Source organism: Nonomuraea indica (assembly GCF_002850745.1).
Lineage (GTDB): Bacteria > Actinomycetota > Actinomycetes > Streptosporangiales > Streptosporangiaceae > Nonomuraea > Nonomuraea indica.
In genome coordinates, this window is record NZ_KZ559482.1 from 1 (window position 1) to 56,832 (window position 56,832).

Below are 56,832 nucleotides of genomic sequence, written 5' to 3' on the forward strand. Positions count from 1 at the left end.
TCGCAGATGGCCAAGGTCCTCGATGAGCAGGTCGAGGCGTTCCGCACCCGGACGCTCGACAGCGGCCCGTACACGTTCGTGTGGCTGGACGCGTTGACGCAGAAGGTGCGTGAGGGCGGGCGGATTATCAATGTTCACGTGCTGGTGGCCACCGCCGTCAACGCCGACGGCCGGCGCGAGATCCTCGGCCTGGACGTGACGAGCACCGAGGACGGCGCGGGCTGGCTGGCGTTCCTGCGCGGCCTGGTCGCTCGCGGCCTGTCCGGCGTTCAGCTGGTCATCTCCGACGCCCACACCGGCCTCGTCTCGGCGATCGGCGCCACCCTTGCTGGGGCGTCGTGGCAGCGTTGCCGCACCCACTACCTGCGCAACCTGCTCACCGTCGTCCCCAAAAGCGCGCAGCCGTTCGTTGCCACCCTGGTGCGCACCATCTTCGACCAGCCCGACGCGGCTTCCGTCGAAGCTCAGCACGCCTGGGTCGTCCAAACGCTCGAGGCCAAGCACCCGGCCGCGGCCGAGCATCTGGACGCCGCCCGCGATGACCTGATCGCCTTCGCCGCCTTCCCACGCGAGATCTGGACGCAGATCTGGTCCAACAATCCGCAGGAACGGCTGAACAAGGAGATCCGCCGCCGCACCGACGTGGTCGGCATCTTCCCCGACCGGCCGGCCATCATCCGCCTCGTCGGCGCGGTGCTGGCCGAGCAGACCGACGAATGGGTCGAAGGACGCCGCTACATGGGCCTGGAAGCCCTCGCCAAAGCCCGCCTGCGTGTCCTGCCCGGCGACACACCCACGCAGAACCCACTCCCACAGACACTTACCGCTTAACCTGCAGAAACAGGATCACGCGGAGATCGACTCATACACCACGTCCGTGGACGTGATCCGGCCGAGTGGATGTAGTCGTAGCCGGTGGTTCGACGCCGGTCGGGACAGGCTGCCCGGCCCAGGGCGCGCCGGCCTCCGCCGCCGGGGATACGGCGGAGCGTTTCCACATCGATGTGCATCAGTTCGCCGGGCCGGGCGCGTTCGTAGCGGCGGATCACGTGGCCGGTGGGCCGGTCAGCCAGGCCACGTGGTGCAGGTGGTGGCGGGTCAGGATGCGATGCACGGGCCTGGGCGGCACCCGCCGCTACGGGGGCCGCATCCTGTGCCGCGAGGTCATGGCCGCTCGTCCAGGAATCTCTGCACAAACTCCGGGCTTGGTCAGGAGGGTGCCGTGCTCGATCGCCGGGCGGGCCGCCGGTCCAGTGAGGTCTTCTCGGTGATCTCTTCGCGGGGCAGTTGGGAGAGGACCTGCAGGGCGCGCAGGAAGCCGTAACGGTCGGCCGCCGGGAGGCGCGCGAGCAGGCGCTCCTCGTTGGCCTGGATCTCGGCCCGCACCGATCCGCGCACCTCGCGGCCCTTGTCGGTGATGGCGAGGATTCTCGCGCGGCGGTCGTGCGGGTCGGGCTCACGAGTGATCAGCCCGGACGCCTCCAGCTTGCCCAGGATGCCGATGATGCGGGTCTTGTCGGCGCCGATCGCCTCGGCCAGGGCTGCCTGGGTGCGTACGGACCCGTCGTCCAGAGCGCCGAGCACGGCATAGCCCCACATGGAGACGCCATGGGTCGCCAGCACGGGAAGCTCGGCGGCGACGAGCCATTGCAGAACAGGGTGCAGCATCTCAGCAAGATCGCGACGGCCGGTCACGCTCCCAAAATACCCATTTGACAGATAATAAGCACATGCAGATCATAAGCCAATGCCTATGAATCGGCCGACCGCCGAGGCCGACCTCGTCCCGCTAGGCACGGGGGCGGCCCGTGCCGGCGTCGAGCCGGCGACTCCCTCGCGGGCGGCGGACCTGTCCGTCCGACACCGCGCCTCGCATGGACGGTGGAGGGTCTGCTCGCGCACGTGACCACACAGCACCGCGGGCATCTCCGCGGCACCCGTGGGGCACGGCGACCTGGTTCCGAGGCGGGTCCTGGCGGTTCCGGGGCGGGTCCTGGCGGCCAGGGGCGGGCCGCGCTCTCCCGGCGACGACCCTGCGGCGAGCCACCGGACCTCCCGTCGTACCTGCTGGACGTCAGCGTGGCGGGACCCGGCGGCGAAGCGCGCCGGCCCTCACCGAATTGTTGAATCGGAGCACGATATGAACAGCAGCGTCACTTTGATCCGCAATCACCAGCTCGCGCAACAGGTGGAGTACGCCTATGCCGCGGTCGCCGACGCGCCGGTGCGTTCCATCTGGGTGGCCGGCGCGTGTCCTCTCGACCTCGACGGCGAGACGGTCGCGATCGGCGACTACGCAGGGCAGACGCACCAGGTGATGCGCAACCTCGTGACCGCCCTGGAAGGGGCGGGCGCGTCGCTGACCGATATCGTCAAGACCACCGTCTATGTGGCCTCGTCCCGGCAGAGCGACCTGGTCGCGGCGTGGGAGGTGTACCGGGAGTACATGGGCGAGCACGACGTCCCCAGCACCCTGCTCGGCGTGACCGTGCTCGGCTACAAGGACCAGCTCGTCGAGGTCGAGGCCGTCGCCGTGCTCGCGGGCGGGGCCGGCCGATGAGGATCTCGCCTTCCGGGCACGGCGCCACCTCCGCCCCTGGCCGGCTCCTGGCCCTGGCCGCCGCACTCACGCTCGCGGTGACCGGATGCGGGATGCTGCCCGTGCAACAGCCGGCGGCACCGCCCACCACCAGTGCCCCGGCTTCGGATGCCCCGGCCTCGGATGCCCCGGCCTCCGACGCCCCGGCCACCACTCCTGCGGCGGGCCAGGACGACAGGCCTGCCCTGGCCGAAGTCCGCAGCACCATGACCGAGCACCTCAAGGTCGAGGTCGTCGGGCTCAACCGGGTCAAGGGCAAGCACCTCGTCGCCCAGATCCGCCTGTCCAACACCGGCACCGAGGACCTGCCCTGGACCGGCCAGCTGGGCGACCACACCCGCGAGCTCGGGGAGATCCGCTGGGCCTCCGGCATCGGCGTGCTCGACACGCAGGACCGCGCCTGGCTCCTGCCCTACCAGCCGCAGCACGCGCCCTGTCTGTGCAGCGACCAGAAGCGCGACAATCTCGGCTACTTCATCGCCCCCGGCCAGTCGATCGGGGTCTACGCGGTCCTCCCCGCCCCCGCGGGCAACCCCGCCACCGCCACGATCGTCACCCCCGTCGGCCCGCCCATGCCGGACGTGCCCATCAGCGACGAGCCGCCGACCGGTGACTTCCCCGACCCTGACGCCGAGCCCGTCACCCCGGTCGTCCGGCGCCTCGTCCTCCCCTCGGAGTCCTTGGACAAGTCGGAGGAGACCGCGGACGACGGCAAGAACCTGCAGGTCAGCCTCTCTTCCGATGTGCTGTTCGCCGTTGACGAGGCCACCCTCACCCCACGGGCGCGGTCGGTCCTCGCCGCCACGGCCAAGCTCATCGACGCCTCCCCCGCCAGCGTGGTGGCGGTTGCGGGACACGCCGACTCCTCCGGCAACGACGCCATCAACGACCCGCTGTCGCTCCGGCGTGCGCGGGCGGTACAGCGCGCCCTGGCCTCGCTGCTGAGCAGGCAGGGCGTCAGCTTCCAGGCCAAGGGGTACGGCTCGCGCCGCCCCCTCTACAGCAACGACAGCGAGGAGGGCAGACGCCGCAACCGCCGCGTCACGGTCACCTTCTCCAGACCTCAGCAGGCCGCCGCCGAGCCCGCGGCCACGACCTCTCCTGGTGCGACCGGCCTGACCGCCACCACCGACGCGGGCGGCAGTCCCATGGCCCTGAAGGTCACCGGCCTGCGCCGCCTGTCCGGCGGACTGGGACTGCTCACCTACACCGTCACCAACCAGGGAACGGCCGAGACCTGGTTCAACGACCTGCACCACGCCCAGGACTGGGAGGCCTACAAGTACCAGGCCGCCAGCAACGTCCGCCTGACCGACGTCGCCGCCCGCCGCCAGTACCTGCCCGGCCGCCTGCAGGTTCCCACCGATGACGGCGTGGACTCCTACTGCGCCTGCACCGACGTCTCCGGCGTCCGTTCGGCCACCTCGAAGTTCGCTCCCGGCCAGACCCGCGAGTTCTGGAGCCTCTTCGCCCTGCCCAGCACCGCCGAGACCCTCAAGGTCGCCGTCGGCCCGTTCCGCGCCCTCCAGGTGCCCGTGCGGTAGCCCCTCGTAAGCGCCGGCCCGGCAGCTGGGACAGGTCCGGAGCGAGATCGCCCACCGGGGGCGGTCCCGCACACGGGACGATCGGCTGGACCCACTGCCGGCTCACGGCGCCCACCACCGGCCCCCACCACCCGCTCGAAGGGCCACCGCACCACAACCCCACCACCGGCTCCACCGGCCTAGCACCACGACGCCCACCACCGGCTCCACCGGCCCCGCGCCGTGACGCCCACCACCGGCTCCACCGGCCCCGCGCCGTGACGCCCACCACCGGCTCCACCGGCCCCGCGCCGTGACGCCCACCGCCGGCTTCGCGCCGCATCCACCCGGTCAGCCACGTCGGTACGCAGGCGGTTCGTCGAAAAGACCGAGCTCGTCGGCATCGGGAGCCTGGAAGAACGTCGCATACTCCGCGAGCGACTCACGGCTGATCGGGACCGTCCCCGGCCTGCCCTCCGCGTTGCGGGCCTCAAGGCGGCGGCACAGCTCGTCGATCGGCGCAGCAAGGTAGTGCAGCTCGACGGCAACGCCGAGTGCGCGTGCCCCCGAACGCTTCTCATCGCGCTCGGAACGCGCCCAGAAGCCGAACTCCAGGATCACGCTCCGTCCAAGCCCCAACAGATCCTGAGCATGCTCCCAGAACCGCCGCTCGAGCCGGTCGCGTGCCTGCTCGTCGAATAGGTCGATGCCAAGATCGGCCATCCATTCGTCCGGACACAGACGCACCGCCGGAATCTCACCCGCCAGCCGTTTGGCCAACGTCGTCTTCCCGGAGCCCGGAAGCCCGCACAGCAAGATCAGCCTGGGCAAGGTCACTCCTCCATGGTCGCGCGACAGCCCCGGCCGGCGGAAATGGTTTCCGCCGGTCAGCCATCGCCACCTGGGCGCGTACCGACCGCTTCTCGGCCTCGACGTCCACGGGGAGCCAGGAGTTGTTCGAGGCCGGACCGGGCCCGTCAGCACCCGATTGCCGGCGAGCGCACCGCGAACCCCGCCGACCGGCGGCGATCAGGGGGAAGGCGCACGCGGCTTGCTGGGGCGGATGTGGCGACGAGGTGCCTGACCTGCGAGAAGAAGATCCCGTTACTGAAGTGAGATATGCCACTGAATGTGGCATTATCTTGCCTTTACTAGTGGTTTGTCGCATATCTTCTTCCCCGTCGCGGGCTCCGCCCCGCCCGGGATCGGCCGGACGTTCGTTCCTCCTCGCCCCGGCCGTCCCCCCGTCCTGTCCCCTAGCTAGGACCGTGGTTCCCTTGGGCCAGCACTCGCGTACCGAAACCTCCACGCAGAGCCACCTCACCCGCGCGACGGCGCCGGGCAGGCGCCGTTGGGCCGCCGTGGCGGCGGGAGCGGCCGTCATCGCCGCCTCCACCACCGCCTGGGCGGCCGTCGGCAACGACGACACCTCGACCGCCACCAACGCGGCGGGCCTGTCCCCCCTCGGCCAGCCCCCCGAGACGTCCGCCCGCTCCTCCCGACCGCAGCCGCCGGCCTCCCCCGCCTCCGGGTCCTCCGCCAAGGCGACGCCGCCGGCCACCGCCCCCACCGCGGCCCCCTCCTCCGACGGCGCCAGGCCCGCCCGCCTGTCCGCGAACGCCACCAGGGCCCTCTCCGGGTCGGCCCCCAGGACCGGTGCCGAGGGGAAGCGCGAGACCGCCAAGACCGGGAAGCAGGCGGCCAAGGCCAGGACCCGTGTGCTCTCACGGGGCAGCTGCGGCGCCTCGTACTACAACGAGGGCCAGATGACGGCCAACGGCGAACGCTTCAACCCGTCGGCGCTCACCGCCGCGCACAAGACACTGCCGTTCGGCAGCAAGGTCCGCGTGACCAACCCTGCCAACGGCGACTCGGTGACCGTCCGCATCAACGACCGCGGGCCGTTCGTCGGCGGACGCTGCCTCGACCTGTCCGAGGCCGCCTTCGCCTCGATCGGCAACACCGGCGCGGGCGTCATGACGGTCAAGTACGAGGTCCTCGCCCGCTGAGGCCGGACCGCACCGCCACGCCGTACGCGCCGGCCGTGCCGGTGCAGGCCTACTTGACCATGCGGAACGTCAGCGGATAGCGGAACGGGCTCTCCGAGAGCGCCGAGATGCCGCCCGCGATGGACAGCACGAACGCGCCCACCCAGATCACCGGGACCAGCAGGACGCCGATCAGGGTGAGCGGCAGCAGGATCGTCGCGGCCAGCATCGTGAGCTGGAAGTTGAGCGCCTCGACGGCGTGGCGGCGGATGTACGGCGAGGTCCTGCCGCCGGTGAGCATCAGGATGAGCGGACCGGCGATCGGGAAGCCCACGGCCGCCAGCAGGTGGGCCGCGGACGCGCCGATCCGTTCGTTGCTCTCCGGCGGCGTCTCCTGATGTCTCGGAGACGCCGGGACCGGCCGGGGCACCGGCACCGCCTGCGCTCCGTACAGCTCCGTCATGATCGGCATCAGGTCGCCGTGCGTGCGCGCGGTCATCGCGCGCTCCAGCCTCTCGTCGAACTCGAACTTGTCGAGGCGCCCCTCCGCGTAGGCCGCCTTGACGTGCTCGACGACGTGCTCACGGTCCTGGTTGGTGACACGCAGGTGAGCCGGCGGCACCTGTCCCGGGTTCGGGGGTGTGGATACCCCAGCCATTGCACCCATGCCTCTCCTCAGATCGGGGGCGGTCCCTTTCATACTGCTCCAGACTCCGGCTTTGCGGACATCCGGAGAATCCCGGATGTGTCCCCTAGATCAACCCCGGGCGCACACAAGCGTTTGACGGTATAAAAAGGACTCATGAGATGGCGAGACCGCTACGGCATCCGACGTCTACGCGGTCCCAGGATCGCGAAATTCGACCGTGAGGCCACCGACGCCGACATCGAAGCGCTCATCGCCTTCGCCCGGTCGCGGCGCGGCGTCGAGTTCTATGTCGAGCCGGAGACGTTCGCGACCGACACCACCGCCGTCGCCGTCGCCGACGACGGCGAGTGGACCCGGCGCCGGGTGGGCTCCCCCGCCGTGATTCACAAGGTGGCCCGCGACCTCGCCCTCCCCGTGTACGACGTCCAGCTCACGGGCTATCCTCCGCGGATGCGCGCCTACAACGAACGCCGCCGCCGCGAAGGCGACCACCTCTGACCCGGCGGCGGACCGTGGACGGCGCGCAGACGCGGACTCCCCAGCAGGGCCGCCTGGTCATCGAGGAACGCCCGCGTACCGATCGCGGCCTCACCGTCCTGCTCGACGCCGCTTTCGGGGAACTGGTGGCCCGCTACGGGCCCGAGGGGCGCTCACAGGTCAGCGACGGCGCGCGGTTCCTCGTCGCCGCCGTCGACGGCGAGGCGGTCGGATGCGGCGCCGTCCAGCGCGTCGACGATCTCACCGGCGAGCTGAAGCGGATGTACGTCGTGCCGAGCCACCGGGGGCGCGGCATCGCGCGCTCGCTGCTCGCGGCGTTGGAGGCTCTGGCTCACGGCCAGGGCTGTCAGCGGCTGCGGCTGGCGACCGGCGCGCGGCAGCCCGAGGCCATCGCGTTGTACGAGACGTGCGGCTACACGCGTGTCGAACCGTACGGAAAGTATGTGAACGACCCGCTGAGCCGCTGCTACGACAAGGCGCTGACGGCCCGCTGAGACATCCCGGGGCGATCATGTTTCGGGCGTCTCACGCGGCGATCAGGCCGATCGCCGCCGGGCCCCGTCACCGGCCGGGTCAGGTGCACGGCTCCTGCCCCGCCGGGTGCCGCCGTCCCGCCGCCGCCCCTGGCCGGGGACGGTTCAGGTGGGGGTGAGGGAGCAGGGGGCCGGGTGGGCCTGAGGCTCCTGGTCGAGGAGGGCGAACAAGGGGAGCAGCCAGCCGGCATGGGGCGCGCCCATGGCCGTGTCGAGCTCGGCCGGGGTCGGCAGGCGACCGCTGAGCGTGCCCGGCGACAGCAGGCTCTGCAGCGCGTGCATGAGCAGGTTGGCCATGGAGTAGCCGGGGTCGATGGCCAGGGCGCGCTCGAGTGCGATGGTGGCCTGGGTGCTGTCGCCGCCGAGCCAGGCCGCCATGGCGAACAGCGTCGCGGCGGGCGGGGCGAAGCGGGGCTCCAGCCGGCGCATGAGGTCCTTCCACAGGCCGGTGTGGGAGTCTTCCATGAGGGTCCAGGCTTCGTCACGGACCCGGATCACCGCCAGGTCGAGGCCGATGCGGGCCGCCTCGGCGTCGTCGATCCGCCCGCCGCCGGCATGGACGGCGAGTGCCGCCCGGACGCGGGCGAGGCCACGGTCGACGAAGTCCCTCGCGAACGCGTCGGCCCCCGCACCCGACCGCCCGGCCGCCGCCAGCCCCGCGCGCACGTCGGCGACGACCTCGGCCGTGGCACGGCGCATCGCCACCCGGACGGGGCCCGTGACGGGCGCGATGGTGTGCTCGAGGGCCCGGCGGTCGGGCAGCGCGACCATGCCGCGGACGGTCGCCTCGGCGGCGACCCGGCTGGCGACCGGGTCGTAGGGGGTGCCCTGCGGCGGGCAGCAGCCGGGGATGTCGCAGATGTAGGACCAGTAGCGGGACTCGTGGGCGCGCAACGCCTCCTCGACCTGGACCCCCGCCTTCGCCGCCTCGGCCCGCGCCTCGTCCACCGCGGGGGTGACCCGCTCGCCGGGACCGTAGCCGACGACCACGATCCGCGTGACCCCCTCCCGCGCGAACAGCGAGCCCAGGGGCGCGAGCGCGCCGGCGGGGAACGGGAGGCTCCACCTGACGGCCACCTGGGCCCGGCCGCGGCCGGTGAGGCCGACGACGACGAGGCTGTCGGTCGGATGGAAACCCACCAGGTAGGGCACGGCGGCCAGGATGTCGGCGGGGCTGGTCAGGGTGAGGCCGGGGTCGGACGTGTTGGTCGTCATGGGCACGAGGGTGCCGGGTACGCGGGTGGCCACGCGGGGCCGAATGCGGTTCTGGGGATGACGCGAGGCTTTCGCTGCCGGCCTGTGGACGCGTCACCCCACGGGCTCCGGACAAGCCGCCCGCACGACTGCGGGCGGAGCCGCCCCATGGCTCCGGACAAGCCGCCCGCACGACTGCGGACAAGCCGCCCCATGGCTCCGGACAAGCCGCCCGCACGACTGCGGACAAGCCGCCGTACGTGACAGGAGCGGTCAGGTGGCCGGGTGCGGGGAGAGGCGGTCGCGGACCATGAGAGCGGCGCCCGCGACCGCGGCCGGCATCAGCACGACCGACACCAGCGGCACCAGGAACAGCAGGAACACCCCCACCCCGAAGCCGAGCGCCGTCGACTTGTTCCCCCGGAGCAGGGCGAAGCGCTGCTTGCGCGCCATCCCCCGGCGTTCGAGGGCGAGGGTCGTCAGCTCCACGGTGAGGAAGAAGCCCGACACCGCGGCCCCCAGCACCGGCACCACCGTCTGCCCCACCACGGGAACGAAGCCCAGCACGAACAGCGGAGCCGTGAACAGCAGCACGTAGCCCAGCGTGACCAGGCTGTCCCTGATGGACCGCGGCAGGGAGCGCCACCACGGCTCGTCGACCTCGCCGGGCAGCGGATCCACGGCCCCGGAGAGCTTCTCGTAGAACGGGTCGCCGATCGCCAGCGTCACCGCCGTGAACGTCACCACGGACAGTGCCAGGCCGCCGAGGAACAGCGCGATCGCCACCGTCACCCGGAACGCCTCGCGCCACGCCCACGTGTCGGCGAACGGCGTGAAGGTCTCCGCGAGCGACAGCGCGTTGGTCCCCAGGTAGATCAGCGCCGCGGCGTAGACGGCGAAAGCGATCACCGCGGGGATCAGCCCGAACAGCCACCAGCGGCCGTTCGCGGCCACCCACCTCATCCCCTGGAAGAAGAAGCCCACGCCCGCCAGGAAGTCACGCACTGATCGCATGCCCGGCAGGCTAGCGCCAGAACGACGTCACCGCGTAGCCGAGCTCCTCGAACAGGCGGCGCACCAGCGGCAGGGAGATGCCGAGGACGTTGCCGTGGTCGCCCTCGATGCTGTCGACGAACCACCCGCCGCGGCCCTCGATGCTGAACGCCCCGGCCAGCGCGAGCGGCTCGCCGGTGGCGGCGTAGGCGGCGATCTCCTCGTCGGTCGGCTGGCCGAACCGGATCACGGTGGTGGCCACCTCGGCCGCCTGCCTGCCCGCCGCCACGTCGACGACGCAGTGGCCGGTGACCAGGCGGCCGGTGCGGCCGCGCATGAGCCGCCACCGCTCGACCGCCTCGTCCTGGTCGGCGGGCTTGCCGTAGGGGCGCCCGTCCAGCTCCAGGATCGAGTCGCAGCCGATGACCAGCCCTTCGTCCAGCCCGCTCGTGACCGCCGCCGCCTTGGCCTTCGCCAGCACGAGGCTGAGCGCGGCCGGCGAATGGGCGGAGTAGGCGTCCTCGTCGACTCCGCTGACGATCACCTTGGGGTCGAGGCCGGCGCTGCGCAGCAGGGCGAGACGGGCGGGCGAGGCTGAGGCCAGAACGATCACCGTCCCAGCTTACCGGTCACCACCCGGGCCGCCGCTCCAGGCCGCCGCCTGCCACGGGGGGGACGAGACGGCCGTGGGGCGTCACGGGGGGAGCGGCTCGCCGTGGACGCCGGTCGTGCCGGGGAGGATCTCACCGTACGGGCCGGCGCCGCCCGGCAGGGACTCGCCGTACGGACCGGCGCCGCCCGGCAGGGGCTCGCCGTACGGGCCGCCGCCCGGCAGGGATTCGCCGTACGGGCCGGTGCCGCCGGGCAGCGGGTTGCCGTAGCCGCGCTGGTACGCGGTCGGACCGTAGATGTCGGCCAGCAGGTCGTCCACCACGGTGCGCACCTCGTCGGGCAGGGCCTTGGACTCCTGGTCGATGAGGGTGGCCACCTCCTCGGCGTCCATGTCGTGGTCGCCGGCCAGGGTCGCCAGCAGGGTCATGACCATGGGGGCGGTGAGGGGGAGGATCTTCATGACGGCGGCGGGGTCGACACCGGCGAGGCGGGAGATCACGGTGGCGGCCTCCTCCATGCCGCGGCCGCCGAGGACGTGGCCGAGGATGTTCTGGCCGTCGCGCATGAGGGAGGCGACGTCGCCGTTGAAGGGGTCGGCGTCGGCGTGGTCGTCGAGGGCGGCGCGCAGCGCCTCCGCGCCGTCGAGGTCGCGGGTGTTGCGCGCGAGGCCGCCGACGATGGTGCCGGAGACGGTCTGGAGAACGAAGCGCGCGGTGTGCTGGTCGGTGCCGAGCATCCCGGCGAGCTGTTCCATGCCGGGGTCGCCGAGCCGGGCGAGAAGCTCCTCGTGCAGTGTCATGGGAGTCCCCCCTTCTCTCCGGGGGGACTTCCCACCACTAAATCCCTCTATATCCCGATTTGCCCTAATTCTCGGGAAAGGCTGGCACTAGGCGCCAGCCGGAACGCTCTCCCGCCCCAGCCTCGCCGCGGCGTAGGCGTCGGCCTCGTCGAGCGTCTCGTGCTCCAGCAGCGCCTCGACGATCGCGTCAAGCTTGTCGCGGTTGTCGCGCAGCACCTGGAGCGCCCGGTCGTAGCACTCGTCCACGATCCGCCGCGCCTCCTCGTCCACCAGCGCCAGGGTGGCGGGCGAGGCCTGCGGCTGCTGGCCGTCGGACGGCAGGATGGTCAGCGGGCCGACCTTCTGCGACATGCCCCAGCGGCCCACCATGCCGCGAGCGATCATGGTCACCTGTTCGAGGTCGTTCTCCACGCCGGTGGTGATCACCCCGAACACCACCTCCTCGGCCGCCATCCCGCCGAGCGCCCCGGCGATGCGCCCGCGGAGGTAGCGCTCGTCGTAGGCGTAGCGGTCGCTGTCGGGAGTGGAGAGCGTGACGCCGAGCGCCCGGCCCCGCGGAATGATCGAGATCTTCCTGACCGGGTCGGCGCCGGGCTGCAGCATGCCGAGCAGCGCGTGGCCCGCCTCGTGGTAGGCGGTGCGCCGGCGCTCCTCCTCGGGCATCACGATGCTGCGGGCGGCGCCGAGCTGGAGCTTCTCCAGCGCGTCGGTGAAGTCGACGCCGGTGACCTTCTCCTTGCCGCGCTTGGCGGCGAGCAGCGCCGCCTCGTTGACGAGGTTGGCGAGGTCGGCGCCGGTCATGCCGGGGGTGGTGCGGGCGATCTGCTCCAGGCTGACCGCCGCGTCCATCGGCACGCCCCGGGTGTGCACCCCGAGGATCGCGATGCGGCCGGCGGCGTCGGGCAGCCCGACCTGGACCGTGCGGTCGAAGCGGCCGGGCCGCAGCAGGGCCGGGTCGAGCACCTCGGGCCGGTTGGTGGCGCCGATGACGATGACGCCCTCGGCGCCGGAGAAGCCGTCCATCTCGGTGAGGATCTGGTTGAGCGTCTGCTCGCGCTCGTCGTGACCGCCGATGCCGCCCGCGCCGCCACGCGCGCGGCCGATGGCGTCGATCTCGTCGATGAACACGATGGACGGCGCCACCTTGCGCGCCTCCTCGAACAGGTCGCGCACCCGCGAGGCGCCCACGCCGACGATCATCTCGATGAACTCCGACGCGCTCGCGGAGAAGAACGGCACCTTCGCCTCGCCGGCGACCGCTCGGGCGAGCAGCGTCTTGCCGGTGCCGGGCGGACCGGCGAGCAGCACGCCCTTGGGCAGCTTGGCGCCGAGCCGGCGGTACTTGCCGGGATCCTTGAGGTAGTCGACGATCTCGACCAGCTCGTTCTCGACCTCGTCGATGCCCGCCACGTCCTCGAACGTGACCCGCACCTTGCCCGCCTCGACCGGCTTGGCGGCCTTCGACTTGCCGAGACCGCCCAGCCCGCCGCCGCCCATCATGCTGGCGCCGCGGCGCATGATCCAGATCCACAGCGCCGCGAGCAGCAGCACGGGCAGCAGCGACAGCAGCAGGTTGAGGAAGAAGCCGCGGCCACCGCCGATCGGCTCGGCCTTGATGTCCACACCGGCCGCCTGGAGCTGCTGCGAGAGCTGCTCGGTGTTGGCGAACGCCGGGATCTCGGTGGTGAACTGGGTGTAGGTCTGGTTGCCGCTGTCAGGGTCCTTGGCGGCGGTCCTCAGGTCACCCTCGACGGACAGGCCGGTGGCGTAGATCTGCTTGACGTTCTTGGTGTTCACCTGCTGGACGAACTGGGTGTAGGAGATGGTCTCCACCTGTCCGCTGTCGGTGAACGACGAGACCAGGAAGAACGCCGCGTACACCACGAAAAGAGTGGCGGCGAACCGCCACCAGTTGATCTTGGGTCGTCCGCCGGGGGTGCCGGGGAGTCCCTCGGCCCGCCACGGCGGCTTGGACTTGCCCTTGCTGTCGGACGCCTTCGGCGTCCCGGTGCGACGGTCCGGCGGCTGCGGCGTCTCCGAGCGTTCCACGGCGTCACTCCCCACATCGCCGCAATAATGATCTTCTACCCTAGGGCACGGACTCCGGACACGACGCTGGTGATGTCGCGCCAGCGCTTCTTCTGTGCGTCAGGCACTGACACGAACGCCAGACCGGGCTTGGACATTCCCCCGTCGACCACGGCCACCGCCGCCCGCGAGGACCGCTTGCCGTAAGTGACCTGGTAGACGAGCATCCAACCGTCCTTGACCGGCTGCGAGGCCATCCACCTGACCTTGGCGCCCTTCGGGTGGTGGTTGAGCGTCCAGCGGGCGGCCAGCAGCGCCGTGTCACGCGGGTGCTCCTGCGCCTCGATGGGGAGCGGGCAGGTCGCGATCGTGCCGCGCAGCGCCGAGCCGCGCGTCTTGGGGAGCACCTGCCTGCTGGTGAACGGGGCCGGCCCGTACGTCTTCCACGGACGACCCAGCCGGGGTACGGCCAGCCCGCTCCGCCGGTCCCTGATGACGTGCTTGCCGGCGGCGCCCAGGGAGATGCGCCGCACCTTGGCGGGCAGCCGCGGCAGGCGGGCGTCGGCGTACAGGGCTTCCATGGCCGTGTACCCGGGCGCCAGCGACGTTCCGGGGGTGGGCGTGGGCCGGGGAGTGGCCGACGCGACACTGCCGGAGGAGGCGGGCCCGGTGGGATCCGGCGAGGCGGCGGGAGCGGAGCCGATCGGGGTGGCGCCGGCGGTGGCCGCGACCGCCTGTGGCGTGGCCGAGGCGGCGGGGGCGGGGCCGGACGAGGACGGCGGGGTCGACGGCGCGGTGATCGGCCCCGCGGCGACCTCGTCCGGCTCCTGCGGGAGCACGAGGACCAGCGCGACGGCGGCGACCACCACCGTCACGACCACGGCCAGCCCCCGGTAGATGACCCGCATCGGCAGATCGCCGATCCGGGAACGCCTCGGCGGCGAGGCGGGGGTCGCCGGTCTCACGGCGTTGTTCCCACCAGCACCATCGGTCCCAACTTCCCCATCGAGCACGACGGGAGCGTACGACATATCCAGCCATTCCGCTTATGAAGCAACCGAAGTGCAATCATGAGGGCCCGGGAACAGGTGGAACGTGGTCAACGACAGCCCGTCTCCTGCCCGGATCACTCCGGCAAGCGGAGGGCCCGGCCCCTCTGACCGGCCGCGGTCTTCAGGAACGCGCCAGGCGCCCGTACAGCCACGGCGCCTCGGCCACGAACGTGCACGAGCCCGGCTCGATCTCGGTGAACCCGGCGTCGCGCACGACGGGCAGCCCCGCCGCGACCTTGGCCGCGAAGTCGCCGGAGCCGGCGGTGCGCACGCGGACGGTCAGGCCGGCGGCCCGCCAGGCGTCGCGCTCGGCGGGGCCGCCGGCCCACCAGGCGAGCTGGGCGGCGTGCCCGGCCTGGGCCATGGCCTTGCCCGCCGACATGGCCAGGCCGGGGTTCTCCCACAGGACGGGCGGCCCGGCCTCGACCGGGCCGGGGTCGGCCGAGTCGGTCAGCTCGGTGCCCGACACCTGCAGCCGCGCCAGGTCGCGCGGCCAGTCGTCGAGCGGCACGGGCGGGTGGACGCGGACCTCGGCCGTGCGGTGCAGGAGGGTACGGCCGGGCAGCGCGACCGCCCGCCGCCACTCGGCGCCCCTGGCCCGGCGCACCACCTTGCGGATCTTGCCGGTGGACTCCCAGGCACGCACCTGGTCCGCCCACTCCCCCGGATCGTCGAGCAGGCCCAGCACGGCCATCGCCGCCGCCTCCAGCGCGTCGGTGCGCTCGGGCGGCGCGGTCCTCTCGATCCGCACCACGAGGGGCAGGACCATCAGCTCGGTGTCGTTCATCGGGTCCCAGCATGCCTGATGGCCAGCGACATGGCGGCGGCGGCCAGGCACAGCAGGCCGGCGGCGTACCAGGCGAGGTCGTAGGCGCCCAGGTGGTCGCGGGTGAGGCCGGCTCCGACGGCGGCGACGGCGGCGCCCACCTGGTGGGAGCCGAAGACCCAGCCGAAGACCACGGCCCCGTCCGGCCCGTAGATCCGGCGGCACAGCGCGACGGTCGGCGGCACGGTCGCCACCCAGTCGAGCCCGTAGAAGACGATGAAGATGAGCATGCTGGGCTCGGCGGTGGCCGCGAACAGGCCCGGCAGCACCATCAGCGACAGGCCGCGCAACCCGTAGTAGACGCCGAGCAGCACCTTGGGGTCCATCCGGTCGCTGAGCCAGCCGGAGGCGACCGTGCCCGCCACGTCGAAGATCCCGATGATCGCGAGCAGTCCGGCGGCGGTCGGCTCGGACATGCCGTGGTCGTGCGCGGCGGGTATGAAGTGGGTGCCGACCAGGCCGTTCGTGCTGGCGCCGCAGATGGCGAAACCGCCGGCGAGATACCAGAACGGGCGGGTACGGGCCGCCGAGCGCAGCACGCCCAGAGCGCGGGCGGCCGCGTTGCCCGTGGCGGGGACGCGGCGGGTTGCACCGGGGCCCGCGCCGAGGGCGGTCAGGCCCACGTCCTCGGGGTGGTCGCGCAGCAGCCACCAGACGAACGGCACCACGGCGAGGGCGGCCCCCGCCACGGTCAACGAGGCCACCCGCCAGCCGGGGCCGGTGGCGAGCCAGGCGAGCACGGGCAGGAAGACGAGCTGCCCGGTGGCGCCCGCGGCGGTGAGCACGCCGGTGACCAGACCGCGATGCCGGACGAACCAGCGGTCGGTCACCGTCGCCACGAACACCAGCGCCATCGAACCGGTGCCGAGGCCCACGAGGACGCCCCACAGCAGCAGGAGCTGCCAGCTCGCCGTCATCCAGACGGTGAGCCCGCTGCCCGCGGCGACGAGCAGCAGGGCGCAGGCGACCACCCGGCGCATCCCGAAGCGGTCCATGAGCGCCGCGGCGAACGGCGCGGTGAGCCCGTAGAGGACCAGGTTGACCGACACCGCCAGGGAGATCGTGCCGGTCGTCCAGCCGAACTCCTCCCGCAGCGGGTTGATCAGCACGCCGGGAGTGGCGCGGAAGCCCGCCGCGCCCAGGATGGCCACGAACGCGACGGCGGCCACGAGCCAGGCGCGGTGCAGCCGCCTCGTGCGGCCGGGGATGGTGCTCGACGTCATGGGTGACATCCTGCTGGCGGGCGGGGCGCCGGGCGAGTGGCCGGAGAGCCATGATGTGAAAGAATCCGGCCATGGCGCATCGCGTGGCGGTTCTCGTGCTCGACCAGTTCTCACCGCTCGACCTCGGGGTGCCGGGGCAGGTGTTCTGGGCGGCGGAGACGCCGTCGGGCGAGAAGCTGTACGAGGTGGTGACGTGCTCCCCCGGCAGGCAGCCGGTGCGCTGCTCCGCTGGTTACACCGTGCTGCCCGACCACGACCTCGACGTGCTCGACACCGCCGACACGGTGCTCGTGCCGGGCGTGCACGCCGGCCCGCCGGTGACGGACGGCACGTTGCCCGGTCCGGTCCGCGAGGCGTTGCTGGGCCGGCCCAGGGTCATGTCGATCTGCACGGGCGCGTTCGTGCTGGCCGCCGCCGGGCTGCTGGACGACCGCCCGGCGACCACGCACTGGCGTGACGCGGCGCGCTTCGCCACCCTGTTCCCCCGGGTGCAGCTGGACCCGTCGGTGCTGTTCATCGACGACGGCGACGTGCTCACCTCGGCGGGCGTGGCCGCCGGGCTCGACCTGTGCCTGCACGTGATCAGGCGCGACCACGGCAGCGAGGTGGCCAACCGCACGGCCCGGCGCTGCGTCATGCCGCCCTGGCGCGACGGCGGGCAGGCCCAGTACATCGAGCGCCCGCTTCCCGACCCGGCCGGCTCCAGCACGGCGCCGACGCGCGCCTGGATGCTCTCCCGCCTGGACGCCCCGCTCGACCTGGGCGCGCTGGCCGGGCACGCCCGCATGAGCGTGCGCACCTTCACCCGCCGCTTCCGCGAGGAGACGGGCGTCAGCCCGGCCCGCTGGCTGACCCGGCAGCGGGTCGAGCACGCCAGGCACCTGCTGGAGACGACCGACCTGGGAGTGGAGGAGGTGGCACGGCGGGCCGGGTTCGGCACGGCGGTCTCGTTGCGCCAGCACCTGCACGCGGCCGTCGGCGTCGCCCCGCTCGCCTACCGCCACACCTTCCGCCGCGCGGACGTCCCCCACGCGCACGATCAACCCAGCGCCTAAGGTAGGCCTTCATGGGGGAATGGGGGCCGGCGAGCCCGTTCGAGGAGGAGCTTCTGGACGCCCTGGCCGGCGAGGCGGCGGCCCGCGGCCTGGCCCTGCTGCGCGGCGCCGACTTCGCCCTGCCGATCACCGAGGCGGCGGCCGCCGGGGCGGAGCAGCCGGCCTGGGCGACCATGGAGGGCGGCGGGCGCACGTGGGTGGCCGCCTTCACCTCCGTGGAGGCGATGCGGGCGATCACCGGCTTCGCGACCTACCGGGTCAGCTCGCTCGTGGAGCTCGCCTCCGCGTGGCCGGACCCGCGCTGGGGGCTGGCCGTCAACCCCGGCCTGCCGATCGGCCTCACGCTGGAGTCGGGAACGGTCGCCCGGCTGGCCGTCCCGACCATGGCCCAGGATCTCGCCATCGACCCCGGCTCGGGGCTGCCGGTCGTGCAGAAACTGCTCCGGCCCGGCGACCTGCACGACCTGCTCGGCGACGGCGCGACCCGGGTGTCGGGCTACTGCCACCACGCCCTCGACGTCGCCCATATCGCCACGCCCACCGTGCTCGCCCGCGCCCTCGGGCAGCCGGAGCTGGTGACGCCCGACGGTTCGGTCAACATCCTGCGCTGGCGGGCGGCCGGGCCTGAGCTCTACCGCACGCCATACGGGGGGCTGGACGAGGAACGCATGACCGCGGTGGCCGGATGGGTGGTCGAGGAGCCGCCCTTCGTCGGCCTCGGCCTCGTGCCCACCCCCGGTCAGCTGATCCGTGAGTACAAGATCGACGGGGTGCTCCTGACCCACGGCGCCCTGATCGTGGAGCTCACGGTGGAAGGGGTGGAGCGGCGCCGCGCCGTCTATGACGGCGACACGGGACGATGGTTCCTGGTGCGGCACGCCCGGCGCGAGGAGATCGCGTGAGCTGGTCCGGATACCGGGCGCGCTGGCGGGGCACCGACTACGAGGCGACGCCGGACCCGCGCGACGACGGTCTGTGGATGCGCCTGCGCGCTCCGTCACCCGCCGAGGGGTTCGAGGAGTCGGCGCCGGGCTGCTTCGTGCGGGCCGTCCCGGCCGCCGAGTGCGAGGCGGCGGTGTTCGTCACGACGGTCTGCGAGTGGCGGGGCGAGCCGTTCCAGGTGTACGGCGAGCACGACGGCGACCTGCTGCTGGAGTACGTCGGCGGGCGGGTCACGGTGGCCCGGCGGCTCGGCCTCGAGCGGGTGGAACGCGGCGTCCACCGCTCCCGTGCGCCCCGGCAGGAGGTTACCGCCCTGCGACAGCACGTCGTCCCTCTTGTGACGTAGACGTTTTCCGTTTACCCCTTGTGCACTTTGTTAACTTTTTGGAAAATCGGTCGCAGATGTGGAATTTGTGTCTGTTGGTGCCCGGGGGGAGCGTTGGAGTTCGGGTCGCCGGAAGCCGCAGGGATGCAGGCCTACGCCGAGGAGCTGCGCTCCATGTTCATGCGCATGCAGGACGAGGCGTTCGACCTGCACAAGAAGGCCCGTGCCGTCCAGGTGACGGAGACCTCGCGCGACGGGCTCGTGTCAGCCACCGTGGGTCCCCGCGGTGACCTCATCCGGCTCGACCTCGACCCGAGGCTCTACCGCCGGCCCGACTCCCGCCATCTCGCCGACACCATCACGGAGACGGTCGCCCGCGCCGCCGAGAAGGCACGCGAACGCGTAGTGGAGATCTTCGAGCCCGTGATCCCGCCGGAGCAGATGGCGGCCCACATCGAAGGTGACATCGAGACCGTGATGCGGCAGCTCGCGGAGCGGATGACCGGGGAGAGGTGAGCACGATGCGCGATGGGGTGCGGTTCAACGAGCAGCTCTGCGCGACGGGCATCTCCATGTGGGGAGACATGGCCGCCGCCCTCAAGAAGGAATGGGAGGAGGCCGTCGCCGAGATCGAGGGATGCGTCGCCGCGGCCCCGTGGGGCGGCGGAGCCGAGGGCATCAGGTTCCATCAGGCCCTGCTCAAGAGCGGGGGACCGGCGAAGCTGTGCCAGACGGCACGCCGGGTCCTCGGAGACATCGAGCGGACCGCTCCCACCATGCGCGACACCATCTCCATCTCGGTCGCCGCCGACGAGTACGAGGCCGAACGGATCAAGCGACTGCTCATGGAGGCTTGAGCCACCCGCACGAGGCGGGCGGCGACGGGGTGACGGGATCGGGGCGGGGGTGGCATGTCGAGGTACGGGAACGGCGACGTCAACAGCGACGTCCCCGGCGCTCAGACGTTCCGCGGGAGCGGCGGCACGTCGGCCACCGACATCCAGCCGGTGTGGGAGACCGAGGCCCTGCCGCAGTGGGTCAACCGCATCCTGATCCCCCTGCTCGCCTCCGGCCAGGCCTGGCCGAAGGCGAGCGAGAGCGGGCTGTGGGCGGCCAGCAGGCCGCACAAGCGGACGGCGAAAGCCGTGCTCGACGCCCTGGACCCGACGGAGAAGGCCGTCACCAACTTCGTCCACGGCTGGGACGCGCCAGGCACCCCTGACCACATCAAGCGGGTCTCCGAGCTGTTCGGCATGGAGGCCGGGGCCGGCGCCGTGGCGACCTGGGCCGACGGCTACGCCCAGCAGTTCGACGCCTTCGCCCGCGAGACCCAGTACTCGAAGATCTCCATCAACGTGTCCTTCTGGGTGGCCATCACCGCGGCGTTCATCGCGATGGTCGCCGCGTTCTTCTCCGCCGGCACCACCGCCTGGCTGGTCGGCCCGTACGCGGCGGCCGCGCGCCGGGCCGTCAGCCGGATCCTCGAGATCCTCGCCATCAACGCCGGCCGCGGCTTCGTCGCCACGACGGCCGGACGGCTGACCACGTTGAGCGCGATCACCTCCGTCGCCTCCCGCCTGATGGCCTCGCCGTTCGGCCGTGAGGGGGTCGAGGAGATCGGTGAAGGGCTCTTCATCGATGTCTACACCCAGCACAAGCAGATGGAGATGGGCACCCGCACGGAGTGGGACTGGAAGCGGATGCTGCTCACGACGGTGGGTGCGGGCTTCGGCGCCGGTCTTGGCATGCGCATGGCCGACCGGATCTCCCGGCTGGTCAACCGGTTGCCGGGCATCGGCCGGCTCAATCGCATGGCGGGTGACGCGCCCGGCTGGGGGAACGCGTTCCTGCGTTTCCCGGGCCGGGCACTGAGCATCGGCGTGAACAATATGATCGTCTCCCCCGCCAGCAGCGTCGCGGCGGAACTGGCGGTGAACCAGCGGCTGGTGCTGCCGGGGCCGGAGGCGTTCGTCGGCGGGTTCATGGGCGGCGTCGGGCGTGCCGGGACGATCAGCCCGTTCAACCCGGACGTGGCCGCCGCGCTGCTCAACCCGAGCGCGGCGCTGGACCGGGCGACCGATCTCGCGGCGCGCAGCGACCTCGAGCGGGCGGTCAACCAGGCCATGTCCACCAGGTCCGAGCCGCCGTCGGGCCCCGGCCCGTCGAGCCCGCCCGGCTCCCCCACGCCCGGCTCGCCCACGCCGGACTCGCCCACCGGCCCCGTGCCGGCGGGCCAGACGGCCACGCCCCCGGCGGGCCCCCCCGCCACGCCGCAGCGGACGGGCTCGCAGGTCACGACGCCCGGCACGCCGCCCACCGGCTCCTCGGCCTCCCAGCAGAACCCGCTCGCCGCGTCGAACGGGCCCTCCTCGCCGCAGTTGCCGGCCGGCGCGCGACAGGGCGGCCAGCAGCCCGCTCCCCAAGGCCCGCAGCCGGACCAGGGCGGCAACGGGCCGGCCCCGGCGAACCAGCAGTCGCCCACCACACCCGGCCAGCCCACCGCACCCGGCCAGCCCACCGCACCGGGGCAGGCACCCACGCCCGGCCAGCCCGCCGCACCGGCGCCCGCGCAGGGCCAGACCGGCCAGGCGCCCACCGCCGGGCAGGCTCCGTCGCCGTCCGCTCCGGCCGCCCAGTCGCCCGACCCGGGGCAGGCGCCCGACACCGGCCAGGGGGCCCAGAACAGCCAGCCCGCGAGCCAGGCCGCGCCCGACAACTCCGCCGGCCAGCAGGCCGCCCAGCAGACGGCGCCATCCCCCGGCCAGACGCCCGACCAGGCGACCGGCCAGACGCCCAACCAGGCGACCGGCCAGACGCCCGGTCAGACGACGAGCCCGGCCACCGCTCCGGCGAACGCCAACGCGTCCGCCGACAACCCCGCCACCCTGATCGCGCAGCGGACGGTGGCCGATGTCCAGCGGACGGCGTTCGCGCACGGGCTCATGCTGGACGACGGCGGCATGCTGATCACCGATTCGAGCGGCCGCGTGGTCACGCTGACCCCGGAGGCCCTGCGACGGGTGCAGGACCTGGTCATGATCCGGACGGCGAACGGCGCGACCCCCGAGCGGCTGCGCGCCGCGGCGGCGGCCGCGCTGGGCACCGAGATCGCCGTCGCGGCCGGCCGACCCCCGGCCGAGGGCGCCATGGAGGGCCTCGACCAGCTCGCGCACGTCGATCCCAAGGCCGCCCCGCACGCGGCCGCCGAGGGTCTGGACGTGGACACCTCGGGCTCCGACAGAGCGGACCGCCTCGCGGCCGGCCTGGCGGCCCGGGCCCCCGCCCCCGACGCCGGGCTGCGGCCGGGCTTCTACAGCACGGCCGCCCAGGAGATCGCCGACCGGCTGGCGGCGTTCTCCTCCCCGGACGCGGGCGCGAACGCCTCAGGTACCAACGCCACAGGCCCGAACGCCACGGGCCCGAACGCCGCGACGACGAGCCGGCCGGGGACCGTCACCGCCGGGCAGATCTCGCAGTCCCTGTTCCAGCACCGCCGGCCCGCGCACCACGGGAACGCCACGGTGGCGGAGGTGCACGCCGCGGTCCTGGCCGAGCTGACCCTCGCGCACTTCGGCGGCCATGTGCTCGATCTGACCTGGCCACAGCCGTCCGATCTCCTGGTGGTCGAGACCAGGAACCGGGGCACGCTCCACTACCGGGTCATGGTCGGTCCCGTCGGGGACGACATGGCCCGTTCGGACGGCGCCACCGGCACCGCGACCGACCCGATCATCATGCGCGTCGCGCCGCGCAGCCCCAACGAGTCGCTGGCCCGCGCCGTCCTGCACGAGGTCTCCCACCGTCTCCAGGACGACACCGCGGCCGCCGGCGGCCGGCCCCAGGGCGTGGCGCGGCGGTGGCTGTCGCCTTCCCAGCGAGGCCGGAGCGTGGACAGCTGCGTGCTGCCGCGGCTCAACGAGTTCCGCCTGCTGTCGGACAAGTGGCGGGCCGCCGCCACGATGGACGAGCGGAACATCTGGGCGCACGAGATCAACCGGGTGCTGGACGACCTGCGCGAACGGGGCCAGACGCCGCCGCTGCCCCCGTGGTCGGGAGGGCAGCACCATACGTCCGCCGCGCCGACGGCGCCGGACACGCCGCTGTCCGACCTCACCTCCTACGTCCGCCACACGATCGACTCGCTGGGCAGGACCGTCGAGGGCCTGACCGAGCGCGAGGAGGCCAAGCGCACGTCGTCGACCGCGGCGATGGAAGAGGCGGTCGTCAAGCTCGCGGAGTACTACACCGCGCAGGAGCAGCGTGACCGCGGCGCGGCGGAACGGACCAGGAAGGCCTGGGCGGCGGCCGAGAAGGCCCAGGCCAAGGCCAACCGGCACGGGCGCATCGCGGACAACTACCAGCAGGCGCGCGAGTACGCCGAGCAGGCGCGCGAGGCCTACGAGAAGCTGCTGTCCTCGCTGGAGCAGGGCACGCCCCCCACCGCCGAACAGCTGGCCCAGCTGGCGGACCAGGCCCAGAACTGGTTGACGGACCTCCAGGCGGCGCTGCGGGAGGCGGCGCCCCCGCCGGAGGCGGCCCCGTCGTTCGTCCCGGCGGACCGGCTTCCGCACCTCAACCGGCTCACCCGGACCGTCAACGAGATGATGTGGCGGAACGGCATCGACCACACCTTCACCCCGGACACGCTGGAACGCGTCCTGTCCGAGGAGTTCAGCCGGATCATCTCCGGCGACGGCGCGCTGGTGCGGGTGGGCCGCGGCACGCCGGGCGAGCTGCTCATCCACATCTCGGCCACCGACCTGGTGGAGGTGCTGGGCGCGAGCAAGGTGGCCTCCGAGATCATGAACGGTGTGCTGCCGCAGGGTGGCCGGTCCGTCGGCGCCTCCGCCAACTACAGCCAGAACGCCGACGCCGCCTACAGGCTCCACACGCTCATCAAGGCGCTGCCCGACGGCGACGCCAAGGAGTTCCTCAAGCACTTCGAGCTGAGCGTGTCGCCCAGCGGGGGCCACGCGCAGTCGCTCACCGGCAGCGCCGGCAACGCCGCGCTGCCGGGCGGAGTCGCGGACGACCGGGTCGAGTCCGTCGCGTACGACGCGGCGGCCACGTGGACGGTGCGGGTGCGCACCGCCAAGCACCCGAACTGGTCGGACCCCGTCACGGTGTCCCACGGCGACCAGAACGACCCCACGAACCTGCGGGTCTACGTCTCCCACGCCTACATGGAGCCCCCGCCGCCGGGCGAGGCGCAGCTCGACGAGAAGGATCGCGGCAAGACGCCCTTCCCCGAGAACGTCGCGCTGGGCCTGACCGGGCTCGTCAAACTGGCCGACGACACGGCGCGCGCGCTGGGCGAGGAGCATTTCCCGCCGGGCAGCGTCGCCCGCCGGCAGCTCTACACCGCCATGATCGACGACCTGTACGGCCGCATCGACGAGGCGGTCAACGACCCGAGCGGCCTGCGGCGGATCATCCACGTCAACGGCAAGCCGTTCGTCCAGCTGCAGATCAAGGCCGTTCCCCGGCTGAAGAGCTTCAAGCGGGTCGGCACGGCCAGCGAGGTCTGGCAGGAGCGGCTGCGCGTCGAAGTGGTCAAGGCCACGGGCAACCAGTCGTCGAGCCGGTCCAGGGGCGTGTCCACCACGCTCGGCGTCACCGGCTTCACGGCCGACGCGGTCCCGGGCGACGGCGAGTACGCGATCGGGCCGAGCGCGAACGGGCGGGGATCGGTGGGCGCGTCCGTCTCCGACGGACTGAGCGTGGAAGGCGTCACCTACCACCCGAGCGTGCAGCGCTTCACCGGTCGCTCGCAGGGCGAGGAGGTCGAGTTCGACTACGTGGTGACCGGGCAGCTCATCGACTCCGACACGGAGATCGGCCCGATCACCGGCGAGGGCAAGGGCCTGTTCAGGTTCGCCGAGAAGGACGCCCACGAGTACGGCATGCCGGTGGACGCCGAGGCGTTCACCGTCGAGAACGGTGAACGGGTCTACCGCGACGACGGCACCCCGGATCCGCCGGAGGGCCGCAAGGCGGAGCTGCCGCCCATCTACGGCAACGAGCCCGGCAAGGTGCGCGGCGCCGGCCCGGGCCGGGTCGGAGGCATCAGCGAGGCCGAGAAGCTGAAGGAGGACGTCAAGGAAGGGCTCCGCAGGAAGGGCATCCTGGCGCCCATCGTCGACGGCAAGCGGCAATACAGCAAGGACCCGCTCGAACGGGTCAGCCAGATGCTCAACGAGGAGGAGATCGACCGCCAGATCGACAAGAAGCGGCTGCAGTCGGGCTACAACCAGGCCACCGCCGACGGCATCCCGATCAAACTGGTCGTCCGGAAATCCGGCCGCGCGCCGCAGGTCATCACCCTGAACGTCACGCTGGAGCAGCACTTCACCGCCGAGCACGGCAGGATCCCTCCCGAGCTGCTGCGGATCATCGAGTCCGAGGCGCTGGCGCACCTGCCCATCGGCAGCGACACCAACGTCTGGTCGCACAGCCGCACGGAGAACGCGGGCTGGGGCGCCGGTGCCAACGTCAAGCACGTCGTCCCGGAGAAGACCGAAGGCGTCAGCCCCAACGTCGGCGTGGGCGGCGGCCGGGACTACTCCCGCACGACCGGGCACACGCAGGGCCTCACGATCAACTACGTGGGGCTCTACGAGAACGGCGCGCCGCTGGCGGCGTTCGCGATCCGGCACACCGCCCGGGTCGAGATCCTGCACGCGGACGGTACGCGGGAGCTTCTGGCCGAGCGCGACGGCACCGCCGAGGTGCTGATCTCCAGCGACCTGCTTCCCCCGGACGGCACGTCGCCGTTCGGTGAGAGCTTCGAGACTCCGGCGGAGGTGCGGGAGTACCTGACCGCCCAGCAGGTCGACACGGGCGACCTGCTGGAGGCGCTGCAGGGGGTGCTCGACATGACGGACCCGGACTCGCCCGCCTACCACCACCTCGCCGAGCTCGCCAACAGCTACACCCTCACCGCCCACCCGGAGATGTTCACGACCGCGTACGGCAGCAACCTCCTGGTCCGGCCCCAGGGTCTGAGCCCGTCGACCGGCTCCGCCGACGTGCGTGCGACGATCGGCGACTCGACACTCGTCGGCGTCGTCACGGACGTGAACGGCAAGATCAACCTCACCCTGGCCAGCATGGGCGTCACCTCGGCCAGGTCGCACAGCGGGAAGGTCGAGGGCTCGGCCGGCGTGTCCCACCAGCACGCCGACGGCTCGGGTGAAGGCGGCAAGGTGGGCGGCGCCCACTCCGGTGGCGAGTCGCGGGCCCAGACCGACCTGGCGATCTGGGGGCGCGAACGGCTCGCCATCGAGACGGGCAACCAGTACGTCTTCACGGCCAAGGTGGCCTTCGACGTGACCGGCGGCCCGACCGGCGCGGAGCCGGTGGGGCGGACGGCCGACGGCACCCTTCTCTACACGGTGCCCGAGCGCCACGTCCTGCGCATGTACGCCGAGGGCACGTTGAACCTGCCGCTGGCCCAGATGGCCGACGTGGTGGAGCGGTTCCTCGACGGCACCCTCAAGATGGACCGCTCGGTCGCCGTGCCGCTCGTCAAGCGGTACCTGGAGGCGTTGCAGCAGTCCCCCGCTCCGGTCCCGCTGGCGGACCGGCACACGCCCGCGGCGTTGATCGCCGCGCTCAAGCCGCTCGTGGACGCCGGCTCGACACTGACGCGGGTGGACGAGTTCCTCATGCGGGCCACCGAGATCGTCGAGGCCGTGCGCGAGGCGCAGCTCCCGTCGTGGATCAAGGATCGGATCGGCCACACGCTCATCGAGACCGCGCGGCTGCAGCGCAACGGCGAGGACGTGCAGCTGCTGGACGCGGTCCGCGAGGCTGTCGCGTCCGTCTCCACTGAGGCGCTGTCCGACGCGGCGATCCCCGACAGCCTGCGCAAGATCTTCAGCAACGACCGCTGGGTGGGGCCGATCGACACGATCTTCAGCGAGGAGGGGCTCCAGCTCCGCTACTACACCCCGTTCGACGCGCTGGGCCGGCGCGAGGAGGTCGTGGTCAAGGTCCGGGGCGAGTTCACCGACGACCCCGCGATCTTCCTGGAACACGTCGACGACATCGGCGGCATCTGGCAGGACTACACCTACCTGGAGGAGATCCTGGCGGAGACCCGGTTCGCCGGAAACGCGGTGAACGCCGGCGGCGACCGCTCCGGCGACGGCCACGGCAGCAACGCCTCCGTCAGGACCGACCGCGGCCGGTCGGCCACCGGCTCGGCCGCCGAGCAGGAGACCCGCATCCAGCGCGTCGCCATGTTCAACGGCGGCATGGAGCGGGTCAGCCAGAAGTTCAGGATGACCGTCGAGGTGGAACGCACCCCGCAACAGGCGCGCCCGAACGGCCTGGGGATCAAGGCGGGCCGCACGGTCACCAGCACCCCGATCGAGCTGGACGGCACCATGGTGCGGCTCATCCCCAACGGATTCGTCAGGATCGGCGCGGAGCAGGCCGCCGAACCGGCCAGGCGCTACGACCCTCGGCAGGTCACGCTGCCGCAGAGCTTCGCCGCGAACTCCGTCCGCACCGACCTCCACAGGAACGTCGTCAAGGCGCTCAAGAACAAGAAGCTGCTCGGCGACGGCGTCGAGGTGCTGGAGACCGAGCTGCTGAACCTCCTGTCGGAGACCGCGACCACCACCCTGTTCGAACGCATGAACGGCGAGCAGGGGCACGAGATGACGCTGCCCGTGGAGGGGCTGCGCAACCGCGTGGTGAAGATGCGGGTCAAGGCGTCGGCGACCGACATGCAGGTGCTGGCCCGCGGCGTCAAGGACGTCGAGCTGGGCGATGTCTGGCGTATCCAGCGGACCACCGGCTCCTCCAGCTCCGGCGGGATGGCCTTCCCGATCGGCGGCGGCACCGGCATGGAGGACTCCGCGAGCGGCCTCAGCGGCGGCGTCTCGGGTGGCGAGCAGGCGTCGGTGAGCGTGTCGGACGGCGGCGGCATCCGCCGGGAGATGACCCGGATGGAGAAGGACGACGCCGTCATCGTCCGGTTCACCACGCACTACGACCTCACCATGACCCGGCAGGCGCTCACCCCCGAGGGCCCGAAGAGGCAGGGCAACGCCGTCCACATCCCCGGCGCCGCCACCGGCGAGGCGATCGTCATCATGTCGGAGACCGACTACCAGGCGATGACCGCCATCCTGGAGTCCGGCGGCACGCTGGGCCCCGAGTGGCAGATCTCCCGCGACGCCTCCGCTCCCGCCGCCGCTCCCGCGAACGTCACCGCCCAGCAGAGCGACCCGGCCCGCCCGTGGACGTCCCTGTTGCAGGCCCGGATCGACGCCATCGAGAGCGGGCGCGACGTCCTCGTGCGGATCACGGAGCCGGACCGCACCGAGCGGGTCTTCCTCGCCACTCCGCAGGGCCGCCTGATCGGCGACGAGCACGAGCACGACTCCGGGTTCGCCGAAGCGTTCGCCACCCTATCCCCCGAGCTGGTACGGCTCGCCGACGACGCCCACGTGAACCTGCGCCAGGTGTACGAGGGACCGCGCACCCAGGAGCGCTTCGCCCTCCGGGTCCTGTCCGAGCTGGTCGGCCTCGGCGTGGACGTGTCCTCGGTGCACAACCACGGCGCGATCTGGCCGACGCCGCAGCCGGACGGTGACACCGGAGCCGCCGGAAGCGTCTCGGCGATGGGCTCGGAGGCGACGTCGGCGAGCGCCCCGCCGGGGGGCGCCCCGGCGGTGAGCACCCCGTCGGTGAGCACGCCGTCGGTCAACGCACCCGAGGTTGCCGGTTCGGCGTTCGTCGCCGACGGCCGTGCGCCGCACCTGGGCGACGTGACGCTCGACGAGCTGAAGGAGGCGGTGGAGCGGGACCTGCGCGTCTCGGACTTCGGCGGCAAGGTGCTCGGCTGGACGTGGTCCGGCTCGACGCTGGTCGTGGAGACCGAGTCGTGGGGGACGTTGCGCTTCGAGGTCTCGATCGGCGAGGTCACTCCCGGTAACGTCGGCGAGACGGACCTGCGCACCCGGAACCTGTCAGTGCCGCCGCGCACGGCCAACGACCAGCTCGCCCGCGCGGTGCTGCACGAGATCTCGCACGCCGGCCGCCGGATCGCCGCCGACGCGGCCAGGTCCCGGCAGGGAGTGCTGCGCCGCTGGATGTCCGCGCTGCGACCGTCGGTGGGGCGCGACGACTGCGTGTCGGCCCGCTTCGACGAGTTCAGGTACCTGTCGCGCCGGTGGGTGGCAGCCAAGGCGGCGTACGAGCAGGACGCCACGCCGCAGACCTTCGACGACGTGCGCAAGTGGGAGCACGCCCTGCGGACCCTGGGCAGGGCCCTGCTCGACCAGGGCCAGTCGCACCCGTCCTACCCGTGGTCGGCCGGGCGGCAGACGCAACCGGGCTTCCACGCCGGCTCCATCGGCGCGCTGCCGACCACCGGGCTGGGCCTCGGCACGCTCGCCGACCTGGCGGGCGTCACCTCCGTCACCCCGGCCGGCACGGTCCGGGCGAGCGTGGCGCCCGTGACCTCAGGCACGTTCACCGTCTCCGGCCCCGCCGGGGACCTCACCCTCGACGTTGCCGAGGCGGACCTGCCGCCTGGGCAGGTGGCGGTTCGCGCGTCGGAGCCGGTCCGGCTGTCGGTGGCCGTCTCGCCCGCCGACGGGTCGGCCGTCCGCCTGCGCGTCGCCGAGCTGATCGCCGAGGCCGTCGCGGCGCAGGCGGGTCTCGCGCCGGGCGACGCGCTGGTCCCCGGCCCGCTGAACGCCGTCCCCCAGCTCCGGCGCGGCGACGCCGCCACACTCGTCCGCATCCGGGCCCTGATCGCGGCCCGCGCCGAGGCGTCCCTGCTGGAGCGGGGCTTCGTGGAGGACCAGCTCCGCACCGAGCTGAACAACGCGGGGCTCATGCCGGGCACCGAGGGGGCCACGGCCCGGCAGGTGAGCGCCGCCCGCGCCGGCCTGCTGCCCGCGGCGCACCTGGACGCCATCAACGAGTTCGCCGGCCGCGCCCCGCACCACGCCGTCGCCGCCGCCGTCGCCGCCGTGGCCCGTGCCGCCACCCTGCACAACGCCACCGCGACCGCGTACGGCTCGGCTCTCGTGGACGTCACCACGCGCCGGGGCACGCCGATCCTGGTGGAGGTGGTCCTCAGCGACACCCCGACCGCCGGCCCCGTCGAGCTGACCGAGCATGACGGGGTGCACGTGCTGACCGTGAACCGCACCTCTCCGGTGCCGCTCGTGGAGCGCGCCGTGGCCGTCACCGTGGCCGGTCTGGTCGCGACGGCGTCCGGTGTGCCGCGGACCGGCCCGGTCACCGCGGAGAGCGCGGCGTTCGTGGCGAAGGCCCAGCTCGTCGCCGAGCTGCACGAGTTGATCCATCAGGTGCGCTCGGCCACCCCCCAGCAGCGTGCCGGCCGGTTCGACCAGCTCGTCCAGGTGGCGGAGGCCCACGGGCTGGGCAGGCGCTCGCCCGGCCGCGACGCCAACCGGGGCGCGCTTCCCGGCCCGCTCGCCGTCCAGCTCGTCGAGCTGCTCGACCACAGTGTCAGGGGCGAGTCGCGACGCGAGTTCTGGGAGCGCATGCGCCGGCTCGCCAACGGCACCGGCTGGTGGCTTCCGGAGGAGGAGCTGCGCAGGCGCGCCGGACTGCCGGACGTCGAGACGCTGCTCGACGAGCGCATCGGCAGAACCGGCTCCCCCGCGCGGCCGCCGGAGACCACCGCGCCGCCGGCGCGACCCGCCGAGCCCGGCGGTCCGGCGGAGCCCCCGGCCCCCTCGTCGTCGCACGAGACCGAGCCGCACGTCCTGGCATGATGGCCATGAGACAAAGGAGGCATGATGCCGTTCGCGGTGGCCCGCACGCGGGACGAGGCACACCTGTACCTCGATCTGCACCCGTGCACCTGCGGTTCGGTCGAGACCACCTGGGAGACGACGCTGGCCCACTCCGGCGGAGAGCTGGTCTCGCGCTACTCGGGTGACTGCGCCGACTGCGGCAGCCGGCGCGAGTTCTTCTTCGGCCTGCCGGAGCGTGAGACGCTGACCGGGGAGTTCCCCACGTTCGGCGGGAGCGAGCCGTCCCAGCTCCTCGACGCGGGCGAGTGGCTCTGGGTGGCCGACCTGACGGCGGGCAACGTCCCCGCCGACGACCCGGCCGCCGCCAGGCAGGCGCTCACCATCGCCACGGCCGCCGTCGAGGAGGTCGTCAAGTTCGTGCCGCCGGGTCAGGACGAGGTGCCCGAGCACGCGTTCTGGTCCGCGCAGGGCCGCGGCGTGCGCGCCGCCGAGCCGGGCAGGTTCGCGCTGGACCGGCTGCTCGTCGTCCGCGACACCTACCGTGACCTGGCCGCACGGACCGCCGGCCCGGACGGCGCCCATGCGTGAAGCCCGCACCATCGCCGAGGCCTACCTGCACATCAGCCTGACGGTCGCGGAGGACCGGCCGGGCGGTGCTCCCGACCATCGCCCCTGGACGACGGTCACGGAGGGGCCCGCCGCCTGGACGCTGGTCTACGACCGTGGGCGGCACCACATCGAGCTGCGCGTCCCGTACACCACCGAGGCGGCGGCCCGGCACGAGGGCCTGTCCTTCGGGTCCGGCGTCTCGACCCTGATCGACGCGGGCGAGTGGGTGCTGACCGGCGCCGGCTACGCCCGTCAGGCCCTGGAGGACGACCTGCTCTCCGCTCCCGGCGCCGCCGACGGCTGGCGCCTGGCCCGTGACGCGGCCGCGGAGGCGCTCAAGTTCCTGCCGGAGGACGCCGACGAGCTGCCGCCCACCGCGTTCTGGACGCCCCTTGGCACCGCCGCCCGTGAGCGCGAGCCGGACCGCTTCACCCGCGAGCGTCTGGAGAGCGACCTCGCCTTCTACGAGCAGAGCCTGCGGGGCGCCGCTTCGTAGGGCCGGAGCCACCAGGCCGGCCTGCGGGCGGAGCCCCTCGGAGTGCTCGACCAGGGCGGGATCAGCCAAGGCCGAGCCGGGTGCGCACCACGAGGTCGTGCAGGCCGTCGTGGGCGGTCGCCGCGTCCGGCAGCGTGGACGCCTCGCTCTCCGCCGCCAGCCCGGCCGTCATCCGGGCCACGTCGTCGCCGGCCGTGGGCACGGGAGGAGCCGCGCCGTGCTCGGCCTCCCGCTTGGCGGCCACCAGGTCGGGCAGGTACGGCGGGCCGTAGGCGTACAGCCGGGTCAGGTCGGCCTCCAGCTCACCGGTGCGCATCAGGTGAAGCCCCGTCGCCAGCACGCGGAAGGTGTAGAGCAGCGGCTTCAGCTCGCCCGTCCGGTCGTACAGCCGCCACTGCGTCCGCGCGAACCCCAGGTAGTGCTGGGCGTGGTGGCGGGTCAGGCAGCCGGGCGCCAGCGCGACCAGCTCCTCGTGCACCGGGGAGGACGCCACGACCAGCGGCGACAGGAGCTGTTCCAGCACGTAGCCGTTGCGCCGCAGCAGCAGCCGGCAGAACTTGGCCAGGTCGTGCGTGACGAGGTCCACCTCGACGCCGTCGCGTGTCCACGTCCGGTCGAGGGTCTCGGGGCCGGTGCGCAGCCCCACCACCAGCTCGGCCGGCAGCACGTGCACGCCTCGCAGGTCCACGTCGGAGTCGGCGGACGGGAAGCCGTAGAGGTGCGCGCCGCTGACCGTCGCGAACGCCACCGGATGCGGCTGCTCGGCAGGGATGCCGGACAGCCAGGCGGGCAGGGTCTCCGTCATCGTTCCTCCCAGGGGGCGGGCCGTCCGGGCGGCGGCTGGTGGCGGCGCGTGCCCCCGGAAACGACGAGATCCCGCCCTGTGTCAGGACGGGATCTCGTGAGGGTGGAGCTATGGGGATTCGAACCCCAGACCTCCTCCATGCCATGGAGGCGCGCTACCAACTGCGCCATAGCCCCTTGCTGCGTGCACCAGTGTATCGGAATGTTCGGCCGCTCACGCACACGCGCGCGCCCGGCCGGCCCGGCGGTGGCGGGCCGGCCGGGGGCCCGATCAGCCCGACACGGAGCGGGCCGTCTCGATGAGGGCGGCGAGCTCGGTGACCATCGGGTCCTCGGCGACGCCGGCCAGCCGTCTGGCCTGCGCGCCGAGCGCCGGCAGGTCCAGGCCGAACGCCTGCCGGTCCCGCATGTGGCCGGCGAAGGCGGCGGCGACCACGTCCACCTGCAGGCGCAGCGGCGCCTCCCACACCGCCGTCCCGAGGTCGCCGGCGTCGATGGACCGGCTCTCCTCGGCGGGCGCCCTGGTGTCGGGGTGCTGCCAGCGGACGGCGGCCTGGGCGAGCTGGCCGGTCGCGCCGGGCCTGAGCCGTACGGAGTAGAGGGCGGTGACGGCGTGGCCGGGGCCGATCTCGCCGCCGTCGCGGTCGTCGTCGCGGAACTCCTCGGCCGTCAGGGCACGGTTGTCGTAGCCGACGAGCCGGTAGCCGGCCACGACCGCCGGGTTGAACACCACCTGCGCCTTGGCGTCGCGGGCGCGCACGTCGAGGGTGGCGGGCAGCTGGGAGACGAAGACCTTCTCCGCCTCCGCCCTGGTGCTGACGTACACGGCCGCGCCGTCGCCGTTGTCGGCGAGCTGCTCCATCAGCTCGTCGCCGTACTCCCTGCCGACGCCGACGGTGAGCAGCGTGACCTGCCGGCCCGCGTGCTCCTTGACCCGGTCGAGGATGGCCTGCCAGGCGGTCCGGCCCTGGTTGGCCAGGCCGTCGGACAGCAGGACGACGCGGTTGGTGGCGGCGCTCCGGTACGCCCGGGCGGCCTCCTGGTAGCCGGCCACCACGCCGGCCTCGAGGTTGGTGCCGCCGTCGACGGCGAGCCGGTCGACGGCGGCGTGCAGCTCGCTCCTGGCGGTGAGCGGCGTCATCGAGGCGACCAGCCTGGCCTGGTCGCTGAACGAGACGATCGACACCTGGTCGCCGGGCGCGAGCTGGTCGAGCAGGGTGTGCAGGGCGTGCTGGACGAGGTCGAGCCGGCCCGTCTCCGCCATGGAGCCGGACACGTCGACGACGAAGGTGAGGTTCGCGGGGCGGCGGGCCGCGGCGTCGGAGCCGCGGGTGCGCAGTCCCACCCGCAGCACGGCCTCGTCGCCCGCCGGCAGCCGCGCGCCGTCGAGGTGCACGGCGAAGCCGTCGCCCTCGGGCTCGGCGTAGTCCTGCCTGAAGGCGTTGACGAACTCCTCCGGCCGGATCCGTCCCGGCTCGGGCCATCGCCCTTCCTTGAGGGCACGGCGGGCGTAGTCGTACGAGGCGGTGTCCACGTCGAGGGCGAACGTGGAGATCTGGGCGGCGGGGGTGTCCTGGTCGTCCCGCGGGGAGGATCGGTCGGGCCGCGCCTGCTCCGTACGGGACTGCTCCGTGCCGGACCGCTCGGGGGCGGCACGGTCGGGAGCGCTGTCGGGGACACGGTCGGGGGCGCTGTCGGCGGCGCGGTCGGCGGCGCCGTCGGACGAGCCGCCGGGACCGCCGCACGCCGCGAGCATGAGTGATCCGATAAGTCCGACACTTACTACCAAAGGGCGGAATTTCACTGCGAACCACCTCCATGACCTACGACGGTCTCCCGTCGCCCGGCGGCCGGGGCGGTGACGCAAGCGAGCGCAAACCGCGACCAGCGTGTGATCGGCCGTGACCGGCCGGTGACCTACGGTCCGCGATGGCTGGCCCGCGCTGCGCCACGGCCTCGTCCGCCCGGCCGCGGCGGCGGTACTACCATGCGGCCATGCCCCATTCGGTCGCTTCGCCCACGCGGCTTCCCTCGGTGGCCGTGCTCGCCTTCGACGGGATGGCGCCGTTCGAGCTGGGCTGCGTCGTGGAGATCTTCGGCCTGCCGCGTCCCGAGCTCGGCGTGCCCTGGTACGACCTGAGGGTGTGCGCCGAGACGCGGGAGCCGATGCGGGCCGTGGGCGGGTTCACCGTGCAGGCCTCCCACGGGCTCGACGTGCTGGCCACGGCCGACACGGTCATCGTGCCCGGCGTCCCCGACGTGCGCGCGGACGTCTCCGGCGAGCTGGTGGCGGCGCTGCGGCTGGCGCACGAGCGGGGCGCCCGGATGGTGTCGGTCTGCTCGGGGGCGTTCGCGCTCGCGGCGGCGGGGCTCCTCGACGGCCGCGAGGCCACCACGCACTGGAAGTACACCGACCTGCTCCAGCGCCGTCATCCCGAGGTGCGGGTCAATCCCTCGGTCCTGTACGTGGACAGCGGCGACGTGCTCACCAGCGCCGGCAGCGCCGCGGGGCTCGACCTGCTCGTCCACCTGGTGCGCCGCGACCACGGCCCGAGAGTGGCCAACGCGATCGCCCGCCGCCTGGTCATCGCGCCGCACCGGGAGGGCGGGCAGGCGCAGTTCATCGAGGCGGCGGTGCGGCCGGTGGCCGACGACGACGCCGTGGCGAGAGCCATGGACTGGGCGCTGGACCACCTTGCCGAGCCGATCAGCGTGGCCGGCCTGGCCAGGGCCGCGCACATGTCGGAGCGGTCGTTCCTGCGGCACTTCAGGCGGCGGACCGGCACCAGCCCGCTGCGCTGGGTGATCGCGCAGCGGGTGGCGGCCAGCCTGCCGCTGCTGGAGAGCACGACCGTGCCGGTGGAGGAGGTCGCGCTGGCCGTCGGGTTCGACAGCGCGGTGACGTTCCGGCACCACTTCACCCGGGCCATGCGGACCTCCCCCTCGGCCTACCGCCGCACCTTCGGCGGCGGCGCGGTCGCCGGCTGACCACCGGCCGGGCGACCGCGCGGCCCCTCCGCTGACCACCGGCCGGGCGACCGCGCCGCCCCGGCCGCCCGTCAGCGACTGCGCAGCCCGGTGGGGCGCCGGGTCAGGCGACGGCGCGGGAGCCGGCGCGCGGGTCGAACGGCGCCCAGATCTCCGCCCGCGCCGCGTCCGCCGACACGTCGTCCGGCTGCAGCTCGGCCGACATCTCGGCCTGCACCAGAGCCCGGTAGCGCTCGGTCTCGCGCCGCACGTCCGCCGCGTCCCAGCCGAGGACCGGGGCGATGAGCGCCGCCACCTCGTCCGCGGCGGCCAGGCCGCGGTCACGCTCCTCGATCGAGATGCGGGTCCGACGGACGAGCACGTCCTCCAGGTGCAGCGCCCCTTCGTGGGAGGCCGCGTACACCGCCTCGGCCCTGAGGTAGTCGGCTGCGCCGGCGATCGGCTCGCCCAGCGCGGGATCGCCCTCGACCAGGCCGAGGACGTCCACGACGGCCGACCCGTAGCGGCGGAGCAGGCGCTCGACGCGGGCGACGTCGAGGCCGGCGCGGGCCGCCAGCCGGCACCGGGCGTTGCGCAGCGCCTCGTATCCCTCCGCGCCGAGCAGCGGCAGCCGGTGGGTGACGGACGCGGGCACGGCCGAGCCGAGGTCACGCACGGCCACGTCCACGGCGTCCCGGGCCATGACCCGGTACGTGGTGTACTTGCCGCCGGCGATGACCACGAGCCCCGGCGCGGGGCGGGCGACGGTGTGCTCCCGCGACAGCTTGGCGGTGTCGGAGGCGTCCCCGGCCAGCAGCGGCCGCAGGCCGGTGTAGACGCCGTCGACGTCGTCGTGCGTGAGCGGGGTCTCCAGCACCTGGTTGACCCGGTCGAGCAGGTAGTCGATGTCGGCGCGGCTGGCCACCGGGTGGGCCTTGTCGAGGCACCAGTCGGTGTCGGTGGTGCCGATGATCCAATGCCGGCCCCACGGGATGGTGAAGAGCACGCTCTTCTCGGTGCGCAGGATCAGGCCGGTGTGCAGGGTGATGCGGTCGCGCGGAACGGTGATGTGGACGCCCTTGGAGGCGCGCACGCGCAGGCCGCCCGGGTTGCCGGCCAGCTCTCCCGTCTCGTCGGTCCACACCCCGGTCGCGTTGATCACCTGGCGGGCGCGGACGACGATCTCGTCGTCCCGCTCCAGGTCACGCACCCGCGCGCCGGTGACCCGGTCACCCTCGCGGACCAGGCCGGTCACCCGGGCCCTGGTCACGACGGCGGCACCGTACTGGGCCGCGGTGCGGGCCAGCGTCATCGCGAAGCGCGCGTCGTCGACCTGGGCGTCGTGGTACTGGACGGCGCCGACGAGGCCGTCCGCGTTGAGCGACGGCGCGGCGGCCAGCGCGCGGCGCCGGCTCAGGTGGCGGTGCCGCGGCAGGGTACGGGCACCGTCGAGCAGGTCGTAGAGGGCGATGCCGGCGCCGACGTAGAACCGCTCCCACACCCGGTGCCGGAGCGGGAACAGGAACGGCACCGGGCGCACCAGGTGGGGGGCGAGCCGGGTCAGCAGCAGGTCGCGCTCCCGGAGGGCCTCCCTGACCAGCCGGAAGTCGAGCTGTTCGAGGTATCTCAGGCCACCGTGGATGAGCTTGCTCGACCGGCTGGAGGTGCCGGCCGCCCAGTCCTGGGCCTCGACCATGGCGACCGAGAGGCCGCGCGACACCGCGTCGAGCGCCACTCCGGCGCCGACGACACCGCCGCCGACGACCAGCACGTCGAACTCGCTCTCGTCCATCCGCCGCAGCGCTTCCGCGCGGTACGCCGGTCCCAGCGGTACAGATGTCACAGTAAAGCTCCTCAGTTTCACGTAGTCAGGGATGAGGCCCGGGGGCACGCGCCCGTGCCCCCGGGCGAGCCCGGCTCAGCCGACGTCGACCCAGTCGAGGGTGCGGGTGACGGCCTTCTTCCAGGTGGCGTAGGCCGTGTCGCGCCGGTCCTGCGACCACCGGGGCTCCCAGCGGCGGTCCTCCTGCCAGTTCTGCTTGAGGTCGTCGCAGGACTTCCAGAAGCCGACCGCCAGCCCGGCCGCGTAGGCGGCGCCCAGCGCGGTGGTCTCGGCGACCACGGGCTTGGAGACGGGCACGCCGAGGACGTCGGCCTGGATCTGCATGCACAGGTCGTTGGCGGTGACGCCGCCGTCCACGCGCAGCACGTCGAGGGCGACCCCGGAGTCCTGACGCATCGCCTCGACCACGTCACGGCTCTGGTAGCAGATCGACTCCAGGGTGGCGCGGGCGATGTGCGCGTTGTTGTTGTAGCGCGACAGGCCGACGATCGCGCCGCGGGCGTCGGAGCGCCAGTACGGGGCGAACAGCCCGGAGAAGGCGGGCACGAAGAACACGCCGCCGTTGTCGTCCACCTGCCGGGCCAGGGACTCGCTCTGCTCGGCCCCGGAGATGATGCCGAGCTGGTCGCGCAGCCACTGCACGGCCGACCCGGTCACCGCGATCGAGCCCTCCAGCGCGTAGACCGGGGCCTGGTCGCCGAGCTGGTAGCAGACCGTGGTGAGCAGGCCGTGCTGGGACCGCACCGGGGTGGTGCCGGTGTTCAGCAGCAGGAAGTTGCCGGTGCCGTAGGTGTTCTTGGCCGTGCCGACGTCGAAGCACACCTGGCCGACGGTGGCGGCCTGCTGGTCGCCGAGGACGCCCCCGAGCACGACCTCGCCGGCCAGCGGGCCGCCGGGCCGGGTGCGCCCGTACGCCTCGGAGTGGGAGGAGGGCACGATCAGCGGCAGCATCCGGCGCGGGATGCCGAAGAACGACAGCAGCTCGTCGTCCCAGTCGAGGGTCTCGAGGTCCATCAGCATGGTCCGGCTGGCGTTGGTCGGGTCGGTGACGTGCAGGCCGCCGTCGATGCCGCCGGTGAGGTGCCACAGCAGCCAGGTGTCGGTGGTGCCGAAGATCGCGTCACCGGCCTCGGCCGCCTCGCGGACCCCGTCGACGTTCTCCAGGATCCACTGGATCTTCCCGCCGGAGAAGTACGTCGCCGGGGGCAGGCCCGCCCTGCGGCGGATGACGTCGCCCTTGCCCTCGCGCTCCAGCGCCGAGGCGATCCGGTCGGTGCGGGTGTCCTGCCAGACGATGGCGTTGTAGTACGGCCGGCCGGTCCGGCGGTTCCACACCACCGTGGTCTCGCGCTGGTTGGTGATGCCCAGCGCCGCCAGGTCGCCGGCCCCGAGGTTCGCCTTGGTGAGCGCGGTCTCGATGACCGCCCGGGTGCGCTCCCAGATCTCGGTCGGGTTGTGCTCCACCCAGCCGGCCTGCGGCAGGATCTGCTCGTGTTCGAGCTGGTGGCGGGCGATCTCGTTGCCACCCTGATCGAAGATCATGAAGCGGGTGCTCGTGGTGCCCTGGTCGACGGCTCCGACGAAGTCCGGCATGGAATCGTGCCTCCTCAACGGGGGTGTGAATGGTCAGACGGTCTCGTACGAGGTCTTCTCCGGCACTCGGCCCGGCTCGGTGTCGTCGTCGACGGGCAGGAAGCGGCCCACGAGAAGCTGGTAGAGCGCGGCGCCGATCAGGCCGCCGATGATGGGGGCCACGATGGGCACCCAGAAGTAGAGCTGGCCGTATTGATCTTGCCAGGCCGTCTCGTACCCGGTGAGGAACGACGCCAGCCGGGGGCCGAGGTCGCGGGCGGGGTTGATCGCGTAGCCGGCGTTGGTGCCCCAGGCCATGCCGATCGCCACGACGAGCAGTCCGATGACGACGGGGGCGAGGTTGGCGAGCGGGGCGTTGTTGCGCATGTCGGTGATCGCGAGGATGAGGAACAGCAGGATCGCGGTGCCGATGATCTGGTCGCGGAAGGCGCCCCAGGTGCCGACGGGCAGGGTGCCGTTGCCCGGCAGCGTGGAGAAGACGCCCTGCGTCTTGATGGTGAAGCCGGGGTCGGCCTTGGCCAGCACCTCGGCGTAGTTGAAGCGGACGATGAGCGCGGCGACGAAGGCCCCGAGGGTCTGCGCCAGCGCGTACGGGGCCACCTTGCGCCAGGAGAAGCCCTGGAAGGCGGCCAGCGCGATGGTGACGGCCGGGTTGAGGTGCGCGCCGCTGATCCGGGCGGCGACGTAGACGCCGAGGGTCACACCGAGCCCCCACGCCCACGCGATGCTGTCGTGGTCTCCGATCTCGGCTGCCGCGACCTGGGCCACCACTCCGACCCCGAACAGGATCAGGATCATGGTGCCCGCGAACTCGGCGGCCATCTCGCCGAGGAGTCCTCGGGCTTTCAGGCGTTCCGCCATGTTTCCTCCTCATCCGCCTCGCCACCGCGCCGGGACCGGCGTCGTCGCAGGCAGGAAGTCGGTGAGGCGCTGGGGTGCCTCACAGTTGACTGGAAGTTAGGTGAGGAAAACGGGCGGGTCAACGACAAGGTGCCGACAATGTCGAACACTAGTCAGCTATGACATACGGGGCTATCGTCTATGGGCTATGACCGAGCCCACACCCGCCCCAGTATGTAGGGGTATGCGTAGATTCTTGGGCTTGGTCTGCCGACAATGTCGAACGACCCCCGAGAGGGGGCTACGCTCTGGACCGTGCCAGGTCCAGTGCAGTCCATCCAGCGCGGAGCGGCGATCCTGCGCCTGCTCGCCCGCAGCTCCGGCAGGCTCGGCGTGGGAGAGATCGCCACCTCGCTCGGCCTGCCGCGCGGCACGGCCCACGGCCTGTTGCGGACCCTGCAACTGGTCGGCTTCGTGGAGCAGGACGACGCGACGGGCAAGTACCAGCTCGGAGCCGCCCTGCTCCATCTCGGCACGAGCTACCTGGACGTCAACGAGCTCCGTTCGCGGGCGATCAACTGGGCCGACGCCCTCGCGGCGCGGAGCTGCGAGTCCGTGAAGATCGGCACCGTCCTCGACGGCCAGGTCCTCGTGGTGCACCACGTCTTCCGTCCCGACGACTCGTTGCAGACGCTCGACGTCGGCTCCCTGCTGCCGATGCACGCCACCGCCCTGGGTAAGGTGCTGCTGGCCTTCGACTCGGGCGCCAGCGCCACGCTCGGCGCCGGCCCGCTCGACGCGTTCACCCGCCGCACCATCGTCGAGCCCAGGGCGCTGGCCCGCGCCCTCGCCGCCATCCGCGAGGTGGGCTGGGCAGCCCAGGTGGAGGAGATGACGGTGGGCGAGGCGGCCGTCGCCGCGCCCATCCGCGGCCACGGCGGCCTGGTGGTCGGGGCCATGGGGATCACCGGCGCCGTCGAGCGGATCTGCGACGCCAAAGGCCAGCCCAACACCGCCCTGGTGACGTTCGTGCGCGACGCCGCGCGCGCGGTGTCCCGGGACCTCGGTGCGTCCCGCTGGTAGCCACTTTCCACACCTACCGAGGTGAACGACATGGTCATGCGCTATGTGATGTCCATCGACCAAGGGACGACGTCGACGCGGTGCATCGTCTTCGACCAGCGGGGGCGCCTGGTGTCGGTGACGCAGCGCGAGCACCGCCAGCACTTCCCGCGGCCGGGGTGGGTGGAGCACGACGCCATGGAGATCTGGCGCAACCTGGAGCGCATCGCCCCCGAGGCGCTCCGGCAGGCCGGCGTCGGCCTGGAGGAGATCGCGGCGATCGGCATCGCCAACCAGCGCGAGACCACCCTGTTGTGGGACCGGCGGACCGGGCTGCCGCTCCGGCGGGCCGTCGTCTGGCAGGACACCCGGACGAACGCCCTGGTCGACGAGCTGGCGGCCCGCCCCGAGGCCGCGATGGTGCAGAAACGCTGCGGCCTGCCGCTCGCCACCTACTTCTCCGCGCCGCGCATCCGCTGGCTCTTCGACGCGACACCGGGACTGCGCGAGCGCGCCGAGCGCGGCGAGGTGCTGTTCGGCACGATGGAGAGCTGGCTGATCTGGAACCTGACCGGCGGGCCGGACGGCGGCCTGCACCTGACCGACGTCACCAACGCCAGCCGCACGCTGCTCATGGACCTGGCCACCCTGGAGTGGGACGCCGACCTGCTCGACTTCTTCGGCGTGCCGCGCGCGATGCTGCCGCAGATCCGCCCGTCCACCGAGACGTACGGCGTGGCCAGCCGGGTCCTGCCCGGCGTGCGCATCGGCGCCGCGCTCGGCGACCAGCAGGCGGCGCTGTTCGGCCAGACCTGCTTCGCGCCGGGCGAGGCCAAGTGCACCTACGGCACCGGCAGCTTCCTGATGCTCAACACCGGCACGGAGCCGGTCCGCTCGTCCCACGGGCTGCTCACCACCGTCGGCTACCAGGTCGGCGCCGAGCCTGCCGTGTACGCGCTGGAGGGCCCGATCGCGGTGACCGGCGCGCTGGTGCAGTGGTTCCGCGACGGGCTCGGCCTGATCAACAGCGCCGCGGAGATCGAGACGCTGGCCAAGACCGTGGACGACAACGGCGGCTGCTACATCGTCCCCGCGTTCGCCGGGCTGTTCGCCCCCCACTGGCGCAGCGAGGCCCGGGGCGTGATCGTCGGCCTGACCTCGTACATCACCAAGGGACACCTCGCCCGCGCGGTGCTGGAGGCGACCGCCTGGCAGACCCGCGAGGTCGTCGACGCGATGAACGCCGACTCCGGCCTGGCGCTGCGCACTCTCAAGGTGGACGGCGGGATGACGGCCGACAACCTGCTCATGCAGTACATCGCCGACGTGCTGGACGTGCCGGTGGTGCGCCCCATGGTGGCCGAGACCGTGTCGCTCGGCGCCGCGTACGCCGCCGGGCTGGCCGTCGGCTACTGGCCGGACCTGGAGGGGCTGCGGCGCAACTGGCACCGCGCCGCCCAGTGGCTGCCCGTCATGGAGCCGGAGCGCCGGGCGGCCGAGTACGACAACTGGTGCCGGGCGGTGGAGCGCAGCTTCGACTGGATGCGGCCGCGCGACTGAGGGATCAGTCCGGCAGGCGGTAGTCCAGGGTGTACGAGTGGGAGCCGTACCTGTCAGATTCCGTCAGGTTTCGAGGAGCCTGCGCACGAAGTCGTTGCCGAACTTCCCCGCGGGGTCGTACCGGCGCACCAGCTCGGCGAAGCGCGGCGGGCACGCCGGCCACCGGGTGAAGAGCTTGCCCCAGTGCGGCCGCGGCTCGAACGGCGCCAGCGCGTCCTCCACCAGCCGCAGCACCGGGCGCACCACGTCCCAGTCCCTGACCCAGGTGAAGTGCACGGCCACGCTGTCGCGGCCGTGGAACGGGCTCAGCCACAGGTCGTCGGCGGCGACCGTGCGCACCTCGGAGATCTGCAGCGCCGGCCGGATCCGGTCGCGGAGGGCGCGCAGCACGGCCAGCGCGTCGCCGAGGTGCGCCCTGGGCAGCGCGAACTCCGACTGCAGCTCGTCCCCGGCGCTGCTGGGCGGCGCGTCGGCCCGGAAGTGCGGCAGCCGCTCGTGCCACGGTCCCGGCACGCCGAGCTGCGCCGTGCACGCGCCGGCCGGCATGCCGGGCACCGGGTGGCGCGGCCCGTCCGCCGGCCGGGCGCCCCACCGCGCACCGGCCGGCAGCTCGTCGTGGCGCTTGAGCCAGACGCGGACGGAGTGCCAGTCGGTGAACAGGCTGACGCTGTGGCCGGCGGCCAGCACCTCGTCGAAGGGGGCGTCCCAGGGCAGGTCCTCCAGGACGTACTGGCGCAGCTCGAACGCCGGCAGCACGTCGAGGGTGAGCGCCGTGACGACGCCGAGCGCGCCCAGCGCGACCACCGCGCCGGGGAAGTCGGCCTCGCCCCGCTCCAGCGTGACGAGCGAGCCGTCGGCGGTGACGAGTTCCAGGCCCGACACCGCGGCCGACAGGCTCCGGTTGCCGTCGCCGGAGCCGTGGGTGCCCGTCGCCACCGAGCCCGCCACCGAGATGTGCGGCAGCGACGCCATGGCGGCCAGCGCGTGCCCGCCGGCGTGCAGCGCGTCCGCCAGCCGCGCGTAGGTGACGCCCGCGCCGACCCGCACCCGTCCCGCCGCGCGGTCGAGGGTGATCTCCTGCGGCATGCGGTCCAGGCGGACCAGCGCGCCGGGCGCGTCGGCCACGTCGCTGAACGAGTGGCCGCTGCCCAGTGCCCGCACCCGCGAGGCGCCGGCGACGAGCCGCCGCAGCTCCTCCAGGCCGGCCGGCCGGTGCACGCCGCTCGCGCGGAAGGCGACGTTGCCGGCCCAGTTGGTCGCCCCCGGGGACGCGGCGCCCGCCACTACAGCCCCTGGGCCAGCCGGTAGTAGGCCTGGTTCCAGCGCAGCTCCTTGGCGAACTGGCGGGTCGTGGTGCCGGCGTCGATGAGGAGCAGTTCGACGCCCAGCATGTCGGACAGGTCGGTCAGCTCCTCGGCGCCGACGGCGGTGGACAGCACGGTGTGGTGCGGCGCGCCGGCGGTCAGCCACGCCTCGGTGCTGGTGCGCAGGTCGGGCCGGGGCCGCCAGACGGCGCGGGCGACCGGCAGGCTGGGCAGCGGCTCCGGCGGCGTCACGATGTCGATCTCGTTGGCCACCAGCCGGAACCTGTCGCCCATGTCGGCCAGCCCGACCACCACGCCGGGGCCCGGGGTCGCGTCGAACACCAGCCGGACCGGGTCCTCCCGGCCGCCGATGCCGAGCGGGTGGATCTCGCACGACGGCGTGCCGGCGGCGATCGACGGGCAGACCTCCAGCATGTGCGCGCCGAGGATGAGCTCCTCGCCGGGCGTCAGATGGTAGGTGTAGTCCTCCATGAACGAGGTGCCGCCGCCGGGCGCCATGGCCTTGAGCGTGCGCAGCAGCACCGCGGTCTTCCAGTCGCCCTCGCCGCCGAAGCCGTAGCCGTCGGCCATCAGCCGCTGCACGGCCAGGCCGGGGAGCTGCCGCAGGCCGCCGAGGTCCTCGAAGTTCGTGGTGAACGCCTTGAAGCCGCCGCCCTCCAGGAAGTGACGCAGGCCCAGCTCGATCCGGGCGGCGTAGCGCAGCGACTCGCGCCGCTCGCCGAGCAGCTCGGGCGCCACCCGGTAGAGCTCCTCGTACTCCTTGACCAGGGAGGTCACGTCGGCGTCGGTGGCGGCGTCCACGGCCTCGACCAGGTCGTTGACGCCGTAGGTGTTGACCGAGACGCCGAAGCGGAGCTGCGCCTCCACCTTGTCGCCCTCGGTGACGGCGACGTCGCGCATGTTGTCGCCGAAGCGGGCGAGCCTGAGCGTGCGGACCTCGGCCAGGCCGGTGGCGGCCCGCGCCCAGGCGAGGACGCGGCCGGCCACGTACGGGTCGCTCACGTGCCCGGCCACGGTCTTGCGCGCGACGCGCAGCCGGGTCTGGATGTGGCCGAACTCCCGATCGCCGTGCGCCGCCTGGTTGAGGTTCATGAAGTCCATGTCGATGGAGCTCCACGGCAGCTCGACGTTGGCCTGCGTGTGCAGGTGGAGCAGCGGCTTGCGCAGCGCGTCGAGCCCGGCGATCCACATCTTGGCCGGCGAGAAGGTGTGCATCCAGGCGATCACCCCGGCGCACGTGTCGTCGGCGCTCGCCTCCAGCATGATGCGCCGGATCGCCGCCGCGTCGGTCAGCACGGGCTTCCACTCCACGGCCAGCGGCAGCGCCTCGGCGATGCGCCGCGACTGCTCGGCGACCTGCCGCAGCGTCTCCTCGCCGTACAGTCCCTGGCTGCCGGTCAGAAACCAGATCTTCAACGCGGGCTCCTTTGTCCATAGACATTCTGGTAGCGGTCGTGGAGGCGGTCGATGTCGGCCCGCGCGATCGTCAGCGGCTCGCCGAGCTGGCGCGCGACGTGCACGGTGCGGGCCACGTCCTCGCACATGACGGCCGCCTTCACGGCGGCCTTCGGGTCCTTGCCGATGGTGAAGACGCCGTGGCTGCGCATCAGCACGGCCGGGGAGCGGTGCCCCTTGAGCGTCTCGACGATGCCCTGGCCGATGGAGTCGTCACCGATGAGGGCGAACGGCCCGACGGGGATCTCCCCGCCGAACTCGTCGGCCATCGCGGTGAGCACGCACGGGACGGCCTCGCCGCGGGCCGCCCAGGCGGTGGCGTAGGTGGAGTGGGTGTGCACGACGCCGCCGACCTCGGGCATGTTGCGGTAGACGTAGGCGTGCGCGGCGGTGTCGCTGGACGGGGAGTGCGCGCCCTCGACCAGGTTGCCGTCGAGGTCGCAGACGACCATGGTCTCCGGTGTCAGCTCGTCGTAGCCGACCCCCGACGGCTTGATGACGAACAGGTCCTCGCCGGGCACCCGGCCGGAGACGTTCCCGGCGGTCCATGCCACGAGGTTGTTGCGCACCAGCTCGGCGTGCAGGTCGCTGACCGTCCGCCGCATGTCCCTCACGTCCGTGGCGGTCATTTGCCGGCCTCGTTCCTGATCGCGCGCAGCGTGTGCAGCATCCGTCCGTCTCCGAAGTAGTCGTGCAGGGTGCGGTACTCGGCGTAGAGCCGGTCGTAGGCGTCGGCCCTGGCCTCGTCGGGCAGGTAGGCGTTGTCCCGCCGCGTGCCCATCGCGGCGGCGGCCTGCTGGATGTCGGCGTAGGCCCCGGCGGCGACGGCCGCGTGGATCGCCGAGCCGAGTGCCGGGCCCTGGTCGGAGCCGATCACCGACAGGGGGCGGCGCAGCACGTCGGCGTAGATCTGCATGAGGAAGTGGTTCTTCAGCAGCCCGCCCGCGGCGACGAACTCCTCGACCGGCACGCCGGCCTTCTCGAACGTCTCGACGATCATGCGGGCGCCGAACGCGGTGGCCTCGATGAGCGCGCGGTAGACGTCCTCGGGCCGGGTGCTGAGCGTCTGGCCGACGATCACGCCGGACAGGTTGTGGTCCACCAGCACGGAGCGGTTGCCGTTGTGCCAGTCGAGCGCCACCAGCCCGTGCTCGCCCACCCGCTGGGCGGCGGCCAGCTCGGTCAGGTACGCGTGGACCGACAGGCCGCGCTCCTCGGCGGCCCGGGTGTAGGAGGCGGGCACGCCGTGGTCGACGAACCAGGCGAAGATGTCGCCCACGCCCGACTGGCCGGCCTCGTAGCCCCACAGGCCCGGCACGATGCCGTCGCGGACGACGCCGCACATGCCGGGCACCTCGGCGAGCCGGTCGGAGGGCATCACGTGGCAGGTGGAGGTGCCCATGATGGCGACCATCTGGCCGGGCCGGACCGCGTCGGCGGCGGCCGAGGTGACGTGCGCGTCGACGTTGCCGACGGCGACGGCGATGCCCTCGGGCAGACCGGTCCAGGCGGCGGCCCGGGCGGTGAGCCGCCCGGCGAGCCCGCCGAGGGGGGACAGCTCGTGGCCGAGCTTGCCGGTGAAGCCGGCGAAGTCCGGGTGGAGCGCGGCCAGGAAGTCCTCGGAGGGGTAGCGGCCGTCCTGGTGGACACCCTTGTAGCCGGCGGTGCAGACGTTGCGGGTCTCCACGCCGGTGAGCTGCCAGATGATCCAGTCGGCTGCCTCGATCCACCGCTCGGTCCTGGCGTAGACCTCGGGGTCCTCCTCCAGCACCTGCAGTGCCTTGGCGAACTGCCACTCGGAGGAGATCCTGCCGCCGTAGCGCGGCAGCCACGGCTCGCCGCGCTCGGCGGCCAGCGCGTTGATCCGGTCGGCGTGCGCCTGCGCGGCGTGGTGCTTCCACAGTTTCGGCCAGGCGTGCGGCCGGTCGGGCGTCTCCTGGCACAGCGGCGTGCCGTCGGCCCGGGCCGGCAGCACGGTGCAGGCGGTGAAGTCGGTGCCGAGGCCGATCACCAGGGCGGGGTCGATCCCGGCGGCGGCCACGGCCTCGGGCACCGCGGTGCGCAGCACGTCGAGCCAGTCGTGCGGCGACTGGAGCGCCCAGTCGGGCGCCAGCCGGACGTCCGTGCCGGGCAGCCGGTCCTCGATGACGCCGTGGGTGTACTCGTGGACGGCCGTGCCCAGCTCGGCGCCGTCGGACACGCGCACGACCACGGCGCGGCCCGACAGCGTGCCGAAGTCGACGCCGATCACACAGTGGTCATTGTTAGCGCTCACACAACACTCCCCAAGGTCGGTACGGCACAGCCGCACACACGGTCACGGACGGCGCCGCGCCGAGAATAGACGCTGCAACAGAATGAAGACGAACAGCAGCAGGCCGATGAAGATCTTCGTCCACCACGAGCTGAGCGTGCCCTCGAAGGTGATGACCGTCTGGATCAGCCCCAGCACCAGCACCCCGAGCACCGTGCCGAACACGAACCCGGACCCCCCGGTCAGCAGCGTGCCGCCGATGACGACCGCGGCGATGGCGTCGAGCTCCATGCCGACGGCGTGCAGCCCGTAGCCGGAGAGCATGTAGAACGACAGCAGCACGCCGCCGAGCGCCGAGCAGAACCCGCTGATCGTGTAGACCGCGATCTTCGTCCGGCCGACGGGCAGGCCCATGAGCAGCGCCGACTGCTCGCTGCCGCCGGTGGCGTAGACGGTCCGGCCGAGCCGCGTGTAGTGCAGCACGTACGCCGCCGCCAGCACCGCGAGCGCCGCGACGATCACGCTGGGCGAGATCCACAGGTCGGCGAACAGGTCGATCCTGGTCTGGGCGAACGCGGTGAACGTCGGGTCCTCGATCGGGATGGACTCGGTGCCGATCGTGTAGCACAGGCCCCGGGCGAGGAACATCCCGGCCAGGGTGACGATGAACGGCTGGATGTCGAAGGCGTGCACGATGTAGCCCATCACCAGCCCCAGCGTGGAGCCGATCAGCAGCACCAGCGGGATGACCAGGTAGGGCGGCCAGCCCGGCCCGGCCATGAGACTGGCCGAGATCATCGTGGACAGCGCGACCACCGCGCCGACCGACAGGTCGATGCCGCCGGTGAGGATCACGAACGTCATGCCGACCGCGACGACCAGCAGGAAGGCGTTGTCGACGAAGACGTTGAGGATCACCTGCCCGCCGGCGAAGCCCTCGTAGCGGACGCCGCCCGCCACGAACATCGCCACGAACAGGCAGGCCGTCACCAGCACGGGAACGTACCTGGCGGGGACGGCCCGCAGCGCGCCCCGGCCGGACGTCATCGCAGGGGGCGTCATGCCGTCACCCGCACCTTCTCCTCGGCCGCCGGTCGCGGCCCGGCCGCTGTTCCACGGCGGCGGAACACCTTGTCACGGAACGACGGGGACTGGATCAGGCAGACCGCGGCCACCACGAGCGCCTTGAACAGCAGGGTGGTCTCCGGCGGCACGCCCACCGAGTAGATCGTCGTGGTCAGCGTCTGGATGATGAGCGCGCCGACCACCGTGCCGCCGAGCGAGAAGCGGCCGCCCGCCAGGGAGGTGCCGCCGATGACCACCGCGAGGATCGCGTCGAGCTCGATCCACAGTCCGGCGTTGTTCCCGTCGGCGCTGGAGACGTTCGAGCTGATCATCAGGCCGGCGACGCCGGCGCACAGCGCCGCGAACGCGTAGACCATGACGATGATCCCGCGCGCGCGGATGCCGGCGAGCCGGCTGGCCTCGGCGTTGCCGCCGACCGACTCGATGAGCATGCCGAGCGCCAGCCTGCGGGTGAGGAAGGCGGTGACGCCCAGCACCACGAGCACGAGCAGGATGCCGAACGGGAGCGTCAGCAGGTAGCCGCCGCCGATGAGCTTGTAGGCGGGGCTGTTGACGGTGATGATCTGCCCGTCGGTGATGAGCTGCGCCAGACCGCGTCCGGCCACCATGAGGATCAGCGTGGCGATGATCGGCTGGATGCCGATCCCGGCGACGAGGAAGCCGTTCCACGCGCCGAGCAGCACCGAGAGCCCGAGCGCCAGCACCACGGCGGTGAACACGCTCGCGTCCTCGCTGATCTGCAGGCAGGCCAGCGCGCCGGAGATGGCCACCACCGAGCCGACCGACAGGTCGATGCCGCCGGTGGCGATGACCAGCGTCATGCCCAGCGAGACCAGGATGAGCGGCGCGCCGAAGCGCAGGATGTCGATGAGGCTGCCGTAGAGGTGGCCCTCCCGCATCTGGATCGACAGGAAGCCGGGCGAGAACGCCACGTTCAGCAGGATCAGGGCCGCCAGGACGGCCAGCGGCCACAGCAGTCGTCTCATGCCCGCCCTCCGCTCGCGATCGTCTCCAGCAGCACGTCGGTGGTCAACGCGTCGTCGTTGGGCAGGTCGGCGACCAGTCTGCGGTCGCGCAGCACGCCGACCCGGTGGCTGAGCCGCAGCACCTCCTCCAGCTCGGCGGAGATGAACAGCACCGCCATGCCGCCGTCGGACAGCTCGGCGACCAGGCGCTGGATCTCGGTCTTGGCGCCGACGTCGATGCCCCGGGTCGGCTCGTCCAGGATGAGCAGCTTCGGCTCCAGGATGAGCCACCGGGCGAGCAGCACCTTCTGCTGGTTGCCGCCGCTGAGGTCGCGGACGAGGTGGTCGGGGTTCGGCGGGCTGATCCGCAGCGCCTTGACGTACCGGCCGACCAGCTCGTCCTGCTGCTCGCGCGGCACCGGCCTGGTCCAGCCGCGGGTGGCCTGCAGGGCGAGGATGATGTTCTCCCGGACCGTGAGATCGGGGATGAGCCCGTCCTGCTTGCGGTTCTCGGAGCAGAAGGCGATGTCGTGCGCCATCGCCGTGCGCGGCGTGCGCAGCGACACGGCGGTGCCGCCGACCGTCACCTCGCCGGTGGTGGCGTGGTCGGCGCCGAAGAGCAGCCGGGCGATCTCGGTACGGCCGGAGCCGAGCAGCCCGGCCAGCCCCACCACCTCGCCTTCGTGGATGGTCAGCGAGAACGGCTCGACGGCGCCGGCCCGGCCCAGCCCGCGCGCCTCGACGAGCGGGCGGTCGAACACCCGGGCCTCGCCGTGCAGCCTCTCCAGGTCGGCCAGCTCCTTGCCGATCATCTTGGCGACCAGCTCGACCTGGCTCAGCTCGCTGGTGCGGTACTCGCCGACGAGCCGGCCGTTGCGCAGGATCGTCATCCGGTCGGAGATCTCGTAGATCTGGTCGAGGAAGTGGGAGACGAAGAGGATGGCGATGCCCTCCTCCTTGAGCCTGCGCATCACCCGGAAGAGCTGTTCGACCTCGCCCGCGTCGAGGCTGGAGGTCGGCTCGTCCAGGATGAGCACCCGGGCGTCGACGTCGATCGCGCGGGCGATGGCGACCATCTGCTGGATGGCCAGCGAGCAGGACGACAGCGGCGCCGCGACGTCGACGTCCAGCTCCAGCCGGGCCAGCAGCTCGGCGGCCCGCGTCCGCATGCGCCGGAAGTCGATGCGCCCGCGCCGGCGTGGCTCACGGCCGATGAAGATGTTCTCCGCCACCGAGAGGTTGGCGCAGAGGTTGACCTCCTGGTAGACGGTGCTGATCCCGGCCTGCTGGGCCTCCAGGGGGCCGGCGAAGGCCACCTCCCGCCCGGCCAGCTCGACGGTGCCCTCGTCGCAGGGGTGCACCCCGGTCAACACCTTGATCAGCGTGGACTTGCCCGCGCCGTTCTCGCCCATCAGCGCGTGCACCTCACCCGGCAGGAGCCTCAGGTCGACGCCGTCGAGGGCCCTGACTCCGGGAAACTGTTTACCGATCCCGCTCATGCGCAGGATGGGTTCGGGTTCGGCCATCGCGGCGTCCCCTCTCCTGTTCGCGCTCGTCGCACGCGGCCGGGCCGGCCCCGCGGGGACCGGCCCGGCCACCGGTCAGTACTGACGCTGGGGCAGCGCGGCCTTGGCCTGCTCCTGGGTGAAGGTGGTCTCCTCCGTCACCACGCGGGCGGGGACGGACTCGCCCTTGACGACCTTCTTGGCGAGGTCCATGAGCTGCGGGCCGAGCAGCGGGGAGCACTCGACGATGTAGTTGATCTTGCCGTCGGCGAGGGCCTGCATGCCGTCCTTGACGGCATCGATCGTGATGATCTTGATGTCCTTGCCGGGCACCTTGCCCGCGCCCTCGATGGCCTCGATGGCGCCGAGGCCCATGTCGTCGTTGTGGGCGTAGATGACGTCGATGTCGGGGTGGGCCTTCAGGAAGGCCTCCATGACCTCCTTGCCCTTGGCCCGGGTGAAGTCGCCGGTCTGCGAAGCGATGATCTTGAACTTGGCCTCGCCGCCGATGACCTCCTGGAACCCGGCCTTGCGGTCGTTGGCCGGAGCGGAGCCCGTGGTCCCCTGCAGCTCGACGATGTTCACCGGGTCGGTGCCCGACTTGTACTCCTCCAGCAGCCACTTGCCGGCCTTGCGGCCCTCCTCGACGAAGTCGGAGCCGAGGAAGGTCTTGTAGAGGCCGGTGTCCTTGGAGTCCACGGCCCGGTCGGTCAGGATGACCGGGATCTTGGCGTTCCGGGCCTCCTTCAGGACGGTGTCCCAGCCCGACTCCACCACCGGCGAGAAGGCGATGACGTCCACCTTCTGCTGGATGTAGGAGCGGATGGCCTTGATCTGGTTCTCCTGCTTCTGCTGGGCGTCGGAGAACTTCAGGGTGATGCCGGCCGCCTTGGCCGACTCCTGGACCGACTTGGTGTTGGCCGTACGCCAGCCGCTCTCCGCGCCGACCTGCGAGAAGCCCATGGTGATCGAGCCGTCGCCGCCGCCGGAGGCGCCGGTGCCGCCACCACCGCCGCCGCAGCCGGCCAGCGTCACGGCGGTGAGCCCGGCGAGAGCCAGGGTCGAGATCCTCTTCAACACGTGGGGGGTTCCTTCCTGAATGTGAGCGCTAACATAATGGGCCGTGTCAGCGCCGTGCCAACCTGTCCCCGACTAGATCCGGGCCGTGCTGGCCCGGCCGACCAGCGAGGGCGGGACCACGAGGCGCTCGCGCGCGTGCGGCTCCCCACCCTCGATCTGCCGTAGAAGCACCTCGATGCTGTGCCTGCCCACCGCGTCGAAGTCCTGCCTGATGGTGGTGAGCGGAGGCGAGAAGAACTCCGACTCGGGCACGTCGTCGAACCCGACGACGCTCACCCGGTCGGGGACCTGCACGCCCCGCTCGGTGAACGCCCGCAGCACCCCGAGCGCCATCTGGTCGTTGGCGACGAAGACCGCGGTCACGTCCGTCATGCTCGCCAGGCTGCGCCCCGCCTCGTAGCCCGAGCGCGGGCTCCAGTCCCCGGCGAGCGGCTCCGGGGCCTCACGGCCCGCCCGCTCCAGCGCGGCCCGCCACCCGGCCACGCGCCCCTCGGCCTCCAGCCAGTCGGACGGGCCGCGGACGTGCCAGACCGTCTCGTGCCCCAGGGACAGCAGATGCTCGGTGGCGAGCCTGCCCCCCTCGGCCTGGTCGACGCAGACCACCGACACCTCGTCGGCCTCGCCGCCCTCGACGGCGACCGTCGGCACGCCGAGGTGCAGGTCGGTCAGCGCCTGGGCGGCCGAACGCTGCGGCGCCACCACGACGATGCCGTCGACGCCCTGGTCCGCCAGGTAGTCGAGGGCGTCGCGGACACCGGCCCGGTCGATCGACTTGAGGCTGACGATGCTGATGAAGTAGCCGGCGGCCCTGGCCGCCTGCTCGATGCCGTAGACGGTGCTCGCCGGGCCGTACAGCGTGGTGTCGAAGCTGACCACGCCGAGAGTCCGGGAGTGCCGCGTGACGAGCGCCCGGGCGACGAGGTTGCGGCGGTAGCCGAGCTTGTCGATCGCTTCGAGCACCTTGGCGCGGGTCTCGCCGCGCACGTTGGGATGCTCGTTGAGCACCCGTGAGACCGTCTGGTGCGACACACCGGCCTCTCTGGCCACGTCGGCCATGACCGGCGGGCGGCGACCCGGGATCGATCCCACGAACTGCTCCTTTCCGGGCTTGACAAGACTGTGAGCGTTAACAATAGGTCACGTCAAGAGGGGCTCCGATTACGGTCGTGTCACGCCGGACGGCCCTTCGACGAGCGACGGAGAGGTTCGCCGGGCCCCCGGCTCGCGCGCGGGCGGGGGCCCGTGCCGTTGCCACCGGGTCGAAGTGTGATCCGCACGAGGCCGTGCGAGCATGAAATCTGGTGAAATGACCGCTACGCTCGGATCATGGCCGACCTCCCCGATCGCGACCCCCTGCAGCTGCGCCCCTCCGACCGCGATCGTGACCGCACGCTCGACATCCTCCGCTCGGCCACGGAGGAGGGCCGGCTGCCGATGGCGGAGTTCCACGAGCGGCTCGACCTCGTCTACTCCGCCAGGACCTACGGCGAGCTGGAGCGCATCACCCACGACCTGCCCGACACGACCCGGGGCGCGGCGCCCGCGAGCGGCGGGGCGGTCAGCCGGGCGGGGAAGCTGGGGCTGGCGTTCCTGGGTGCTTTCACCCGGGCCGGTCGCTGGCGGGCCGCGCGCACGTTCACCTCCGTGACCGTGTGGGGCGGCGGCACGATCGACCTGCGCGACGCGATCCTCGACGGGAACGAGATCCGGATCAGGGCGTTCGCCGTCATGGGCGGCGTCGGCGTCATCGTCCCCGAGGACGCCGAAGTGGAGGTCAGCGGCATCGGCATCATGGGCGGATTCGACCACCGGGCCAACGGCCCCGGCCGCCCCGGAGGCCCCCGCGTGACGATCACCGGTCTGGCGTTCTGGGGCGGCGTCGGCACCATGCGCAAGCGCCGCAAGACCCCCACGGACGACACCGCCGCGGGCTAGTCGTGCCGACCCACGCTAGTCCTCCGGCAGGAGGGTGCCGAGCGGTCCCAGGTCCAGGTTGAGATCGGCCGGGGTCAGGTCGAACCGCTCGCACAGCTCCGTCATGGCCTCCTCCAGCTTCATCAGCGTCAGACCCAGCGTCTCGACCTGCTCGTCCGACAGGTCGCCCCGCTCCATCCGGCGGATCGACTGGCGTTCCACGAGCTGGCGCACCAGCTCGACCAGCGTGAGCACGAGCCGGGACAGGTCGCGCTCCACCGCCTCCGGATCGGTCTCGATGCGGAGCCGGGGCGAGCGCGCCTGCCTGCCGGACGGGTCAGAACTGGTCGAGGTCATCGTAGGCTTCGGACTCCCGGATCGAGGTGATCAGCGCCCGGATCGAGATCCGGACCAGGTCGATGTCGGCGATGGACAGGACGAGGTCGCCGCTGATGACCACGCCGCCCGCGAGCAGCCGGTCCAGCAGGTCGACCAGGGCCACCCGCTCCGACGGCAGGCGTCCCTCGGCCGCCAGTGCGGCGCCGCGCGTCGGCTCGAACGTCACGCCGCGCCCCCGTGGTCGACCGGGTCGTCCAGCATCGCGAACGAGTAGGGCGCCCACGGCCCGGTCAGCTCGATCTCCCCGCCCTGGGCGCGCAGTTCCTCGAGGACGCGCGCGAACTCCTGGCTCCGGTCGTCCTCCACCAGGTAGGCGCCGTTGAGCACCATCCCCTCCGCGCGCCCGGAAAGCTGCGGGTCCTGGACCCGGTGGCGCCGGCTGGCGACCGCGATGGACCGCAGGACGTCGTGGACCCGCTCGGCGCGCTCCCATGCCCGCCGCATCGCCTCCTCGCGGCCGCGCAGGCTCGCCTGCCGCCGTTTCAGGTACGCCATGCCGGGCGAGGACGCCGACGTCCCCTCGTCGCGGCCGTCGTCCTTCGTCCCGGGGTCGGCCCGCTCGCCGGATCCCGCGTACACCTTCACGCCCCACTCCCTGCGCCCGGCGACGCGGGCGAGAGCCTGGGTGAAGTCGTCGTGCCGCTCGTCCAGGAGCGCGCGCACCTGGTCGTCGCCCGAGTAGACGGTGACCAGGCGGACCGGGACGGTCACCGTCCGCCTCGCCACCTCCTCGACCACGTGGTGGTGGGCGCGGGCGGTGCGGTCCAGCCAGTCGAGGTCCTCCATGGAGCGCCGCAGCGGCTCCTCGCCGAACTCGTCGAGCGGCACCGTGCTCACGTAGGCCGCCAGGCCCGCCCGGGTGATCGCCCGTACCGGCGCCCCCGCCACGCCCGTCAGCTCCTCGGGCGGGGCCGCCCCGGCGCCGTGCGCGACCGCGTACAGGTACGTGCCCGCGTCAGCGGCCATGCCGTCTCCTCTCCTCCCGTTCGCCGCCGCGACGCTCCCGCTCGCCCGCCGGTCCGGCCCGCGGCCTGCGCGGCGGCTCCTCGTCCGCGTACTCGACCGTCCCCTCGATGGAGCGGCGGGACGGGTGCCCGTCCTCCAGCTCGGCGACCCGCTCGCGCAGCCGGCGGTTCTCCTCCACCAGGTGCCGGTCGCCTCCGGACAGCCACGGATCGTGCTCCCACCAGTCGATGCCCATCTCCTTGGCCGTGTCCACCGAGGCGATGACGAGCCGCAGCTTGATCGTCAACAGCTCGATGTCCAGGAGGTTGACCCGGATGTCACCGGCGACGATCAGACCCCGGTCGAGCACGCGCTCCAGGATGTCGCCCAGGTTCGTCGGCTCCCGGCCCCCGGCCACGGACGACGGGCGTCCGGCGGGCCCCTGCCGCATCGGTTCCATCATCGCGCCGCCTCACCCAGGTCACCGCTGCCGCGCCGATAGCGCCGCAGCCTGCGGTAGGACAGCAGGTTTCCCTCCTCGTCCAGCTCGGCCTCGTAGAGGGCGAGGATGTCGCCGGACGACGGGATGCGGCGGTCCTCGACCACCTCCACGCCCACCAGCCAGCCGTCGTCCTGGGGCTTGACCAGCGTGACGCCCTCCGTCTGGCGGGAGGTCAGCTCGGCGATGTGGCGCAACCCGGCCTCGCCCGCCGTCATGGCGTTCAGGCGCCGGGGCACGTCGTAGTCCTCATCCCGGTAGTCCTCATCCTGGTAGCCCTCGTCCTCGTCGACGGGGTTCTCCTCGTACTCCTCGACGGGCTCGGCCGCGTCGAGGATGCCGGCATCCGGCTCGTCGCGTGTCCTCCGCCTGGCAGGCACCAGATCACCTCTCCCCGTTCTCGGCTTCCGGAGCGGCCGCGCCGGCCTGGACGGGCGCGCCGATCATCCGTTGCAGCACCTCCTGCATCCGCTCGGCGTGCTCCTCCTCCGAGATCAGGCCGGCGGCCAGGACCCGGTCGAGCTCCTCCAGCTCCCGCCGGACGGCCGCCGGGTCGCTCATCTCCCGCTCCACCTGCTCCTGGATGAGCTCACCCAGCCGGATCACGCCGCGGACCGGCGCCAGCGGCCAGCCGAACAGCAGCCCGAACAGGCCCATCTCCGCTCACCCCGCCGCCGGTGTCACGATGAAGTCGTACGCGGCCAGCGGCCCGAGCAGGCGCACCGTGACGCGTCCGGCCCACTGCCCGGCGAGTTCCTCCACCGCCTCCTCCAGTTCCGCCTGCCGTTCCGTCTCGACGAGGAGCGCGAGGTGGACGGCGTCCAGCTCGTGGGTCGGCTCCCGGACGGCGGCCATCACGCCCAGCGGCGCCAGGGCGTCGTACGCCGCCTGCGTGTCGGCCTCCCGTCTGGCGGAGATCGCCGCGTTGACGATCTCCCCGATCTGGATGCGCGCGTCGCGGGTCACCTCCTCGGGCTGCTCCCGGATCTGGTCACGCAGCCGCGCCACCTCCGGGTACTCCTCCAGCACCTCGGCGAGCACG

General features: G+C 72.5%; 50 protein-coding genes, 1 tRNA gene and 1 pseudogene (1 of these 52 only partly in view). 18 read left to right on the plus strand and 34 right to left on the minus strand.

Annotated features, from left to right (window positions below):
* Nucleotides 1-831 (plus strand): IS256 family transposase (locus CXR44_RS31675; protein ID WP_144070161.1); only part of this gene is annotated, 831 nt, incomplete at its 5' end.
* Nucleotides 832-890: 59 nt separating this feature from the next.
* Here CXR44_RS31675 and CXR44_RS41295 read toward each other — a convergent pair.
* Together CXR44_RS41295 and CXR44_RS31685 are read right to left on the minus strand one after the other, a co-directional pair.
* Nucleotides 891-1,129: pseudogene (locus CXR44_RS41295) on the minus strand (IS481 family transposase); the annotation flags it as partial.
* An 80-nt stretch (nucleotides 1,130-1,209) separates the two neighbouring features.
* A complete protein-coding gene (locus tag CXR44_RS31685) occupies nucleotides 1,210-1,668 on the minus strand; it encodes a MarR family winged helix-turn-helix transcriptional regulator (RefSeq protein WP_101789832.1) in 459 nt (152 codons plus the stop codon).
* 472 nt (nucleotides 1,669-2,140) lie between these two features.
* Between CXR44_RS31685 and CXR44_RS31690 the strand changes: the two genes are divergently transcribed.
* Nucleotides 2,141-2,560, plus strand: coding sequence for a RidA family protein (locus tag CXR44_RS31690; RefSeq protein WP_101789833.1), 420 nt, complete (start codon nucleotides 2,141-2,143; stop codon nucleotides 2,558-2,560).
* Nucleotides 2,557-4,143 carry an OmpA family protein gene (locus CXR44_RS31695; protein ID WP_144070163.1) on the plus strand — a complete coding sequence of 529 codons (1,587 nt, stop codon included), beginning with the start codon at nucleotides 2,557-2,559 and terminating at the stop codon, nucleotides 4,141-4,143. The genes CXR44_RS31690 and CXR44_RS31695 overlap by 4 nt, the downstream gene beginning before the upstream one ends.
* Nucleotides 4,144-4,473: 330 nt before the next feature.
* Here the strand turns inward: CXR44_RS31695 and CXR44_RS31705 are convergent, their stop codons facing one another.
* The gene (locus CXR44_RS31705; RefSeq protein ID WP_219602074.1) at nucleotides 4,474-4,953 is read right to left on the minus strand and encodes a P-loop nucleotide/nucleoside kinase family protein; all 480 of its coding nucleotides are present in this window, start codon (nucleotides 4,951-4,953) and stop codon (nucleotides 4,474-4,476) included.
* A 446-nt stretch (nucleotides 4,954-5,399) separates the two neighbouring features.
* Here CXR44_RS31705 and CXR44_RS41830 point away from each other — a divergent pair, with 446 nt between their 5' ends.
* Complete coding sequence (locus CXR44_RS41830; protein ID WP_281260310.1) at nucleotides 5,400-6,131, plus strand: septal ring lytic transglycosylase RlpA family protein; 732 nt, start codon at nucleotides 5,400-5,402, stop codon at nucleotides 6,129-6,131.
* Between the two features lie 49 nt (nucleotides 6,132-6,180).
* Here CXR44_RS41830 and CXR44_RS31715 read toward each other — a convergent pair whose 3' ends face one another.
* Complete coding sequence (locus CXR44_RS31715) at nucleotides 6,181-6,777, minus strand: DUF1707 and DUF4870 domain-containing protein (RefSeq protein ID WP_245899640.1); 597 nt, start codon at nucleotides 6,775-6,777, stop codon at nucleotides 6,181-6,183.
* A gap of 135 nt (nucleotides 6,778-6,912) precedes the next feature.
* Here CXR44_RS31715 and CXR44_RS31720 point away from each other — a divergent pair, with 135 nt between their 5' ends.
* Both CXR44_RS31720 and CXR44_RS31725 read left to right on the plus strand, forming a co-directional pair.
* Entirely contained in the window at nucleotides 6,913-7,257 is a 345-nt protein-coding gene (locus CXR44_RS31720) for a hypothetical protein (RefSeq protein WP_101789838.1), read from the plus strand.
* Nucleotides 7,258-7,271: 14 nt separating this feature from the next.
* Nucleotides 7,272-7,751 carry a GNAT family N-acetyltransferase gene (locus CXR44_RS31725; RefSeq protein ID WP_101789839.1) on the plus strand — a complete coding sequence of 160 codons (480 nt, stop codon included), beginning with the start codon at nucleotides 7,272-7,274 and terminating at the stop codon, nucleotides 7,749-7,751.
* 144 nt (nucleotides 7,752-7,895) lie between these two features.
* Here CXR44_RS31725 and CXR44_RS31730 read toward each other — a convergent pair whose 3' ends face one another.
* The 8 genes from CXR44_RS31730 to CXR44_RS31765 all read right to left on the minus strand — a co-directional run bounded on the left by CXR44_RS31730 (nucleotide 7,896) and on the right by CXR44_RS31765 (nucleotide 16,517).
* Nucleotides 7,896-9,005, minus strand: coding sequence for a DUF4192 domain-containing protein (locus tag CXR44_RS31730; RefSeq protein WP_101789914.1), 1,110 nt, complete (start codon nucleotides 9,003-9,005; stop codon nucleotides 7,896-7,898).
* Nucleotides 9,006-9,257: 252 nt separating this feature from the next.
* Nucleotides 9,258-9,998 (minus strand): EI24 domain-containing protein, encoded by a 741-nt coding sequence (locus tag CXR44_RS31735; protein ID WP_219602076.1) that lies wholly within the window; start codon nucleotides 9,996-9,998, stop codon nucleotides 9,258-9,260.
* A gap of 10 nt (nucleotides 9,999-10,008) precedes the next feature.
* Nucleotides 10,009-10,590: a Maf family protein gene (locus tag CXR44_RS31740; protein ID WP_101789841.1), complete on the minus strand. Its 582-nt coding sequence runs from the start codon at nucleotides 10,588-10,590 to the stop codon at nucleotides 10,009-10,011.
* 81 nt (nucleotides 10,591-10,671) lie between these two features.
* Complete coding sequence (locus tag CXR44_RS31745; RefSeq protein ID WP_101789842.1) at nucleotides 10,672-11,388, minus strand: DUF937 domain-containing protein; 717 nt, start codon at nucleotides 11,386-11,388, stop codon at nucleotides 10,672-10,674.
* Nucleotides 11,389-11,475: 87 nt separating this feature from the next.
* Nucleotides 11,476-13,437 (minus strand): ATP-dependent zinc metalloprotease FtsH, encoded by a 1,962-nt coding sequence (gene ftsH / locus CXR44_RS31750; protein WP_101789843.1) that lies wholly within the window; start codon nucleotides 13,435-13,437, stop codon nucleotides 11,476-11,478.
* Between the two features lie 35 nt (nucleotides 13,438-13,472).
* Nucleotides 13,473-14,381 (minus strand): hypothetical protein, encoded by a 909-nt coding sequence (locus CXR44_RS31755; protein WP_144070164.1) that lies wholly within the window; start codon nucleotides 14,379-14,381, stop codon nucleotides 13,473-13,475.
* Between the two features lie 208 nt (nucleotides 14,382-14,589).
* A complete protein-coding gene (locus tag CXR44_RS31760; RefSeq protein ID WP_180903800.1) occupies nucleotides 14,590-15,255 on the minus strand; it encodes an aminoacyl-tRNA hydrolase in 666 nt (221 codons plus the stop codon).
* Nucleotides 15,252-16,517: an MFS transporter gene (locus tag CXR44_RS31765; protein WP_101789845.1), complete on the minus strand. Its 1,266-nt coding sequence runs from the start codon at nucleotides 16,515-16,517 to the stop codon at nucleotides 15,252-15,254. The genes CXR44_RS31760 and CXR44_RS31765 overlap by 4 nt, the downstream gene beginning before the upstream one ends.
* 71 nt (nucleotides 16,518-16,588) lie before the next feature.
* Between CXR44_RS31765 and CXR44_RS31770 the strand changes: the two genes are divergently transcribed.
* The 8 genes from CXR44_RS31770 (at nucleotide 16,589) to CXR44_RS31805 (ending at nucleotide 31,694) form a co-directional block, all read left to right on the plus strand.
* On the plus strand, nucleotides 16,589-17,572 hold the full coding sequence (locus tag CXR44_RS31770) for a GlxA family transcriptional regulator (RefSeq protein ID WP_101789846.1): 984 nt from the start codon (nucleotides 16,589-16,591) through the stop codon (nucleotides 17,570-17,572).
* Nucleotides 17,573-17,583: 11 nt separating this feature from the next.
* On the plus strand, nucleotides 17,584-18,474 hold the full coding sequence (locus CXR44_RS31775) for an SseB family protein (RefSeq protein WP_101789847.1): 891 nt from the start codon (nucleotides 17,584-17,586) through the stop codon (nucleotides 18,472-18,474).
* Nucleotides 18,471-18,860 (plus strand): hypothetical protein, encoded by a 390-nt coding sequence (locus tag CXR44_RS31780; RefSeq protein WP_101789848.1) that lies wholly within the window; start codon nucleotides 18,471-18,473, stop codon nucleotides 18,858-18,860. Before CXR44_RS31775 ends, CXR44_RS31780 begins: the two co-directional genes overlap by 4 nt.
* 123 nt (nucleotides 18,861-18,983) lie before the next feature.
* Complete coding sequence (locus CXR44_RS31785) at nucleotides 18,984-19,355, plus strand: YbaB/EbfC family nucleoid-associated protein (RefSeq protein ID WP_101789849.1); 372 nt, start codon at nucleotides 18,984-18,986, stop codon at nucleotides 19,353-19,355.
* Nucleotides 19,356-19,360: 5 nt separating this feature from the next.
* Nucleotides 19,361-19,696, plus strand: a complete 336-nt coding sequence (locus CXR44_RS31790) for a hypothetical protein (RefSeq protein ID WP_144070165.1) — start codon at nucleotides 19,361-19,363, stop codon at nucleotides 19,694-19,696.
* A gap of 54 nt (nucleotides 19,697-19,750) precedes the next feature.
* Complete coding sequence (locus CXR44_RS31795) at nucleotides 19,751-30,607, plus strand: WXG100-like domain-containing protein (protein ID WP_101789851.1); 10,857 nt, start codon at nucleotides 19,751-19,753, stop codon at nucleotides 30,605-30,607.
* Between the two features lie 21 nt (nucleotides 30,608-30,628).
* Nucleotides 30,629-31,177, plus strand: coding sequence for a hypothetical protein (locus CXR44_RS31800; RefSeq protein WP_245899642.1), 549 nt, complete (start codon nucleotides 30,629-30,631; stop codon nucleotides 31,175-31,177).
* Nucleotides 31,170-31,694 (plus strand): hypothetical protein, encoded by a 525-nt coding sequence (locus tag CXR44_RS31805; protein WP_144070166.1) that lies wholly within the window; start codon nucleotides 31,170-31,172, stop codon nucleotides 31,692-31,694. The genes CXR44_RS31800 and CXR44_RS31805 overlap by 8 nt, the downstream gene beginning before the upstream one ends.
* A gap of 61 nt (nucleotides 31,695-31,755) precedes the next feature.
* Here the strand turns inward: CXR44_RS31805 and CXR44_RS31810 are convergent, their stop codons facing one another.
* The 3 genes from CXR44_RS31810 to CXR44_RS31820 form a co-directional block, all read right to left on the minus strand.
* Nucleotides 31,756-32,499 (minus strand): nucleotidyltransferase domain-containing protein, encoded by a 744-nt coding sequence (locus CXR44_RS31810; protein WP_101789853.1) that lies wholly within the window; start codon nucleotides 32,497-32,499, stop codon nucleotides 31,756-31,758.
* A gap of 103 nt (nucleotides 32,500-32,602) precedes the next feature.
* Nucleotides 32,603-32,675: transfer RNA gene (locus CXR44_RS31815), tRNA-Ala, on the minus strand.
* Between the two features lie 94 nt (nucleotides 32,676-32,769).
* Complete coding sequence (locus tag CXR44_RS31820; protein ID WP_180903802.1) at nucleotides 32,770-34,254, minus strand: vWA domain-containing protein; 1,485 nt, start codon at nucleotides 34,252-34,254, stop codon at nucleotides 32,770-32,772.
* Nucleotides 34,255-34,493: 239 nt separating this feature from the next.
* Here CXR44_RS31820 and ftrA point away from each other — a divergent pair, with 239 nt between their 5' ends.
* The gene (gene ftrA / locus CXR44_RS31825; RefSeq protein WP_101789917.1) at nucleotides 34,494-35,486 is read left to right on the plus strand and encodes a transcriptional regulator FtrA; all 993 of its coding nucleotides are present in this window, start codon (nucleotides 34,494-34,496) and stop codon (nucleotides 35,484-35,486) included.
* 103 nt (nucleotides 35,487-35,589) lie between these two features.
* On the opposite strand, the gene CXR44_RS31830 is transcribed toward ftrA, so the two are convergent.
* From CXR44_RS31830 to CXR44_RS31840, 3 genes are all read right to left on the minus strand, one after another.
* Complete coding sequence (locus CXR44_RS31830) at nucleotides 35,590-37,308, minus strand: glycerol-3-phosphate dehydrogenase/oxidase (protein ID WP_101789855.1); 1,719 nt, start codon at nucleotides 37,306-37,308, stop codon at nucleotides 35,590-35,592.
* 75 nt (nucleotides 37,309-37,383) lie between these two features.
* On the minus strand, nucleotides 37,384-38,901 hold the full coding sequence (gene glpK / locus CXR44_RS31835; protein WP_101789856.1) for a glycerol kinase GlpK: 1,518 nt from the start codon (nucleotides 38,899-38,901) through the stop codon (nucleotides 37,384-37,386).
* Nucleotides 38,902-38,934: 33 nt separating this feature from the next.
* Nucleotides 38,935-39,762 carry an MIP/aquaporin family protein gene (locus tag CXR44_RS31840; RefSeq protein ID WP_101789857.1) on the minus strand — a complete coding sequence of 276 codons (828 nt, stop codon included), beginning with the start codon at nucleotides 39,760-39,762 and terminating at the stop codon, nucleotides 38,935-38,937.
* A 294-nt stretch (nucleotides 39,763-40,056) separates the two neighbouring features.
* Here CXR44_RS31840 and CXR44_RS31845 point away from each other — a divergent pair, with 294 nt between their 5' ends.
* Both CXR44_RS31845 and glpK (CXR44_RS31850) read left to right on the plus strand, forming a co-directional pair.
* On the plus strand, nucleotides 40,057-40,824 hold the full coding sequence (locus CXR44_RS31845) for an IclR family transcriptional regulator (protein WP_101789858.1): 768 nt from the start codon (nucleotides 40,057-40,059) through the stop codon (nucleotides 40,822-40,824).
* Nucleotides 40,825-40,854: 30 nt separating this feature from the next.
* Nucleotides 40,855-42,363 (plus strand): glycerol kinase GlpK, encoded by a 1,509-nt coding sequence (glpK, locus tag CXR44_RS31850; RefSeq protein WP_101789859.1) that lies wholly within the window; start codon nucleotides 40,855-40,857, stop codon nucleotides 42,361-42,363.
* 63 nt (nucleotides 42,364-42,426) lie between these two features.
* Here glpK (CXR44_RS31850) and CXR44_RS31855 read toward each other — a convergent pair whose 3' ends face one another.
* The 9 genes from CXR44_RS31855 to CXR44_RS31895 form a co-directional block, all read right to left on the minus strand.
* Nucleotides 42,427-43,647, minus strand: coding sequence for an FAD-binding protein (locus CXR44_RS31855; RefSeq protein ID WP_101789860.1), 1,221 nt, complete (start codon nucleotides 43,645-43,647; stop codon nucleotides 42,427-42,429).
* Nucleotides 43,647-45,104: an L-arabinose isomerase gene (gene araA / locus CXR44_RS31860; protein ID WP_101789861.1), complete on the minus strand. Its 1,458-nt coding sequence runs from the start codon at nucleotides 45,102-45,104 to the stop codon at nucleotides 43,647-43,649. The genes CXR44_RS31855 and araA overlap by 1 nt, the downstream gene beginning before the upstream one ends.
* A complete protein-coding gene (locus CXR44_RS31865) occupies nucleotides 45,101-45,772 on the minus strand; it encodes an L-ribulose-5-phosphate 4-epimerase (RefSeq protein WP_101789862.1) in 672 nt (223 codons plus the stop codon). Before CXR44_RS31865 ends, araA begins: the two co-directional genes overlap by 4 nt.
* Nucleotides 45,769-47,394 carry a ribulokinase gene (gene araB / locus CXR44_RS31870; protein ID WP_219602083.1) on the minus strand — a complete coding sequence of 542 codons (1,626 nt, stop codon included), beginning with the start codon at nucleotides 47,392-47,394 and terminating at the stop codon, nucleotides 45,769-45,771. The genes CXR44_RS31865 and araB overlap by 4 nt, the downstream gene beginning before the upstream one ends.
* Before the next feature lie 66 nt (nucleotides 47,395-47,460).
* Entirely contained in the window at nucleotides 47,461-48,459 is a 999-nt protein-coding gene (gene yjfF / locus CXR44_RS31875; RefSeq protein ID WP_101789864.1) for a galactofuranose ABC transporter, permease protein YjfF, read from the minus strand.
* Nucleotides 48,456-49,469 (minus strand): ABC transporter permease, encoded by a 1,014-nt coding sequence (locus CXR44_RS31880; protein ID WP_101789865.1) that lies wholly within the window; start codon nucleotides 49,467-49,469, stop codon nucleotides 48,456-48,458. Before CXR44_RS31880 ends, yjfF begins: the two co-directional genes overlap by 4 nt.
* Nucleotides 49,466-50,974, minus strand: coding sequence for a sugar ABC transporter ATP-binding protein (locus tag CXR44_RS31885; protein ID WP_101789866.1), 1,509 nt, complete (start codon nucleotides 50,972-50,974; stop codon nucleotides 49,466-49,468). Before CXR44_RS31885 ends, CXR44_RS31880 begins: the two co-directional genes overlap by 4 nt.
* 75 nt (nucleotides 50,975-51,049) lie before the next feature.
* Nucleotides 51,050-52,033: an ABC transporter substrate-binding protein gene (locus CXR44_RS31890; RefSeq protein WP_180903803.1), complete on the minus strand. Its 984-nt coding sequence runs from the start codon at nucleotides 52,031-52,033 to the stop codon at nucleotides 51,050-51,052.
* 72 nt (nucleotides 52,034-52,105) lie between these two features.
* Nucleotides 52,106-53,089, minus strand: coding sequence for a LacI family DNA-binding transcriptional regulator (locus CXR44_RS31895; RefSeq protein ID WP_101789919.1), 984 nt, complete (start codon nucleotides 53,087-53,089; stop codon nucleotides 52,106-52,108).
* Between the two features lie 270 nt (nucleotides 53,090-53,359).
* On the opposite strand from CXR44_RS31895, the gene CXR44_RS31900 reads away from it, so the two are divergent.
* Nucleotides 53,360-53,968: a DUF1707 SHOCT-like domain-containing protein gene (locus CXR44_RS31900; protein WP_101789867.1), complete on the plus strand. Its 609-nt coding sequence runs from the start codon at nucleotides 53,360-53,362 to the stop codon at nucleotides 53,966-53,968.
* 15 nt (nucleotides 53,969-53,983) lie between these two features.
* Here CXR44_RS31900 and CXR44_RS31905 read toward each other — a convergent pair whose 3' ends face one another.
* The 7 genes in view from CXR44_RS31905 to CXR44_RS31935 are tightly spaced (at most 6 nt apart) and all read right to left on the minus strand, a layout consistent with a single transcriptional unit that may run on beyond the window.
* Nucleotides 53,984-54,304 carry a gas vesicle protein K gene (locus tag CXR44_RS31905; protein WP_101789868.1) on the minus strand — a complete coding sequence of 107 codons (321 nt, stop codon included), beginning with the start codon at nucleotides 54,302-54,304 and terminating at the stop codon, nucleotides 53,984-53,986.
* Nucleotides 54,285-54,512 carry a gas vesicle protein gene (locus tag CXR44_RS31910; RefSeq protein WP_101789869.1) on the minus strand — a complete coding sequence of 76 codons (228 nt, stop codon included), beginning with the start codon at nucleotides 54,510-54,512 and terminating at the stop codon, nucleotides 54,285-54,287. Before CXR44_RS31910 ends, CXR44_RS31905 begins: the two co-directional genes overlap by 20 nt.
* Nucleotides 54,509-55,312 (minus strand): GvpL/GvpF family gas vesicle protein, encoded by an 804-nt coding sequence (locus CXR44_RS31915; protein WP_101789870.1) that lies wholly within the window; start codon nucleotides 55,310-55,312, stop codon nucleotides 54,509-54,511. The genes CXR44_RS31910 and CXR44_RS31915 overlap by 4 nt, the downstream gene beginning before the upstream one ends.
* Nucleotides 55,302-55,754, minus strand: a complete 453-nt coding sequence (locus CXR44_RS31920; RefSeq protein ID WP_101789871.1) for a gas vesicle protein — start codon at nucleotides 55,752-55,754, stop codon at nucleotides 55,302-55,304. Before CXR44_RS31920 ends, CXR44_RS31915 begins: the two co-directional genes overlap by 11 nt.
* Nucleotides 55,751-56,170: a gas vesicle protein GvpO gene (gene gvpO / locus CXR44_RS31925; protein WP_245899644.1), complete on the minus strand. Its 420-nt coding sequence runs from the start codon at nucleotides 56,168-56,170 to the stop codon at nucleotides 55,751-55,753. Before gvpO ends, CXR44_RS31920 begins: the two co-directional genes overlap by 4 nt.
* A gap of 4 nt (nucleotides 56,171-56,174) precedes the next feature.
* Entirely contained in the window at nucleotides 56,175-56,447 is a 273-nt protein-coding gene (locus CXR44_RS31930) for a gas vesicle protein GvpG (RefSeq protein ID WP_101789872.1), read from the minus strand.
* A 6-nt stretch (nucleotides 56,448-56,453) separates the two neighbouring features.
* Nucleotides 56,454-56,832, minus strand: partial view of a GvpL/GvpF family gas vesicle protein gene (locus CXR44_RS31935; protein WP_101789873.1) — the 3' portion only. The gene runs 434 nt beyond the window's last position; only the last 379 of its 813 coding nucleotides appear in the window; its start codon lies beyond the right edge, outside the window — the gene reads right to left on this strand; its stop codon occupies nucleotides 56,454-56,456.

Bases quoted from the DNA above. Each gene is read 5' to 3' on its own strand.
- CXR44_RS31785 (WP_101789849.1), top strand. From the start codon at position 18,984: ATGCAGGCCTACGCCGAGGAGCTGCGCTCCATGTTCATGCGCATGCAG.
- CXR44_RS31805 (WP_144070166.1), top strand. From the start codon at position 31,170: ATGCGTGAAGCCCGCACCATCGCCGAGGCCTACCTGCACATCAGCCTG.
- CXR44_RS31915 (WP_101789870.1), bottom strand. From the start codon at position 55,312: ATGGCCGCTGACGCGGGCACGTACCTGTACGCGGTCGCGCACGGCGCC.
- CXR44_RS31790 (WP_144070165.1), top strand. From the start codon at position 19,361: ATGCGCGATGGGGTGCGGTTCAACGAGCAGCTCTGCGCGACGGGCATC.
- CXR44_RS31840 (WP_101789857.1), bottom strand. From the start codon at position 39,762: ATGGCGGAACGCCTGAAAGCCCGAGGACTCCTCGGCGAGATGGCCGCC.
- CXR44_RS31695 (WP_144070163.1), top strand. From the start codon at position 2,557: ATGAGGATCTCGCCTTCCGGGCACGGCGCCACCTCCGCCCCTGGCCGG.
- CXR44_RS31745 (WP_101789842.1), bottom strand. From the start codon at position 11,388: ATGACACTGCACGAGGAGCTTCTCGCCCGGCTCGGCGACCCCGGCATG.
- CXR44_RS31770 (WP_101789846.1), top strand. From the start codon at position 16,589: ATGGCGCATCGCGTGGCGGTTCTCGTGCTCGACCAGTTCTCACCGCTC.
- CXR44_RS31865 (WP_101789862.1), bottom strand. From the start codon at position 45,772: ATGACCGCCACGGACGTGAGGGACATGCGGCGGACGGTCAGCGACCTG.
- CXR44_RS31800 (WP_245899642.1), top strand. From the start codon at position 30,629: ATGATGCCGTTCGCGGTGGCCCGCACGCGGGACGAGGCACACCTGTAC.
- CXR44_RS31920 (WP_101789871.1), bottom strand. From the start codon at position 55,754: ATGATGGAACCGATGCGGCAGGGGCCCGCCGGACGCCCGTCGTCCGTG.
- CXR44_RS31905 (WP_101789868.1), bottom strand. From the start codon at position 54,304: ATGACCTCGACCAGTTCTGACCCGTCCGGCAGGCAGGCGCGCTCGCCC.
- CXR44_RS31765 (WP_101789845.1), bottom strand. From the start codon at position 16,517: ATGACGTCGAGCACCATCCCCGGCCGCACGAGGCGGCTGCACCGCGCC.
- CXR44_RS31820 (WP_180903802.1), bottom strand. From the start codon at position 34,254: ATGCTCGCGGCGTGCGGCGGTCCCGGCGGCTCGTCCGACGGCGCCGCC.
- ftrA (WP_101789917.1), top strand. From the start codon at position 34,494: ATGCCCCATTCGGTCGCTTCGCCCACGCGGCTTCCCTCGGTGGCCGTG.
- CXR44_RS31930 (WP_101789872.1), bottom strand. From the start codon at position 56,447: ATGGGCCTGTTCGGGCTGCTGTTCGGCTGGCCGCTGGCGCCGGTCCGC.
- glpK (WP_101789859.1), top strand. From the start codon at position 40,855: ATGGTCATGCGCTATGTGATGTCCATCGACCAAGGGACGACGTCGACG.
- CXR44_RS31720 (WP_101789838.1), top strand. From the start codon at position 6,913: ATGAGATGGCGAGACCGCTACGGCATCCGACGTCTACGCGGTCCCAGG.
- yjfF (WP_101789864.1), bottom strand. From the start codon at position 48,459: ATGACGCCCCCTGCGATGACGTCCGGCCGGGGCGCGCTGCGGGCCGTC.
- CXR44_RS31895 (WP_101789919.1), bottom strand. From the start codon at position 53,089: ATGGCCGACGTGGCCAGAGAGGCCGGTGTGTCGCACCAGACGGTCTCA.
- CXR44_RS31795 (WP_101789851.1), top strand. From the start codon at position 19,751: ATGTCGAGGTACGGGAACGGCGACGTCAACAGCGACGTCCCCGGCGCT.
- glpK (WP_101789856.1), bottom strand. From the start codon at position 38,901: ATGCCGGACTTCGTCGGAGCCGTCGACCAGGGCACCACGAGCACCCGC.
- CXR44_RS31690 (WP_101789833.1), top strand. From the start codon at position 2,141: ATGAACAGCAGCGTCACTTTGATCCGCAATCACCAGCTCGCGCAACAG.
- CXR44_RS31730 (WP_101789914.1), bottom strand. From the start codon at position 9,005: ATGACGACCAACACGTCCGACCCCGGCCTCACCCTGACCAGCCCCGCC.
- CXR44_RS31715 (WP_245899640.1), bottom strand. From the start codon at position 6,777: ATGGGTGCAATGGCTGGGGTATCCACACCCCCGAACCCGGGACAGGTG.
- CXR44_RS31760 (WP_180903800.1), bottom strand. From the start codon at position 15,255: ATGAACGACACCGAGCTGATGGTCCTGCCCCTCGTGGTGCGGATCGAG.
- CXR44_RS31685 (WP_101789832.1), bottom strand. From the start codon at position 1,668: ATGCTGCACCCTGTTCTGCAATGGCTCGTCGCCGCCGAGCTTCCCGTG.
- CXR44_RS31885 (WP_101789866.1), bottom strand. From the start codon at position 50,974: ATGGCCGAACCCGAACCCATCCTGCGCATGAGCGGGATCGGTAAACAG.
- CXR44_RS31810 (WP_101789853.1), bottom strand. From the start codon at position 32,499: ATGACGGAGACCCTGCCCGCCTGGCTGTCCGGCATCCCTGCCGAGCAG.
- CXR44_RS31880 (WP_101789865.1), bottom strand. From the start codon at position 49,469: ATGAGACGACTGCTGTGGCCGCTGGCCGTCCTGGCGGCCCTGATCCTG.
- CXR44_RS31735 (WP_219602076.1), bottom strand. From the start codon at position 9,998: ATGCGATCAGTGCGTGACTTCCTGGCGGGCGTGGGCTTCTTCTTCCAG.
- CXR44_RS31900 (WP_101789867.1), top strand. From the start codon at position 53,360: ATGGCCGACCTCCCCGATCGCGACCCCCTGCAGCTGCGCCCCTCCGAC.
- CXR44_RS31775 (WP_101789847.1), top strand. From the start codon at position 17,584: ATGGGGGAATGGGGGCCGGCGAGCCCGTTCGAGGAGGAGCTTCTGGAC.